At 70.2% G+C, this 55,807-nt stretch carries 53 protein-coding genes (2 of these 53 running past the window's edge); 21 read left to right on the top strand and 32 right to left on the bottom strand.

Going from position 1 to position 55,807, the window contains the following annotated elements; all coding sequences use genetic code 11:
• The 6 genes from garD to Q9R47_RS04980 all read right to left on the bottom strand — a co-directional run.
• A protein-coding gene (garD, locus tag Q9R47_RS04955; RefSeq protein ID WP_311232097.1) for a galactarate dehydratase crosses the window boundary here: on the bottom strand, positions 1-388 show its beginning. It extends 1,169 nt beyond the left edge of the window; 388 of the gene's 1,557 nt are visible here — the first part of the coding sequence; it begins with the start codon at positions 386-388; its stop codon lies off the left edge, out of view.
• A 46-nt stretch (positions 389-434) separates the two neighbouring features.
• Complete coding sequence (locus Q9R47_RS04960) at positions 435-1,730, bottom strand: TRAP transporter large permease (protein ID WP_311232098.1); 1,296 nt, start codon at positions 1,728-1,730, stop codon at positions 435-437.
• 3 nt (positions 1,731-1,733) lie between these two features.
• The gene (locus Q9R47_RS04965) at positions 1,734-2,222 is read right to left on the bottom strand and encodes a TRAP transporter small permease (protein ID WP_311232099.1); all 489 of its coding nucleotides are present in this window, start codon (positions 2,220-2,222) and stop codon (positions 1,734-1,736) included.
• 119 nt (positions 2,223-2,341) lie between these two features.
• Positions 2,342-3,310: a TRAP transporter substrate-binding protein gene (locus tag Q9R47_RS04970; protein ID WP_311232100.1), complete on the bottom strand. Its 969-nt coding sequence runs from the start codon at positions 3,308-3,310 to the stop codon at positions 2,342-2,344.
• Between the two features lie 73 nt (positions 3,311-3,383).
• Positions 3,384-4,343: an SMP-30/gluconolactonase/LRE family protein gene (locus tag Q9R47_RS04975; RefSeq protein ID WP_311232101.1), complete on the bottom strand. Its 960-nt coding sequence runs from the start codon at positions 4,341-4,343 to the stop codon at positions 3,384-3,386.
• A 5-nt stretch (positions 4,344-4,348) separates the two neighbouring features.
• Entirely contained in the window at positions 4,349-5,161 is an 813-nt protein-coding gene (locus tag Q9R47_RS04980; protein WP_311232102.1) for an NAD(P)-dependent oxidoreductase, read from the bottom strand.
• 65 nt (positions 5,162-5,226) lie between these two features.
• Between Q9R47_RS04980 and Q9R47_RS04985 the strand changes: the two genes are divergently transcribed.
• From Q9R47_RS04985 to Q9R47_RS05010, 6 genes are all read left to right on the top strand, one after another.
• Positions 5,227-6,036 carry a FadR/GntR family transcriptional regulator gene (locus Q9R47_RS04985; RefSeq protein WP_311232103.1) on the top strand — a complete coding sequence of 270 codons (810 nt, stop codon included), beginning with the start codon at positions 5,227-5,229 and terminating at the stop codon, positions 6,034-6,036.
• Between the two features lie 83 nt (positions 6,037-6,119).
• Entirely contained in the window at positions 6,120-7,103 is a 984-nt protein-coding gene (locus Q9R47_RS04990) for a tripartite tricarboxylate transporter substrate binding protein (protein WP_311232104.1), read from the top strand.
• Positions 7,104-7,188: 85 nt separating this feature from the next.
• Positions 7,189-8,100 carry a 5-dehydro-4-deoxyglucarate dehydratase gene (kdgD, locus tag Q9R47_RS04995; protein WP_311232105.1) on the top strand — a complete coding sequence of 304 codons (912 nt, stop codon included), beginning with the start codon at positions 7,189-7,191 and terminating at the stop codon, positions 8,098-8,100.
• A 59-nt stretch (positions 8,101-8,159) separates the two neighbouring features.
• Positions 8,160-8,615: a nuclear transport factor 2 family protein gene (locus Q9R47_RS05000; protein WP_160018299.1), complete on the top strand. Its 456-nt coding sequence runs from the start codon at positions 8,160-8,162 to the stop codon at positions 8,613-8,615.
• A 170-nt stretch (positions 8,616-8,785) separates the two neighbouring features.
• On the top strand, positions 8,786-9,139 hold the full coding sequence (locus Q9R47_RS05005; protein WP_311232106.1) for an H-NS histone family protein: 354 nt from the start codon (positions 8,786-8,788) through the stop codon (positions 9,137-9,139).
• A 155-nt stretch (positions 9,140-9,294) separates the two neighbouring features.
• The gene (locus Q9R47_RS05010) at positions 9,295-9,873 is read left to right on the top strand and encodes a molybdopterin-dependent oxidoreductase (protein WP_311232107.1); all 579 of its coding nucleotides are present in this window, start codon (positions 9,295-9,297) and stop codon (positions 9,871-9,873) included.
• A 235-nt stretch (positions 9,874-10,108) separates the two neighbouring features.
• Here Q9R47_RS05010 and icd read toward each other — a convergent pair whose 3' ends face one another.
• Positions 10,109-11,368, bottom strand: a complete 1,260-nt coding sequence (icd, locus tag Q9R47_RS05015; RefSeq protein ID WP_311232108.1) for an NADP-dependent isocitrate dehydrogenase — start codon at positions 11,366-11,368, stop codon at positions 10,109-10,111.
• A 208-nt stretch (positions 11,369-11,576) separates the two neighbouring features.
• Between icd and Q9R47_RS05020 the strand changes: the two genes are divergently transcribed.
• Positions 11,577-11,795 carry a hypothetical protein gene (locus tag Q9R47_RS05020; protein WP_311232109.1) on the top strand — a complete coding sequence of 73 codons (219 nt, stop codon included), beginning with the start codon at positions 11,577-11,579 and terminating at the stop codon, positions 11,793-11,795.
• Positions 11,796-11,938: 143 nt separating this feature from the next.
• Positions 11,939-12,436 (top strand): DUF192 domain-containing protein, encoded by a 498-nt coding sequence (locus Q9R47_RS05025; protein ID WP_311232110.1) that lies wholly within the window; start codon positions 11,939-11,941, stop codon positions 12,434-12,436.
• Positions 12,437-12,517: 81 nt separating this feature from the next.
• Here the strand turns inward: Q9R47_RS05025 and Q9R47_RS05030 are convergent, their stop codons facing one another.
• Positions 12,518-13,102, bottom strand: coding sequence for a Fe-Mn family superoxide dismutase (locus tag Q9R47_RS05030; RefSeq protein ID WP_311232111.1), 585 nt, complete (start codon positions 13,100-13,102; stop codon positions 12,518-12,520).
• A gap of 154 nt (positions 13,103-13,256) precedes the next feature.
• Positions 13,257-14,570, bottom strand: a complete 1,314-nt coding sequence (gene xseA, locus Q9R47_RS05035; RefSeq protein ID WP_311232112.1) for an exodeoxyribonuclease VII large subunit — start codon at positions 14,568-14,570, stop codon at positions 13,257-13,259.
• Between the two features lie 372 nt (positions 14,571-14,942).
• On the opposite strand from xseA, the gene Q9R47_RS05040 reads away from it, so the two are divergent.
• From Q9R47_RS05040 to adk, 6 genes are all read left to right on the top strand, one after another.
• Positions 14,943-15,569, top strand: coding sequence for a MotA/TolQ/ExbB proton channel family protein (locus Q9R47_RS05040; RefSeq protein ID WP_311232113.1), 627 nt, complete (start codon positions 14,943-14,945; stop codon positions 15,567-15,569).
• Positions 15,570-15,659: 90 nt separating this feature from the next.
• Positions 15,660-16,085: a biopolymer transporter ExbD gene (locus tag Q9R47_RS05045; RefSeq protein WP_311232114.1), complete on the top strand. Its 426-nt coding sequence runs from the start codon at positions 15,660-15,662 to the stop codon at positions 16,083-16,085.
• 6 nt (positions 16,086-16,091) lie between these two features.
• Positions 16,092-17,162 (top strand): tetraacyldisaccharide 4'-kinase, encoded by a 1,071-nt coding sequence (lpxK, locus tag Q9R47_RS05050; protein ID WP_311232115.1) that lies wholly within the window; start codon positions 16,092-16,094, stop codon positions 17,160-17,162.
• 23 nt (positions 17,163-17,185) lie between these two features.
• Positions 17,186-17,368, top strand: a complete 183-nt coding sequence (locus Q9R47_RS05055) for a Trm112 family protein (protein ID WP_311232116.1) — start codon at positions 17,186-17,188, stop codon at positions 17,366-17,368.
• Positions 17,365-18,159 (top strand): 3-deoxy-manno-octulosonate cytidylyltransferase, encoded by a 795-nt coding sequence (gene kdsB / locus Q9R47_RS05060; protein ID WP_311232117.1) that lies wholly within the window; start codon positions 17,365-17,367, stop codon positions 18,157-18,159. The genes Q9R47_RS05055 and kdsB overlap by 4 nt, the downstream gene beginning before the upstream one ends.
• Before the next feature lie 167 nt (positions 18,160-18,326).
• Positions 18,327-18,983, top strand: a complete 657-nt coding sequence (gene adk, locus Q9R47_RS05065) for an adenylate kinase (protein ID WP_311232118.1) — start codon at positions 18,327-18,329, stop codon at positions 18,981-18,983.
• A 164-nt stretch (positions 18,984-19,147) separates the two neighbouring features.
• On the opposite strand, the gene Q9R47_RS05070 is transcribed toward adk, so the two are convergent.
• Positions 19,148-20,113, bottom strand: coding sequence for an asparaginase (locus tag Q9R47_RS05070; RefSeq protein WP_311232119.1), 966 nt, complete (start codon positions 20,111-20,113; stop codon positions 19,148-19,150).
• A gap of 110 nt (positions 20,114-20,223) precedes the next feature.
• Here Q9R47_RS05070 and lexA point away from each other — a divergent pair, with 110 nt between their 5' ends.
• Both lexA and Q9R47_RS05080 read left to right on the top strand, forming a co-directional pair.
• Positions 20,224-20,898, top strand: a complete 675-nt coding sequence (gene lexA / locus Q9R47_RS05075) for a transcriptional repressor LexA (protein WP_311232120.1) — start codon at positions 20,224-20,226, stop codon at positions 20,896-20,898.
• A 214-nt stretch (positions 20,899-21,112) separates the two neighbouring features.
• Positions 21,113-21,610, top strand: coding sequence for a hypothetical protein (locus Q9R47_RS05080; RefSeq protein ID WP_311232121.1), 498 nt, complete (start codon positions 21,113-21,115; stop codon positions 21,608-21,610).
• Positions 21,611-21,668: 58 nt separating this feature from the next.
• On the opposite strand, the gene hrpA is transcribed toward Q9R47_RS05080, so the two are convergent.
• Complete coding sequence (gene hrpA / locus Q9R47_RS05085) at positions 21,669-25,838, bottom strand: ATP-dependent RNA helicase HrpA (RefSeq protein ID WP_311232122.1); 4,170 nt, start codon at positions 25,836-25,838, stop codon at positions 21,669-21,671.
• Positions 25,839-26,007: 169 nt separating this feature from the next.
• On the opposite strand from hrpA, the gene Q9R47_RS05090 reads away from it, so the two are divergent.
• Both Q9R47_RS05090 and argA read left to right on the top strand, forming a co-directional pair.
• Positions 26,008-27,279, top strand: a complete 1,272-nt coding sequence (locus Q9R47_RS05090; protein ID WP_311232123.1) for an FAD-dependent oxidoreductase — start codon at positions 26,008-26,010, stop codon at positions 27,277-27,279.
• Positions 27,280-27,367: 88 nt separating this feature from the next.
• The gene (gene argA, locus Q9R47_RS05095; protein ID WP_311232124.1) at positions 27,368-28,714 is read left to right on the top strand and encodes an amino-acid N-acetyltransferase; all 1,347 of its coding nucleotides are present in this window, start codon (positions 27,368-27,370) and stop codon (positions 28,712-28,714) included.
• Positions 28,715-28,805: 91 nt separating this feature from the next.
• Here the strand turns inward: argA and bla are convergent, their stop codons facing one another.
• Positions 28,806-29,714 (bottom strand): class A beta-lactamase, encoded by a 909-nt coding sequence (bla, locus tag Q9R47_RS05100; protein WP_311232125.1) that lies wholly within the window; start codon positions 29,712-29,714, stop codon positions 28,806-28,808.
• Positions 29,715-29,844: 130 nt separating this feature from the next.
• Here bla and Q9R47_RS05105 point away from each other — a divergent pair, with 130 nt between their 5' ends.
• Positions 29,845-30,741 (top strand): LysR family transcriptional regulator, encoded by an 897-nt coding sequence (locus Q9R47_RS05105; RefSeq protein ID WP_311232126.1) that lies wholly within the window; start codon positions 29,845-29,847, stop codon positions 30,739-30,741.
• 73 nt (positions 30,742-30,814) lie between these two features.
• On the top strand, positions 30,815-32,509 hold the full coding sequence (locus Q9R47_RS05110) for a rhodanese-related sulfurtransferase (protein WP_311232127.1): 1,695 nt from the start codon (positions 30,815-30,817) through the stop codon (positions 32,507-32,509).
• 53 nt (positions 32,510-32,562) lie between these two features.
• Here the strand turns inward: Q9R47_RS05110 and Q9R47_RS05115 are convergent, their stop codons facing one another.
• The 8 genes from Q9R47_RS05115 to Q9R47_RS05150 all read right to left on the bottom strand — a co-directional run bounded on the left by Q9R47_RS05115 (position 32,563) and on the right by Q9R47_RS05150 (position 40,022).
• Positions 32,563-33,090: a disulfide bond formation protein B gene (locus tag Q9R47_RS05115; protein WP_311232128.1), complete on the bottom strand. Its 528-nt coding sequence runs from the start codon at positions 33,088-33,090 to the stop codon at positions 32,563-32,565.
• Between the two features lie 60 nt (positions 33,091-33,150).
• The gene (locus tag Q9R47_RS05120) at positions 33,151-34,275 is read right to left on the bottom strand and encodes a sulfate ABC transporter ATP-binding protein (RefSeq protein WP_311232129.1); all 1,125 of its coding nucleotides are present in this window, start codon (positions 34,273-34,275) and stop codon (positions 33,151-33,153) included.
• A 24-nt stretch (positions 34,276-34,299) separates the two neighbouring features.
• Positions 34,300-35,211 carry a sulfate ABC transporter permease subunit CysW gene (cysW, locus tag Q9R47_RS05125; protein ID WP_311232130.1) on the bottom strand — a complete coding sequence of 304 codons (912 nt, stop codon included), beginning with the start codon at positions 35,209-35,211 and terminating at the stop codon, positions 34,300-34,302.
• Between the two features lie 133 nt (positions 35,212-35,344).
• Positions 35,345-36,217, bottom strand: a complete 873-nt coding sequence (gene cysT, locus Q9R47_RS05130) for a sulfate ABC transporter permease subunit CysT (RefSeq protein WP_311232131.1) — start codon at positions 36,215-36,217, stop codon at positions 35,345-35,347.
• Between the two features lie 3 nt (positions 36,218-36,220).
• On the bottom strand, positions 36,221-37,234 hold the full coding sequence (locus tag Q9R47_RS05135; RefSeq protein ID WP_311232132.1) for a sulfate ABC transporter substrate-binding protein: 1,014 nt from the start codon (positions 37,232-37,234) through the stop codon (positions 36,221-36,223).
• 156 nt (positions 37,235-37,390) lie between these two features.
• Entirely contained in the window at positions 37,391-37,954 is a 564-nt protein-coding gene (locus tag Q9R47_RS05140; protein ID WP_311232133.1) for an alpha/beta hydrolase, read from the bottom strand.
• Positions 37,955-38,145: 191 nt separating this feature from the next.
• Positions 38,146-38,874 carry a hypothetical protein gene (locus tag Q9R47_RS05145; protein ID WP_311232134.1) on the bottom strand — a complete coding sequence of 243 codons (729 nt, stop codon included), beginning with the start codon at positions 38,872-38,874 and terminating at the stop codon, positions 38,146-38,148.
• Between the two features lie 209 nt (positions 38,875-39,083).
• The gene (locus Q9R47_RS05150) at positions 39,084-40,022 is read right to left on the bottom strand and encodes a LysR family transcriptional regulator (protein WP_311232135.1); all 939 of its coding nucleotides are present in this window, start codon (positions 40,020-40,022) and stop codon (positions 39,084-39,086) included.
• A gap of 126 nt (positions 40,023-40,148) precedes the next feature.
• Between Q9R47_RS05150 and Q9R47_RS05155 the strand changes: the two genes are divergently transcribed.
• Entirely contained in the window at positions 40,149-40,796 is a 648-nt protein-coding gene (locus Q9R47_RS05155) for an FMN-dependent NADH-azoreductase (RefSeq protein WP_311232136.1), read from the top strand.
• A gap of 34 nt (positions 40,797-40,830) precedes the next feature.
• On the opposite strand, the gene Q9R47_RS05160 is transcribed toward Q9R47_RS05155, so the two are convergent.
• The 12 genes from Q9R47_RS05160 to Q9R47_RS05215 all read right to left on the bottom strand — a co-directional run.
• Positions 40,831-43,974, bottom strand: a complete 3,144-nt coding sequence (locus Q9R47_RS05160) for an efflux RND transporter permease subunit (protein WP_311232137.1) — start codon at positions 43,972-43,974, stop codon at positions 40,831-40,833.
• 19 nt (positions 43,975-43,993) lie between these two features.
• Complete coding sequence (locus Q9R47_RS05165) at positions 43,994-45,082, bottom strand: HlyD family efflux transporter periplasmic adaptor subunit (RefSeq protein ID WP_311232220.1); 1,089 nt, start codon at positions 45,080-45,082, stop codon at positions 43,994-43,996.
• 92 nt (positions 45,083-45,174) lie between these two features.
• The gene (locus Q9R47_RS05170; RefSeq protein ID WP_311232138.1) at positions 45,175-45,762 is read right to left on the bottom strand and encodes a hypothetical protein; all 588 of its coding nucleotides are present in this window, start codon (positions 45,760-45,762) and stop codon (positions 45,175-45,177) included.
• Positions 45,763-45,807: 45 nt separating this feature from the next.
• The gene (locus tag Q9R47_RS05175; RefSeq protein ID WP_311232139.1) at positions 45,808-47,205 is read right to left on the bottom strand and encodes a TolC family protein; all 1,398 of its coding nucleotides are present in this window, start codon (positions 47,203-47,205) and stop codon (positions 45,808-45,810) included.
• Positions 47,206-47,420: 215 nt separating this feature from the next.
• Positions 47,421-47,771, bottom strand: a complete 351-nt coding sequence (locus Q9R47_RS05180) for a hypothetical protein (RefSeq protein WP_311232140.1) — start codon at positions 47,769-47,771, stop codon at positions 47,421-47,423.
• Positions 47,772-47,849: 78 nt separating this feature from the next.
• Entirely contained in the window at positions 47,850-48,404 is a 555-nt protein-coding gene (locus Q9R47_RS05185; protein ID WP_311232141.1) for an NAD(P)H-dependent oxidoreductase, read from the bottom strand.
• A 126-nt stretch (positions 48,405-48,530) separates the two neighbouring features.
• Positions 48,531-49,469, bottom strand: coding sequence for a serine O-acetyltransferase EpsC (epsC, locus tag Q9R47_RS05190; protein WP_311232142.1), 939 nt, complete (start codon positions 49,467-49,469; stop codon positions 48,531-48,533).
• Positions 49,470-49,640: 171 nt separating this feature from the next.
• Entirely contained in the window at positions 49,641-50,438 is a 798-nt protein-coding gene (locus tag Q9R47_RS05195) for a MetQ/NlpA family ABC transporter substrate-binding protein (protein WP_311232143.1), read from the bottom strand.
• Between the two features lie 92 nt (positions 50,439-50,530).
• On the bottom strand, positions 50,531-52,123 hold the full coding sequence (locus tag Q9R47_RS05200) for a methyl-accepting chemotaxis protein (protein WP_311232144.1): 1,593 nt from the start codon (positions 52,121-52,123) through the stop codon (positions 50,531-50,533).
• Positions 52,124-52,263: 140 nt separating this feature from the next.
• Complete coding sequence (locus Q9R47_RS05205) at positions 52,264-52,929, bottom strand: methionine ABC transporter permease (RefSeq protein ID WP_311232145.1); 666 nt, start codon at positions 52,927-52,929, stop codon at positions 52,264-52,266.
• A 4-nt stretch (positions 52,930-52,933) separates the two neighbouring features.
• Positions 52,934-54,019: a methionine ABC transporter ATP-binding protein gene (locus Q9R47_RS05210; protein ID WP_311232146.1), complete on the bottom strand. Its 1,086-nt coding sequence runs from the start codon at positions 54,017-54,019 to the stop codon at positions 52,934-52,936.
• 266 nt (positions 54,020-54,285) lie between these two features.
• Positions 54,286-55,807, bottom strand: the 3' portion of a protein-coding gene (locus tag Q9R47_RS05215; RefSeq protein ID WP_311232147.1) for a PAS domain-containing protein. 551 nt of this gene lie beyond the right edge of the window; 1,522 of the gene's 2,073 nt are visible here — the last part of the coding sequence; the start codon falls outside the window, past its right edge; its stop codon occupies positions 54,286-54,288.

A 55,807-nucleotide genomic window follows, 5' to 3' on the forward strand; every position in this document is an offset into this window, starting at 1 on the left:
TGATGGCGAGGATGTTGCGCGTTCCCACGGAGCCGTCGGCGTTGCGGTAGCCCTCGAAGGTGTAGCCGGTGAGCGGCGGCAGGGCCGGCGGCTTCACCGTGGCGATCGGCAGGCCTTCGAGCGATCGCGCCTCGGGCATGTGCAGCAGCTTCTCGTGCACCCAGCTGCCGGCGGGAATGGCGCGGATGGCGTAGCCGATCGGCACGTTGTAGCGCACCACGGCCGCGCCCTCGGGAATGTCCGCGAGGGCGACCTTGTGGGCCTGGGGCACGTGCTCGGCGAGCGTGGGCCCGCCGGGCAGCGCGGTGCCGGCGGGCAGGCCGCCGTCGTTGGCCACGATGGCCACGTTGTCGGCCTCGTGCATGCGGATGGTCAGGGGCATGGTCATGGAGTGTCCGTTCGGCACAGGGTTCAGACAAAGGCTGGGCAGCGCCTCAGCGCACCGCCATGAACATGCTGGGCAGCCACGTCGAGAACGAGGGCACGAAGGTCACCAGCGCGAGCGCGAAGATCAGCGCGCCGTAGAACGGCCAGATGGTGCGCATCACCGTGCCCACCGACACCCCGCCGATCGCGCAGCCGACGAACTGCGTGGTGCCCACCGGCGGCGTGTTCAGGCCCAGCGCGCAGTTGATGAGCATCACGATGCCGAACTGCACCGAGCTCATGCCGTAGTGCTGCGCGATCGGCAGGAAGATCGGCGTGCACAGCAGGATCGTGGCGGCCATGTCCAGGAAGGTGCCCAGCACGAACAGGATGATGTTGATGAGCAGGAAGATCACCCAGGGCGTGCTCGTCACCTGCGACAGCATCTGCCCCGTCAGCTCGGCCACGCCGTAGAGGCTGATGAGGTAGCCGAAGGTGCTGGAGATGCCGATCAGCAGCAGGATCACGCCCGTGGTGCGCACCGCCTTGGAGGCCGCCTTGATGAAGTGCTCCCACTTCAACGTGCGGTAGAGGAAGATGGTGAGCGCCAGCGCGTACAGCACGGCCACCGCCGCCGATTCGGTCGCCGTGAAGATGCCCGACAGGATGCCTCCCAGGATCAGCACCACGATGAAGAGGCCCGGCAGCGCCGCCGCGAACGACCGCGCCACGATGTGCCAGCCGGGGAACGTGCCCTTCGGGTAGCCGCGCTTCACGGCCACGAGATAGGCCGCGGCGAGGTTGCTGATCGTGAGCACCAGGGCCGGCACCAGCGCGGCCAGGATCAGCGCCGCGATCGACACCTTGCCGCCCGCCGCCAGCGAATAGATGATCAGGTTGTGGCTGGTGGGCATCAGCGCGCCGACGAGTGCCGCGTGCGTGGTCACGTTCACGGCGTAGTCGGCGTGGTAGCCCTCCTTCTTCATCATCGGGATCATCACCGCGCCCATGGCGGACACGTCGGCCACCGGCGAGCCCGAGACGCCGCCGAACAGCGTGCAGGCCACCACGTTCGACATGCCCAGGCCGCCGCGCACGTGGCCCACCAGGGCCCGCGCGAAGTTCACGATGCGATCCGCGATGCCGCCGTAGAGCATCAGCTCCCCCGCGAAGATGAAGAACGGGATCGCGAGGAACGAGAAGATCCCCATGCCGGAGGTCATCTGCTGGAAGCCCACCTCGAGCGGCAGGCCCTCGTAGGCCAGGGTGGCCAGGGCCGAGAGGCCGATGGAGAACGCCACCGGAACGCCCAGCAGCAGGAAGAGCGTGAACGACACGCACAGGATCAGGAGTGGCACGGTCATGGATCAGCCCCAGGCGGGTTCGACTTCGCGGCCCTGGGCGAGCGCGATGATGTGTTCGATGGAAAACAGCACGATGAGCACGCCCGCGATGCTGGCGGGCACGTACTTCCAGCCTTCGGAGATGAAGAGCGTGGGCAGGCGGTATTCCCACACCGACTGCGCGAGCGAGGCGCAATTCCAGGCCATGGCGGCGCCGAACACCAGGATCAGCGCGTGGATCAGGTATTCCATCTTCAGGCGCAGCCCGTCGGGCGCCAGCACCAGGAACGATTCGAGGCCGATGTGGCCGGCGTCGCGCACGCCCACGGCCACGCCGAACATGGTCACGTAGAGCACCAGCAGCAGGGCCAGGCTCTCCGCCCAGGTGGGCGTGTTGTTGAGGACGTAGCGGCCGAACACCTGCCAGCTCACGGCGCAGATCACCGCCACGAGCCCGAGGATGCCCAGCCACATGCAGACGCGGGCGAGCGTGCGGCAGATTTGGGTGTACATGTCGAAGGGAGGGGAAAAAGGCCGCCGGGGCACGCGGCGGCATGCGGCCGGGCGCTCGGCGGGAAGGCTTCAGGGCAAAAAAAACCCCGTGCCGGGAAGGGCACGGGGAGGGAGTGGCGTTACTGCGTGTCCTGCACGCGCTTCACGAGGTCCTTGAGCTTGGCATCGGTGATGAACTTGTCGTAGACGGGCTTCATCGCGGCCTGGAACGGGGCCTTGTCGATCTCGATGATCTCGGCGCCGCCGGCCTTCACGGTGGCGAGGGACTTCACCTCGCGCTCGGCCCATTGCTTGCGCATGTACGGCACCGACTCCTTCGCGGCCTGGCGGATCCAGCCCTGCTCCTGCGGGGAGAGGCGGTCCCAGGCGCGCTTGGAGAAGAGCAGCATCTCCGGGGCCATCGAATGCTCGGTCTTGGTGTAGTACTTGGCGACCTCGAAGGATCGCGAGCTTTCGTAGGTGGGGTAGTTGTTCTCGGCGGCGTCGATCAGGCCGGTCTTGAGGCCCGTGTACACCTCGCCCATCGGCATCGGGGTGGCGTTGGCGCCCATGGCTTCCAGCATCGACACCCACAGGTCCGACTGCTGCACGCGCACCTTCATGCCCTTCATGTCCTCGAACTTACGCACCGGCTTCTTGGCGGTGAACATGGAGCGCGCGCCGCTGTCGTAGTAGGCCAGGCCGACGAAGCCCTGGCGCTCGCAGGCCTTGAGGATCTCCTCGCCCACGGAGCCGTCCAGCACCTTGTGCAGGTGGTCCACCGAGCGGAACAGGAACGGCATGGTCGGCACCACGGTCTCGGGGCAGATGTTGTTCATCGCGCCGATGTTGATGCGCACCATCTGCAGCGCGCCGATCTTGGCCTGCTCGATCGCGTCCTTCTCGTTGCCCAGGGCGCCGCTGCTGTACACGCGGATGGTGTGTTTGCCGCCCGAGAGCTCCTTGAGGCGCTCGCCCATGAACTTCACCGCCGTGACGGTGGGGTAGTCGTCGGGATGGATGTCGGCGGAGCGGAACTCCGTCGCGTGGGCGGCGAGGGCCGCGCAGCAGGCTGCCACGGCAGCCAGGGTGGTCCGGATGAATCGCATGTGTGTCTACCTCGGATGGATCGTGTCGGAAGGGAAAAGGCGTCGGCGCCGGAGGCTGCGGTCTGTCGCCGCTTCAATGGGCGCCGGGGTCGAATTCGGGCTCGGGAAGGCCCTGTGTGCCGGGGTGCAGCGCGAACACGCCGCCGGCCAGTGGCTGGTCGGACAGGTCCGCGCCGCCGCCCGGGCGGATGGAAGTGACGAAGAGCGTGTCCAGCCGCGGCCCGCCGAAGGCGCACATGGCGGGCTTCCTGACGGGCACCGCGAGCGAGCGGTCCAGCCGGCCGTCCGGCCTGAAGCGGTGCACCAGTCCGGCGTCGTTGCCGCAGATCCAGTAGCCGCCGTCCACGTCCACGGCCGCGCCGTCGGGGCGGCCCGGCAGCGGCGCCATGTCCACGAACAGGCGGCGCCGGTGCGGCGTGCCGGTGTCGGTGTCGTAATCGAAGGCCCAGATCTTCTGCACCTGGGGATGCGAATCCGAGAGGTACATGGTGCGGCCGTCCGGGCTGAACGCGATGCCGTTGGGCACGATGAGCGGGCCCAGGCCCAGGTCTTCCGCGCGTCCGGCGGCGAGTTCATGGCGCCCGAACCGGTAGACCGCGCCCACCGGCGCGGCAGCGGCCATGTCGAGCAGCATCGTGCCGGCGATGAAGCGGCCCTGCCGGTCGCACCGCCCATCGTTGAAGCGCATGCCGGCGGCGGCGTGCGGCACGCCAGCCAGGCACCGGGCCGACAGCGCGCCGCCGGTCTCCGGCCGATCCGGTCCGTCAGGGAGATCGAGCGCGAACAGGCCGCTCTCCATGCCGGCGATCCAGCGGCCCGGCTTCCCCGCCCACGCGGCCATGCAGGCCACCATCTCGGGCGCGCTCCACTGCGAGCGCGCTCCCGTGCGGGCGGACCAGCGGTGCAGCACGGCCGCGGGAATGTCGGTCCAGTAGAGCGACTCTTCCGCGGCGCGCCACACCGGGCTCTCGCCGGTGGCGCAACGCGCATCGAGCACGAGCTCGGCCGACGACGAGGAAGTTGCTGCCGCCATGCCGCTCATCCCTCGAACGGCCCCTGGGCCGTGAACGCCCCGCCCTGGTACACGGCCGCCGGATCATCCGGCGCGGGCGCGGGCTGTGCCTCCACCTTGGCGCGGAAAGGCTCGGAACTGTCCTTCGGCGCATAGCCCAGGTGGGCCGCCGCATGGTTGTCCCACCACAGATCGCGGTTGGCCGATGCGCCGTAGGCCACCGTATGGCCGACGTTCGGCGTGAACAGCGACTTCTCCACCAACTGCGTCAGGTCGTCGTAGCTCAGCCAGCTGCTCATCATGCGGCGGTCGCGCGGCTCGGGGAACGACGAGCCGATGCGCAGGCTCACCGTCTCGATCCCGTAGCGGTCGTAGTAGAAGCTGGCCATGTCCTCCCCGAAGGACTTGGAGAGGCCGTAGTAGCCGTCGGGCCGGCGCGGGGCCAGCGCGTCGATGTGTTCGGTCTGCTTGTAGAAGCCGATCACGTGGTTGGAACTGGCAAACACCACGCGGCGCGCGCCATGCCGCCGCGCGCCCTCGTAGATGTGGAAGACGCCCTTGATGTTGGCCTCGAGCACTTCCTCGAAAGGCCGCTCCACCGAGACGCCGCCCAGGTGCACGATCGCATCGCAACCGGCGACCAGCGCATCGACCGCGGCCTTGTCGGCCAGGTCGCAGGGCACGACCTCTTCGGAGGCATCTTGTGCGGGGGCGAGGTTCGCAATGTCGGACAGGCGGATGATTTCCGCGAACGGGCGGACCCGCTCCCGCAGCACTTTTCCGAGCCCTCCGGCCGCGCCGGTGAGCAGCAGGCGGTGGAAACGGGGAGACTGGCTCATGGTGTTCCTTGCGTGGGTATTTGTCATATGTTGTCGTACAACGCGACGGGATTATGATCATGCCCATGGCTACCTCGACAAAGGGATTACCCGCATCCTCCGCTTCCACAGACCGCAACGCCCTGGCCGCTCCGCCGGTGCGCCGCGTGCGGGGGCTGGCCAATGCGGTCGTCGAGGACTTCTCCGGCAGGATCCGCGACCGCCTGCTGACGCCCGGCGACAAGCTGCCGACCGAATCCGAGATCATGCGGGCGCACGACGTGAGCCGCACCGTGGTGCGCGAAGCGCTCTCCAAGCTCCAGGCCGCCGGACTCGTCGAGACCCGCCACGGCATCGGCACCTTCGTGCTGCCGCCGCGTGCCGGGGGCGTGTTCCGCCTCGATCCGTCCGAGTTGGGCACCTCCGCCGACGTGCTCGCCGTGCTGGAGCTGCGCATCAGCCTGGAGACCGAATCCGCCGGCCTGGCCGCCATGCGCCGCACGGAGGCGCATCTGCAGTGCATGGCCGAGGCGCTGCGCGATTTCGAGCACAACATCCGCAGCGGCGGCGACACCGTGGCGCACGATTTCCGCTTCCACCTGCAAATCGCCGAGGCCACCGGCAATCCGTACTTCGCGGACATCATGAACCACCTGGGCACCACGCTGATCCCGCGCACGCGCATCGCCGCGCTGCGCGTGCAGCGCAGCGACGACTACCTCGGCCGGGTGCACCGGGAGCACGAAGAGATCTACTCGGCCATCGCGCGCCAGGACCCGGATTCGGCCCGCGCTGCCATGCGCATCCACCTCACCAACAGCCGCGAGCGGCTGCGCCTCGCCCAGGAGGCCGCGAGGCAGCAGGCCGCATCGCCGCACACCACCTCCTCGGCCTGAACTGCGCCGATTCCGGCAAACCCTTGTCTTTTGAATGGATCAAGTTGTATGATGACGTACAACATAACCAGGAGACAGAGACCATGCCCATCCATCGCCGCGCCCTGCTTTCCGCAGGCGCCCTCGCCCTCGCGTGCGCCTCCGCCGGAGCGCAGACCCCGCCGCCGCCCCCTGCCTGGCCCGTGAAGCCGCTGCGCCTCGTGGTGCCCTACCCGCCGGGCGGCAGCTCGGACATCATCGCCCGGGCCATCAGCCAGCCGCTGTCCGAAGTGCTCAAGCAGCCGGTGGTGGTGGAGAACAAGCCCGGCGCCAACGGCAACCTGGGTGCCGACTTCGTGGCCAAGGCCGCGCCGGACGGCTACACCCTGCTGCTGTGCGACGTGGGTGCGCTGGCGATCAGCCCGTCCGTCTATACGAAGCTGCCCTTCGACCCCTCGAAGGATCTGCGCGGCACCACCATGCTGGCTTATTCGCCGCACATGCTGGTGGTGCATCCCTCGGTGCCCGCGAACAATCTGAAGGAGCTGATCGCGCTCTCGCGCACGGCCGACCTCAACTTCGCCGTGACGGCCACGGGCAGCGCGCCGCACCTGGCCGGTGTGGCGCTGGCCGCCGCCAGCGGCGCCCGCTGGCAGTACGTTCCCTACAAGGGCGGCGTGACCGCCATCCAGGACACCATGGCCGGCCAGACGCAGGTGCTGATGAACGGCATGCTGGCCACCCTGCCCCATGTGCAGAGCGGCAAGCTCAAGGTGCTCGGCCTCTCCAAGGGCACGCGCATGCCGCTGCTGCCCAACGTGCCCACCATCGCCGAGCAGGGCGTGCCCGGTTTCGAATCCGGCACCTGGCAGGGCGTGCTGGTGCCGCGCGGCACGCCCGAAGCCATCGTCCAGCGCATCAACAGCGCCTTCATCTCCGTCATCCGCACCCCCGAGATCCGCTCGCGCCTGACCGGCCAGGGCGCCGAAGTGGTCACGATGACGCCGTCCGAGCAGGACCGTTTCTTCGAGAAGGAACGCGCCCGCTGGGCCGGCGTGGTGTCCGCCGCGCAGATCCGCCTCGACTGATGCCCCTTCCGGGCCGGCCCTCACGAGGGGCAGGCCTTCTCTCCACCACTTCCTGTTTCACCCTTTTCCACTTTCGGGCTTCCCCATGCAACCCCAAGAACTCAAGACCATCATGGGCTCCGGCCTGCTGTCCTTCCCGCTGACCGACTTCGACGGCGACGGCAACTTCAACGCCCGCGGCTATGCCGAGCGCCTCGAATGGCTCGCGCCCTACGGCGCGAGCGCCCTCTTCGCGGCCGGCGGCACGGGCGAGTTCTTCTCGCTCACCGCGGAGGAATACCCCGCCATCATCGAGACCGCCGTGCAGACCTGCCGCGGAAAGGTGCCGATCATCGCGGGCGCCGGCGGCCCCACGCGCTTCGCCATCCAGTGCGCCCAGGCCGCTGAAAAGGCCGGAGCCCACGGCATCCTGCTGCTGCCGCACTACCTGACCGAAGCCGGCCAGGAAGGCCTGGCGGCGCACGTCGAGGCCGTCTGCCAAAGCGTGAAGTTCGGCGTCATCGTCTACAACCGCGGCCAGAGCCGCTTCACGCCCGAGACGCTCGCGCGCCTGGCCGAGCGCAACGCCAACCTCGTGGGCTTCAAGGACGGCGTGGGCGACATCGAGCTGATGAACTCCATCTACATGAAGATGGGCGACCGCTTCGCCTACCTGGGCGGCCTGCCCACCGCCGAAGTGTATGCCGCCGCATACAAGGCGCTGGGTACGCCGGTGTACTCGTCGGCGGTGTTCAACTTCATCCCGAAGACGGCAATGGACTTCTACCACGCGGTGGCCAACGACGACCAGGCCACGCAGCACCGCCTGCTGCGCGAATTCTTCATGCCCTACCTGGAGCTGCGCAACCGCATGCCGGGCTATGCGGTGAGCATCGTGAAGGCCGGCGCGAAGATCGTCGGCCACGACGCGGGCCCCGTGCGCGCACCGCTCACCGACCTGAAGGCCGGCGAAATGGACGCGCTCAAGGCCCTCATCGACAAGCTCGGGCCGCAGTGACGGCAAGGCCGGGCGGGAAAGTAAAAACCACACATAACGACACCCCAGGAGACTCCACCATGTTCCGACGCCTCTCGACCGCCGCAGCCGCAGTGCTGCTCGCTGCCACCCTCGCCGGCTGCGCAACCCGCGCCGCCCCGGACACCGCCCAGGACGGGCCTTCCGTGGCCTTGGCCGCCGAACGGCTGCGCATCGCCATGATCGACCCGACGCCCGAGGCGCTCGGCCAGCTGGTGGCCGACGAGCTGAGCTACGGCCACTCCGGCGGCCGCGTGGACACGAAAGCCAGCTTCATCGGCGACCTGATGAACGGCAAGTCGGACTTCGTGACCATCGTGATCACCGACCAGTCGATCCAGGTGGTGGACGGCGTGGCCGTGGTGCGGCATACGCTGACGGCCGACACGAACGACTCCGGAAAGCCCGGGAAGGTGCAGATCAAGGTGCTGGGCGTCTGGCAGAAGCGCGGCAGCGACTGGAAGCTGCTCGCGCGCCAGGCCGTGCGCCCCGCCTGACGGGTCCGTCGGACCGGGCCGGTGGGGGGGCGGCCCGTGCCCGGCGGCGCAGAGCGCGCCTTGCACGATCCCGTCACCCCCACCGCCGGAAGTGGCGCACCGCCGGTGCGGGCACGGCGGCGGCGCTATCATCCGCCGGTTCCCACCCCCTCTAGCGCCCCTAAGACAGTATGAAGAGTTTGCAGATGCTGCTTGCCGAGCAGGCAGCCTTGGACGAGAAGATCGCCCGCGAAAAGAAACAGGCCGCCGCCCAGGCGCTCACCCAGATCCAGGCCTGGATCGCCGAATTCGGCTTCACCGCCCAGCAGGTTTTCCCCTGGCAGCCCGCCAAGAAGCAGGTTTCTGCCAAGTACCTCGATCCGAACTCCGGTGCCACCTGGACGGGCCGCGGCAAGCCGCCCGCCTGGATCGCCGGCAAGGACCGCGACCAGTTCCTCATCGAAAAACCCGCCGAGCCCTCCTCCCAGCGAGGCCCCTTCCTGGCGGAGATGGCCGCAGCGGCCGCGCGGCGCGAAGGCCGCTGAAGCGCAGCGGCCCCGATGGCCGTAGCACACGCCGGGCGGCCGTGTAATGCAGGGCCCGGCATGCGGCGCATTGCCGCATCGCTTTCGGCCGGCCGGCCACGGGCCCGGATTCGGTGCCATGCTCTGCATCCCTTCGGCCACGATCTGACAGCACGATGCACAAACGCCAATTCCTGACCCAGCTCGGTCTTGCCGGCATGCTGCCCGCCGGCGCAGCGCTGGCCCACGCGCCGGACACCCCGCAGCCCACGCTGCTCACCGTCTCCGGTGCCATCGAACGCGCCAACCGAGGACCATTGAACCCGGTGACGGACCTGCTGGCTGCCAAGCAGGGGGTGCAATTCAACCAGGCCCGCACCTTCGACGCCCGCGCGCTGCAGCGGCTGCGGTCCGTGTCGATCTCGCCCACGGTGGAGTACGACGGACGCCGCCACACCCTCGAAGGCCCGTTGATCACCGAGGTGCTCGCTTCCGAAGGGCTGGCGCCCGGCCGGAAAGCCACCCTCGTGCTGCGCGCCGTGGACGGCTACAACGCCACCCTCACCGCGGCCGACGCGGCGCGCTACGGCATGATCGTCGCCCTGCGTATGGACGGCGTGCCCCTGTCCGTCGGTGGCCTGGGGCCGCAATGGGCGGTCTACGACGCGGACAACATTCCTGAATTCAAGAGCAGGCCCGTGAACGAGCGCTTCACGCTCTCTCCCTGGGGTCTGTACCTGATCGAAGTGAAATAAGCCAGGGCGCGAAAGGCCGCCCGCCCGAGCGCAGGTGCGCGCGTGGCTGCCCGCCCACGGCACGGGATGGCATCGCTGGTGAGCCACGGGGTGCCGCCCCTCCCGCCGGGCGTCAGCGAGGAGCGCTTCCCGGAGGGCACGCTGCAGGGCGCCCAGAAGCAAGAAAGCCCCTGACCTCCAGCGAAGGTCAAGGGCTCGGCTGCGAGGCGTCGAGCGACGCCGCCGCGGGACAACCTTACATGTTGTCGATCATCACCTGGCCGAAGCCCGAGCAGCTCACCTGCGTCGCGCCTTCCATCAGGCGGGCGAAGTCGTACGTCACCTTCTTGCTCAGGATGGACTTTTCCATCGAGCTGATGATGATGTCGGCGGCTTCGGTCCAGCCCATGTGGCGCAGCATCATTTCGGCGGAGAGGATTTCGGAACCGGGGTTCACGTAGTCCTTGCCGGCGTACTTCGGTGCCGTGCCGTGGGTGGCTTCGAACATCGCGACGGAGTCGGACAGGTTGGCGCCGGGGGCGATGCCGATGCCGCCCACCTGGGCTGCCAGCGCGTCGGAGACGTAGTCGCCGTTCAGGTTCAGCGTGGCGATCACGCTGTACTCGGCGGGGCGCAGCAGGATCTGCTGCAGGAACGCGTCGGCGATGCTGTCCTTGACCGTGATTTCCTTGCCGGTCTTGGGGTTCTTGAACTTCATCCACGGGCCGCCGTCGATGAGTTCGGCGCCGAATTCCTTGGCAGCCAGGTCGTAGGCCCAGTCACGGAAGCCGCCTTCCGTGAACTTCATGATGTTGCCCTTGTGCACGATGGTCACGCTGGGCTTGTCGTTGTCGATCGCGTACTGGATCGCCTTGCGCACCAGGCGCTGCGTGCCTTCGCGCGACACGGGCTTCACGCCGATGCCGGAGGTTTCGGGGAAGCGGATCTTCTTGACGCCGAAATCTTCCTGCAGGATCTTGATGAGCTTCTTCGCCTTCTCGGACTCGGCTTCGAACTCGATGCCGGCGTAGATGTCTTCCGAGTTCTCGCGGAAGATCACCATGTGGGTCTTCTCGGGTTCCTTCACGGGCGAGGGGACGCCCTTGAAGTACTGGATGGGGCGCAGGCAGACGTAGAGGTCGAGTTCCTGGCGCAGGGCCACGTTCAGGGAGCGGATGCCGCCGCCCACGGGGGTGGTCAGCGGGCCCTTGATGGAGACGACGTAATCGCGCACGGCGTGCAGGGTTTCTTCCGGCAGCCAGACGTCGGGACCGTACACCTTGGTGGACTTCTCACCGGCATAGACCTCCATCCAGTGGATCTTGCGCTTGCCGCCGTAGGCCTTGGCCACGGCTGCGTCCACCACCTTCAGCATCACCGGGGTAATGTCGAGGCCCGTACCGTCGCCCTCGATGTAGGGAATGATCGGCTGATCCGGCACGCTCAGGGACATGTCGGCGTTGACGGTGATCTTCTGGCCTTCGGCAGGGACCTTGATGTGCTGGTAACTGGTCATGGAACGGGTATCTCCGGTGGAATGGCGCCAGGGGCTGCGCCCGGGCAAGGCGGACTGTGCACGGGGGCACAAAACGCAATGATTCTAGCGAGAAAAATTTGTAGGTCCCGTCTGTCAACGCCCCGGCCTGCGGTATCGTTGTGTGAGGGCTTCGCGGGCCTACGCGGGGCCCGCCAACCCATCCGAAACTTTCCAAGGAAACGGCAATATGAAAAAACTCCTCGCTGTCCTGATCGCCGGCCTGTTCACCGCCGGTGCCTTCGCCCAGGCGCCTGCCCAGGCCCCGGCCACCACGTCCGCCCCCATGGCAGCCGACAGCTACACGCCGGCTCCCGCGGCCAAGGCGCATGCCAAGAAGGCCCACAAGAACGCCAAGCACAAGGTCGCCCACAAGAAGACCAAGAAGCACTCCAAGGCCGCTGCCTGAAGCGAGCCCCGTGCCGATGACGGGAATGCGCTCCGCCACGGACCGCGTTCCCCAGCCTCCCGAAGCCCGCTTTACGCGGGCTTTGCTTTTGGCTGGTAGGCTTTTCGCCGATCCCTTCCCTTCCGATGGATGACCTCCGCACCATGACCACCCCCCCCTCGCACCGGCTGCGACGCACCACCCGCCATGTCCGCCGCCTCGCGGCCGCGGCCGCCATCGCCACCGCCTGTGCCGGCGCCGCGTGGGCCCAGCAGGGTCCGCAGCTCGATCTGCAGCGCGTCGACCTGAGCGCGGGCATGCACCGCATCGACGCCCAGGTGGCCGCGACGCCGCAGGAGCGGGAAATCGGCCTCATGCACCGCAAGGAGATGCCCTCCAATGAGGGCATGCTGTTCGCCTTCCCGGTGCCCGGCGTGCAGTGCTTCTGGATGAAGAACACGCTGCTGCCGCTCACGGCGGCCTTCGTGGCGGACGACGGCACCATCGTCAACCTGGCGGACATGAAGCCGCAGACGCTGGATTCGCACTGCTCGGACAAGCCCGTGCGCTTCGTGCTGGAGATGAACCAGGGCTGGTTCGCCAAGCGCGGCATCAAGGCGGGCTTCAAGCTCTCGGGCATCCCGTTCGCGAAACAGCGCTGACCGCGGCCCGGTCAGTCGTACCGCCCATGAAAAACGGCCCCGCGGGGCCGTTTTCGTCGCATTCCCTGGGCAGGGGCCGGATCAGCCGGCGAAGTTGCTTTCCGCGAACTTCCAGTTCACCAGCTTGTCGAGGAAGGTCTCGACGAACTTCGGACGCAGGTTGCGGTAGTCGATGTAGTAGGCGTGTTCCCAGACGTCCACCGTCAGCAGCGCCTTGTCGGCGGTGGTGAGCGGCGTGCCGGCGGCGCCGGTGTTCACGATGTCGACGCTGCCGTCGGCCTTCTTGACCAGCCAGGTCCAGCCGGAGCCGAAGTTGCCCACGGCGCTCTTCACGAACGCTTCCTTGAAGGCGGCGTAGCTGCCCCACTTGGCGTTGATGGCATCGGCCAGCGCGCCCGAAGGCTCGCCGCCGCCGCCCGGGGTCATGCAGTTCCAGAAGAAGGTGTGGTTCCAGATCTGGGCCGCGTTGTTGTAGATGCCGCCGCTGGACTTCTTGATGATCTCCTCGAGGGGCATGTTCTCGAATTCGGTGCCCTTCTGGAGGTTGTTGAGGTTCACCACGTAGGCGTTGTGGTGCTTGCCGTGGTGGTACTCCAGGGTTTCCTGGCTGTAGTGCGGAGCCAGGGAGTCGATGGGGTAAGGCAGCGGTGGCAGGGTGTGTTCCATGACGTTCCTTCGTGGGTGGTTGGTAATTCTTCGGATGCGGCGCCGCCCGGCGGCCGCGCGACGCAACAGGGCGGCATTGTAGGAAGTTAATCGCGTGCCGCGCTGTAGGCGACGGTCCAGACCGCTTTCGCAGTGGGTCCGCCAGGGCAGGCGCTCACAGCAGCCGCGGCGGCGCCACGGTCAGCTCGATCGTGCCGTCGGACACGGCGGCGCGCACGCCGTCTCCGGCGCGCACCTGGTCCGTTCGGGTCACCGGCCGGCCCTGCCCGTCCGTGAGCAGGGCGTAGCCGCGCTGGAGCACCAGCCGGGGGTCGAGCAGTTCAAGGCGCAGGGCGGCGTGCTCCAGCCGGCGCGCGCGCAGGGCCACGGCCTGTTCCACAGCGCGCGGCAGCCGGTCCGCGAGGCCATCCCGCCGCTGGGTGGCCCGCTGGGCCGTCCAGGCGGCGCCATGGCGCAGCTGCTGGGCCAGGCGCGACAGGCGCAGGTCCTGCCGGGCCAGCAGCCCCGAGGGGCGCCCCAGCCGCTGGGCGGCCGTGTCCAGGCGCTGGTGGCGCAGGTCGAGCTGGCGCTGCAGGCTGTCGGCCAGGCGGTCCGAGAGCGCGTCCATGCCCGCCAGCCAGTTGGCGCGCGGCTGCGCGACCAGCTCGGCCGCCGCCGTCGGCGTGGGCGCGCGCAGGTCCGCGCAGAAATCGGCCATCGTGAAATCGGTTTCGTGGCCCACGCCGGAGACCAGGGGCACCGGGCTGTCGGCCACCGTGCGTGCCAGCTGCTCATCGTTGAACGCCCAGAGGTCCTCGATGGAGCCTCCGCCGCGCACCAGCAGGATCACGTCCACCGGAGGCTGGCCGGGCGCCGCTTGCGCCGGATCGGCCAGGCGGTAGAGCGACCGCAGGGCACTGCAGAGCGACGCCGGGGCAGCGGCTCCCTGGACCAGCGCCGGCGCCAGCACCACCGGCAGGTGCGGCACCCGCCGCCGCAGGGCGGTGACCACGTCGTGCAGTGCGGCGGCGCCCGGCGAGGTCACGAGGCCGATCGCCCGCGGCATGACGGGCAGCTCGCGCTTGCGCGCCGGATCGAACAGGCCCTCGGCCTCCAGCCGCGCCTTGAGGCGCAGGAACTGCTCGAAGAGCGCCCCCTGCCCCGCCCGCTGCAGGCTCTCGACGATCAGCTGCAGGTCCCCCCGCGCTTCGTACACCGCGAGCTTGCCGCGCAGCTCGACCATTTCGCCGTCGCGCGGCACGTCGGCCAGCAGCATGGCCGCCCGCCGGAACATCGCGCAGCGAATCTGGCCCTGCCCGTCCTTCAGCGTGAAGTAGCAATGCCCGCTGGACGCGCGCGAGAAGCCCGTGATCTCGCCGCGCACCGCGACGGGATTGAACCGCGCCTCCAGGGCGTCAGCAACGGCGCGGCACAGCGCCCCGACATCCCAGATGCGCGGCGCCATTGCTGGATTCGGCCGCTCAAACATCGGCGCCACCAGGGCTGCGGGCGCGCGGTGCCTGCCCGCTAGTCCACAACACCCAAGGAGCGATACCGATGGGTCGGAACGTGACCGGGCGCCCGCCAGAGCTATGTTCTTCCGTGCAAGTCATTGATTCATATCGAAATTTTGCTGCGCAATTTTTCATCAATCTGTCAAAGTGTCGATTTGGCGCGCTGCGGCGGGGGTTGCACACCCAGTTGCCCACAAAGTTATCCACAGAAAATGTGGGTGGTTGTGGAAAGCTGGGGGGGCGGCGGGGGTGCGGGACGCAGGTCGCCGAAGGCATCGCCGGCGGCGCCGGGCGGCCATGGCGCTGGGCCATAATCGCGGCCTGCTTCCATCTGCGCGGAGAGAGAATTGCTGTCGATCATACAAGCCGCAGGCTGGCCGATCTGGCCCCTGATTGCCTGCTCCGTCCTGGCGCTGGCCCTCGTGGTGGAGCGCTTCCTCGCTCTCAAGACCGCGCGCGTCGCCCCGCCCAAGCTGCTGGACGAGGCCATGTCCGTCACTTCGCGCAACCTGCCGACGCCGGACGTGGTCAACCAGCTCGCGCAGAACTCCGCCCTCGGCGAAGTGCTGGCCAGCGGCCTGCGCACGCTCAACAGCCACCCGCAGAGCAGCGAGGCGGACGTGCGCGCCGCCATGGAAGGCACGGGCCGCGCGGTCGCCCAGCGGCTCGAGAAATACCTCAACGCCCTCGCCACCATCGCCTCGGCCGCGCCCCTGCTCGGCCTGCTCGGCACGGTGATCGGCATGATCGAGATCTTCGGATCGCAGGGCGGCTCGGCCACGGGCCAGGGCAACCCCGCCCAGCTGGCGCACGGCATCTCGATCGCGCTCTACAACACCGCATTCGGGCTGATCGTCGCGATCCCCACGCTGATCCTCTGGCGCTACTTCCGCAGCCGCGTGGACGCCTACCTCCTCACGCTCGAACTCGCCTCGGAGCAGTTCGTGCGCCATCTCCAGCGCCTGCGCAAGTGAGGTGAACGGCAGGCCGGCCCACTTGTCGCACCGGCCGCCCGCCCCTCCCGAAGCAGCCCGCGCCCACGCCTCTTTTCGCAGGTCCGCCCCATGAACTTCCGCCCCCGTCCGAAGGAAGCGCCGGAGATCAACCTGATCCCGTTCATCGACGTGCTGCTCGTGATCCTCATCTTCCTGATGCTCTCGACCACCTACAGCAAGTTCACCGAGCTGCAGCTCACCCTGCCGGTGGCCGACGCAGAGCAGCAGCGCGACCACCCGCGGGAGGTGATCGTCGCCGTGGCCGCGGACGGGCGCTACGCGGTCAACAAGACCGCCGTGGACGGCAAGGGGGTGGATGCGATCGCCCTCGCGCTCCAGGCCGCGGCCACGGCCGGGCGCGAGAGCGTGGTGATCATCAGCGCCGACGCCAACGCGCCGCACCAGGCCGTGATCTCCGTGATGGAAGCCGCGCGCCGCGTGGGCCTCTCGCAGATCACCTTCGCCACCCAGTCGTCCGCCAGCGCGGGCCGCTGACCGGGCATGCCGCTGCGCGACCGGCGCGCCCCGCGGACGCCCGGCGCCGCACCGCACGCCGAGGCGGCCTTCCAGCGCATCTGGCGCCGCCGTGGAGGGGGGGCCTGGGCGCTGCTGCCGGTGGCGGCAGTCTATGGCGCGCTCTCGGGCCTGCGCGGCGCGCTCTACAAGACCGGCGTGCTGCGCGCCGAGCGCCTGCCGGTGCCCGTGGTGGTGGTCGGCAACGTGGTGGCCGGCGGTGCGGGCAAGACCCCCGTGACCCAGGCGGTGGTGCGGGCGCTGCGCGAGCGCGGCTGGCATCCCGGCGTGGTCTCGCGCGGCTACGGGCGTGCCACCACGGACTGCCGGGAAGTGCTGCCGGACGCCGACGCCGCGGCCGTGGGCGACGAGCCGCTGCTGCTCGCGCGGAGCACCGGTGCTCCGGTGTTCGTCGCCGCGCGCCGGGCCGACGCCGCCCGCGCCCTGCTGCGCCAGCACCCGCGCACCGACGTGGTCATCTGCGACGACGGGCTGCAGCACCTCGCCCTGGCGCGCGACGTGGAGCTGTGCGTATTCAGCGAGGAAGGTGCCGGCAACGGCTGGCTGCTGCCGGCCGGCCCGTTGCGGGAGCCCTGGCCGCGCCGGGTCGATGCCGTGCTGCACGCCGGCGATGCGCCCGAAGGGGCCGAAACCGCTGCGCTGGGAGCGTTCCCCATCCGCCGCTCGCTGGCGGACCATGCGGTCGCCCGGGACGGCGGCACGGTACCCCTGGCACGGCTGCACGGCCAGCCGCTGCATGCGGTGGCCGCCATCGCCCGTCCCGCCGCCTTCTTCGCGATGCTGCGCGGCCGCGGCCTGACGGTGGAGCGGGAAACCGCCCTGCCCGACCATGCCGATTACGGCGGCTGGCCACCCGTGCCCGGCGACGGCCTGCAGGTGGTCTGCACCGAAAAGGATGCCGCCAAGCTCTGGCCACGGTGCCCGGGCGCGCTGGCCGTGCCGCTGGTGGTGGAGATCGCGCCTGCGTTTTTCGAGCGGTTGCATCTGCGGCTGCGGGAGATCGCGGGCCGCTCGCTATCATCGGCTCCCGATTCCTGAACCTCTTTTCCACCTCTACCGCCATGGATCCCAAACTGCTCGAACTGCTGGTCTGCCCGGTCACCAAGGGCCCGCTGACCTACGACCGCGAACGCGGCGAACTGGTGTCGCGCAGCGCGCGGCTCGCCTACCCGGTGCGTGACGGCATTCCGGTGCTGCTGGAGACGGAGGCGCGCACGCTCTCGGACGCGGAGCTGGAAGCGTGAGCGGCGCGGCTGCACCGACCGCCGACTTCACCGTCCTGATCCCGGCCCGCCTGGCCTCCACGCGGCTGCCCGACAAACCGCTCGCCGACATCGGCGGCCTGCCCATGGTGGTGCGGGTCGCGCGGCAGGCCGCACGCAGCGGCGCCGCGCGCGTGGTGGTCGCGGCCGACCATCCCCGCATCCTGGAGGCGTGCGCCACGCACGGCGTCAAGGCGGTCGCCACGCGCGCGGACCATCCGAGCGGCAGCGACCGCCTGGCCGAGGCCTGCGCGCTGCTCGGCCTCGCGGGCGACGACATCGTGGTCAACGTGCAGGGCGACGAGCCGCTGATCGATCCCGCGCTGATCGATGCCGTGGCCGCCCTGCTGCCCGCGCGCCCCGAGGCCTCCATGGGCACGGCCGCCCATGCGATCCACAGTCTCGCCGACTACGCCAACCCGAACGTGGTGAAGGTGGTGCTGGACGGGCGTGGCCTGGCCCACTACTTCAGCCGTGCCTCCATCCCGCATGCGCGGGACCATGCGGGTGCCGCCTGGTGGGAGCCGGGGCACCCGGGCATGCCGGCCGGCTACGCGCCGCTGCGGCACGTCGGCATCTACAGCTACCGTGCAGCCTTCCTGCAGGCCTTCCCCGCCCTGCCGCCCGCCCCCACCGAAGCCGTCGAGGCGCTGGAACAGTTGCGCGCGCTCTGGCACGGGCACCGCATCGCCGTCCACGTGGCCGACGCCGCCCCGGGCCCGGGCGTGGACACCCCCGAAGACCTCGCCAGGGTGCGCGCACTGCTGGGCTGAACCCGCCTGCACGGCGCCTGCGCCGCGCCGTCACGACGGTGTCGCAGTTGTCAGTCAGACGGAAGGACACGCATGCTATCCTTGCCCGCGATTGAAAGCGCCACCCCGGGCCCTACGGCAGCCCCGGGCGTCGCGCGCTGGCCGAATTCAACACTTAGAGGACTTCCATGAGACTGATTCTTTTGGGCGCGCCCGGCGCCGGGAAGGGCACGCAAGCCGCGTTCATCTGCCAGAAATACGGCATTCCGCAGATCTCGACGGGCGACATGCTGCGCGCCGCCGTCAAGGCCGGCACGCCGCTGGGCCTGGAGGCCAAGGCCGTGATGGATGCCGGCAAGCTGGTGAGCGACGACCTCATCATCGGTCTCGTGAAGGACCGCATCGCCCAGCCCGACTGCGCCCAGGGATTCCTCTTCGACGGCTTTCCGCGCACCATTCCCCAGGCCGACGCCATGAAGGCCGCGGGCGTGAAGCTCGATTACGTGCTGGAGATCGACGTGCCGTTCGAGGCCATCGTCGAGCGCATGAGCGGCCGCCGTTCGCACCCCGCCAGCGGGCGCACCTACCACGTGCGCTTCAACCCGCCGAAGGTGGAAGGCAAGGACGACGTCACCGGCGAGGAGCTGATCCAGCGCGAGGACGACAAGGAAGAGACCGTGAAGAAGCGCCTGGAGGTGTACAGCGCCCAGACGCGCCCGCTCGTGGAGTACTACTCCAGCTGGGCCAAGGCCGATCCCGCCAACGCACCGAAGTACCGCGCCATCAGCGGCACGGGTTCGGTCGAAGAGATCACGCAGCGGGCACTCGCCGCGCTCGCGGACTGACATCCGCCTGGCGGGGCCCGGGCCGGGGCACGCGGCCCGGCCAGGGTCCAGCACCAAGACGACGCCGCCTTCGGGCGGCGTTTTTGCGTGCGGGGCCGATCCCCGCTCGTGCTGCCGCCGGCAGCGGCCGGCAGGCGGCCCCCGGCCTCCGGTCCACGCCGCAGTCAGGCGCGCGCCAGCAATTCCAGGAGCAGATCCACGCGCGCCTTCACCGGGCCCATGCCTCGCGCGTCGGGCAGCGTGTCGTCCGGGCGCGGCAGCACGCGGCCCAGGGGGCAGCGCGTGCTCACACGGACCGCCGTTCCCCCCGCCTGCGCCCGCTCCAGCGCGGACTGCAGGCGGTGGTGCAGCGTCCCGTTGCCCGTGGCGGCCACCACGATGCCGTCCACACCGTCCGCGGCCAGCAGTTCCACGGCGCGACCGGTGGCGCCCGCATGGGACAGCACGATCTCCACGCGCGGCCAGGCGGCGGCCTGCGCGACGGCCTGCAGGGCGGAGTCCGCCGACTCCGCGGCCGCGGGCCAGCCTCCGGCCAGCCGCACGGCCCCCTGCTCCACCCAGCCGAGAGGGCCGGCTTCGCCCGAATCGAACGCATGCAGCCGCTGGGGATGCACCTTGCGCACGCCCCGGGCACCATGGATCTCACCGGCCGCCACCGCCACCACGCCGTGCGCGCCGGGCGTGGCGGCCACGGCCACGCCGTCGAGCAGGTTCTGCGGCCCGTCCGGGGCTGTGGCGGTGGCCGGGCGCATGGCGGACACCAGCACCACCGGCTTGTGCCGCGCGCCAGCCAGCACCCGGTGCAGGAACCACGCGGTCTCCTCCAGCGTGTCGGTGCCGTGCGTCACCACGACCGCGCGCACGCCGGGGTCGGCCAGGTGCGCGGCACACCGCAGCGCCAGCGCCTTCCAGACGTCCTCGTCCATGTCCTTGCTGTCGATCTGGGCCACCTGCTCCGACACGAGCTGCGCCGCGCCGGCGGCCTGCGCCAGCCCGGGCACGGCGTCCAGAAGCGCGCCGATGCCCACCTGCGCGGCCGTGTAGCCGATGGTGTCTTCCGCGCTGGCAGCCGTTCCGGCGATGGTTCCGCCGGTGCCGAGCACCACGATTTTTTCTGCACCCACTTGCATTGCCTTTAGAAACTGTTTAAAAATACAGTGACTGGATCGAACCACAGGGTTGGCCGATCCGCCCCTTCCAGCGCCGGTCCGGCGCCAATATCCTTCACCGGAGTGCCCGCATGCTCGACAGCCCCAAGCTCACCGCCCGCCAGCAGCAGATCCTCGACCTCATCCAGACGGCCATCGCCCGCACCGGCGCGCCGCCCACGCGGGCCGAGATCGCTGCGGAGTTCGGTTTCAAGTCCGCCAACGCGGCCGAAGAGCACCTGCAGGCGCTCGCGCGCAAGGGCGTCATCGAACTGGTGAGCGGCACGTCCCGCGGCATCCGCCTGCGGGGCGAGGCCGTGCGGTCCATCAATGCCGCCCGCGGCACCCAGTTCCACCTGCCCATTCCCGGCATCTCGCAGCTCATGCTGCCGCTGATCGGCCGCGTCGCAGCCGGCTCGCCGATTCTCGCCGAGGAACATGTGGACCAGACCTACAGCGTCGAAGGCAGCCTGTTCCAGCACAAGCCCGACTACCTGCTCAAGGTGCGCGGCATGTCGATGCGCGATGCCGGCATCATGGACGGCGACCTGCTCGCCGTGCAGTCCACGCGCGATGCACGCAACGGGCAGATCATCGTGGCCCGCCTGGGTGATGAGGTCACGGTGAAGCGCCTGCGCCGCACGGCGGGCTCCATCGAGCTGCTGCCGGAGAACCCCGACTACCCGATCATCACCGTGCAGCCGGGCGAAGCCTTCGAGATCGAAGGCCTGGCCGTCGGGCTCATCCGCAACACGATGCTGATGTAACCGCAGCGGGCTCCGCTCGGAACGGCGGTCGCACGGCATCTCTCGGGTGCCGGGCCAGGCTGCCGCATTCCCTGCACCCCTCCTTCCAGCGTTGCCCAGGTGGCGGGCGCTGGCCCTCCCCTTCGCGTGGATGGCCAACCCTGCGGCATCGCCCTGCCTGTTCGAGGCCAATCCTGCCAGTGTTCAACCCATCCTGACCGCTGGAGATTTTTTCATGGCAAAGGCTCTGCTCGATTTCACGGCCCTCTCTTCGTTCCGTCCGCTGCGCGGGCTCTTCCGGTGGCTGCGGGGCGCTCCGGCGGCCCGCAGCGAGGCCGCGGCCCCGGCCTGGTCGCGCTGGCCGCACCGTCCGGCCTGCACCGTGCATGGCGCGGTGGACGAGCCGATGCGCCCGCGTGCCCACCGTGACGAGAACATCGAAGGCGAAGGTCCGGCCGCAGCTGGTTCGACCGCTGCCGGTCAACCGGCCAGCCACCTCGGCGGCATTTTCACCTCCACAACCCCCGTTCTCGCACTCCCGGCTCCCGCCGAGCGGGGCGCGCGCCACGCAGCCGCCTCGGGGCGCGGCTGCACGGCCCGGGTCCCGGGGCCGGTGCGGGTGGTCCAGCGCCGCCATGCGGGGACGCCGGAGCGTTTCGTGATCTCCGGCCGCATGGCCGACGTGCGGGCGGAGCTGGAACGCTGGGCCGCTGCCGAGGCGGTGCTGAACTGATGGGGGCAAGGCGCTCTTGCCGAGCGTCTTCACGGCCCAGCAGAAAGGTTTCCGCTTCTCAGCTGTTGATCTGCGCCCAGAGCTTGTCCAGCCGCTTCACGCTCACCGGCTGCGGCGTGCGCAGCTCCTGCGCGAAGAAGCTCACCCGCAGTTCCTCCAGCAGCCAGCGCAGCTCCTGCATGCGCGCATCCACCTGGCCCTTGCGCTCCGCCACCAGGCGCCAGTAGCGCTGCTCCTGCGGACGCAGTTCCGCGAGCCGGGTGGCGTCGCGCGCGGCATCGGTGCGCACCTTGTCCAGGCGCAGCGTGATGGCCTTCAAATAACGCGCGAAGTGCGCGAGCTGCGACCAGGGCGCGGCGGCCAGGAAGTTCTTCGGCATGAGCCGCTGCAGTTGCTGTTGGGCGTCCTGCGTGGCATCGGGCGCGGCTTTCGTGTCCTTGATCTTGCGGGCCGCCGCGGCGTATTCGAGCAGGATCGCACCGGCCAGCCGGGCGACCTCGTTGGCGATCAGCGTGAGCCGGCCCCGGCCTTCCTGCACCCGGCGCTGGAAGTCCGCGTCCGTCGTCGGCAGGGGTTCGACCAGGAAGGCCCGGTCCAGCGCCACGTCGATGATCTGCGCGCGCAGTTCCTCCTGCGTACCCAGCGGCATATAGGCCACCGCCATCTTCTGCAGGTCCGGGATGTTCTTTTCAAGGTACTTGAGCGCATCCTTGATCTGCAGCGCGAACAGCCGGCGCAGGCCCGCGCGGTGGCGCGCCGCGGCCACCCCGGGTTCGTCGAACACCTCGATGGTCACGGCATCGCCGCCATCGATGAGCGCCGGGAAGCCGATCAGCGTCTGCCCGCCCTTGCGGATCTCCATGAGCTCTGGCAATTCGCCGAAGGTCCAGGCCGTGTAGCGCTGGCCCGCCGGCACGGCGGCCGGCGCGGGTGCGGGAGCGGCCACCGGGCCGGCGCTGGCCGGTATTGCGGCGGCGGAAGCCGCACGCCCGTCTCCGGGCCTGCCGTGCGCTCCTCCGCCCTTGCGGGAGCGTTCAGAAGCGGGCGTCTCCGCAGGGGCCACGTCGGGCTCGGGCTCTGGAGCGGCGCCCGCGAGCTTGAGCCCCGCCAGGGCCTGGAAGGCCCCCCGGGCCCTGGCGCCCCATTCGGCCTTGAGTGCGCCCAGGTTGCGGCCCTGGCCCAACTGCCGTCCGTCCTCGTGCACCACGCGGAAGTTCATGAACAGGTGCGGGCTCAGCATGTCGAGCTTGAAGTCCGCGCGCTTCACATCGAGCGAGGTCTCGTCACGCACCTGCTTGAGCAGCACGTCCACCAGGCTGCCCTGCCCGAAGCGCTCGGGCGTGCCGAGCAGCTCGGCCAGGCGCGCGGCGTTGTCCGGCAGCGGCACGAAGCGGCTGCGCGGGCGCTGCGGCAGGCTTTTGAGCAGCGCCTGGATCTTGTCCTTGAGCATGCCGGGCACCAGCCATTCGCAGCGGTCCTCGCTCACCTGGTTGAGCACGAAGAGCGGCACCGTGACGGTGACGCCGTCGCGCGGGTCTCCGGGTTCGTGCAGGTAGGTGGCCGCGCAGTCCACCCCGCCCAGCCGCACCATGCGCGGGAAGGCGCTGGTGGTGATGCCCGCGGCCTCGTGCCGCATCAGCTCGTCGCGGGTGAGCTTGAGCAGGTCCGGCTTCGCCCGGCTGGCCTCGCGGTACCAGGTTTCGAAATCCGCGCCGGTGCAGATGTCGGCAGGCACCTGCTGGTCGTAGAAGGCATAGATGAGCTCTTCGTCCACCAGCACGTCCTGGCGGCGCGACTTGTGCTCCAGCTCCTCCACCTTGGCGATGAGCTTGCGGTTGGCGGGCAGGAACGGCAGCCGGCGCTCCCAGTCCTGCGGCCACTGGTCGCCGACCAGCGCCTCGCGCAGGAAGATATCGCGCGCGGTGCGCGGGTCCACCTTTCCGAAGTTCACGCGCCGGTTGTTGTAGATGACGATGCCGTAGAGCGTGGCGCGCTCCAGCGCCGTCACCTGCGCGGCCTTGCGCTCCCAGTGCGGGTCCAGCATCTGCTTCTTGAGCAGGTGGCCGCCCATCTCCTCGATCCACTGGGGCTCGATGGCCGCGATGCCGCGACCGAAGAGGCGCGTGGTCTCGACCAGTTCCGCCGCCACGATCCAGCGCCCGGGCTTTTTCGACAGGTGGGCACCGGGATGCTTGTAGAACTTGATGCCGCGCGCGCCGAGGTACCAGTCCTCTTCCTCGCTCTTCACGCCGATGTTGCCGAGCAGGCCGGCGAGCATGGAGCGGTGGATCTGCTCGTAGCTGGCCGGCTGCGGATTGATGCGCCAGCGGTGCTCGGTGACCACGGTGAGCAGCTGCGTGTGGATGTCGCGCCACTCGCGCAGGCGCCGGATGCTGATGAAGTTCTGGCGCAGCAGCGATTCGTACTGCCGGTTGCTCAACTTGTGGGTGGGCGCCGCAGCCGGCACGGACGCGGTGGCTGCCGCGGAGGCCGCCGCCTCGGCGCTGCCGCGCAACTGGCGCTGCGCCACCGGCAGCACCGCCTGCGAGGGAGCGCCCTTGCGCGCGGCGTCGCGCTGCGCCCGCGCGGACGGCAGGCTCGGCGCGCCGCCGCGGGCCTCGTTGATCCATTTCCAGAGCTTGAGGTAGCCGCTGAATTCGCTCTTCTCGTCGTCGAACTTGGCGTGGGCCTGGTCGGCCTGCTGCTGCGCCTCGAGCGGCCGGTCGCGCACGTCCTGCACCGACAGGGCCGAGGCGATCACCAGTACTTCGTCCAGCGCCTGGCGGTCGCGCGCCTCCAGGATCATGCGGCCCACGCGCGGGTCGAGCGGCAGGCGCGAGAGCTCCACGCCCATGGGCGTGAGTTCGTTGGCATCGTCCACCGCGCCGAGTTCGGCCAGCAACTGGTAGCCGTCGGCGATCGCGCGGCCCGAGGGCGCCTCGATGAACGGAAACTGCGCCACGTCGCCCAGGTGCAGCGACTTCATGCGCAGGATCACGCCCGCGAGCGAGGAGCGCAGGATTTCCGGATCGGTGAAGCGCGGCCGACCGTTGAAGTCGGGTTCGTCGTAGAGCCGGATGCAGATGCCGTTGGCCACCCGGCCGCAACGGCCCGCCCGCTGGTTGGCCGCCGCCTGGCTCACGGGCTCGATCAGCAGTTGCTCGACCTTGCTGCGGAAGCTGTAGCGCTTCACGCGCGCGGTACCGGCGTCGATCACGTAGCGGACCCCCGGCACCGTGAGCGAGGTTTCGGCCACGTTGGTCGCCAGCACGATGCGGCGGCCGGTGTGGCCTTCGAAGATGCGGTCCTGCTCGGCCTGGGAGAGGCGCGCGAACAGCGGCAGCACTTCGGCGCCGCGCATCACGGGCTGGTGCGAGAGGTGCTTGCGCAGGTGGTCCGCGGCCTCGCGGATCTCGCGCTCGCCCGGCAGGAAGACGAGGATGTCGCCCGCCGCATTGCCGGACCAGAGCTCGTCCACGCCGTCCGCGATCGCTTCGTTCAGGCCATAGTCGCGGCTTTCCTCGAAGGGCCGGTAGCGCTGCTCCACCGGAAAGGTGCGTCCCGACACGTAGATGACGGGTGCAGGCCCCTTGGCGGATTCGAAATGCTTCGCGAACCGCTCGGCATCGATCGTGGCCGAGGTGACCACGATCTTCAGGTCGGGACGGCGCGGCAGGATCTGTCGGAGGTAGCCCAGCAGGAAGTCGATGTTCAGGCTGCGCTCGTGGGCCTCGTCGATGATGATCGTGTCGTAGGCGGTCAGCAGCGGATCGGTCTGCGTCTCGGCCAGCAGGATGCCGTCCGTCATCAGCTTGACGGAGGCGTCGCGCGACAGCCGGTCCTGGAAGCGGACCTTGTAGCCCACCACGTCGCCCAGCGGCGTGTGCAGCTCTTCGGCGATGCGCTTGGCGACGCTGCTCGCCGCGATCCGGCGCGGCTGCGTGTGGCCGATCAGGCGGCCCTTCTCGCCCGGTTTGGCATGGCATTTGCCGCGGCCGAGCGCCAGCGCGATCTTGGGCAGCTGCGTGGTCTTGCCGGAGCCGGTTTCGCCGCAGACGATGATGACCTGGTGCGCCTGCATGGCGGCCATGATCTCTTCGCGCTTGCCCGAGACCGGCAGGCCCGGCGGGAACTCGATGCGCAGGGGCGCGGCCGGGGCCTCGCGGCGCGGCGGTGCGGTCGGGGCGGATGTGGGGAGGGGGGATTTCGGGGGCGCGGAACCGGTCATAGAGACCCGCATTATCCGAACGATCCGTTGGCGTGGTGCAATGGAGGCCTTCCCGGTCACCCTGCGACCGGCCCGCCCGATGCCCTCCGCCGTTCCAATTCCAGGCCCCACTCCTGTTCCCGCCCCCGCCGTTCTGCCGTCTTCCCCTGCCGCCGAGCGCCGCCGGCACGTGGTGGTGATTGGCGCCGGCATCGTGGGCGCCGTGTGTGCGGTGGAGATCCTGCGGACCGGCCGCAGCGTGACGCTGCTGAACCCGCATCCCGCCGCCGGCCCGGAGGCGACCAGCTACGGCAATGCCGGCTGGCTGTCATCGCATTCGATCCTGCCGCCCTCCGGCCCGGGCATGTGGAAGCAGATTCCTGCCCTCCTCACGGACCCGGACGGGCCGCTCGCCGTGCGCTGGGGCTACCTGCCGCGCGCCCTGCCCTGGCTGTCGCGCTTCCTGCATGCCGGGGGCACGCCGGACCGCGTCGCGCGCACCGCGCATGCGCTGCGGCAGCTGTTGCGCGATGCACCCGCATTGCATGCACGCCTGGCGGCAGACGCCGGCGTGCCGCACCTCGTCGCCCGGCGCGGCCTGCTGCACGTGTATCCCTCGCGCGAGGGTTTCGAGGCGGATGCGCCGGGCTGGCGCTTGCGGGCGCAGGAAGGCATCGCCTTCGAGACGCTGGAAGGCGGCGATCTGCGCGCGCAGGAGCCGGACCTGCTGCCCGCGTACCGCTTCGGTGTGCGCGTCGACGAGGCGGGCCACTGCGCCGATCCGGGTAGCTATCTGGCCGCCCTGCTGGCCCATGCACAGACGCTGGGAGCGCGCTGGGTGACGGGCGAGGCGACGGGGCTGCGGATCGAGGCCGGCCGGCTCGTCGCGGTGCGCACCGGCCAGGGCGACCTGCCGTGCGATGCGGCGGTGATCGCGGCGGGCGCGTATTCGAAGGCCCTGGCCCGCGATGCCGGCGACCGCGTGTGGCTGGACACCGAACGCGGCTACCACGCGATGCTGGACGTGCGCGCCGGCCCCGGTGCGCCGCCGCCCGGCCCGCGCACCTCGACCATGGTGATGGACCGCAAGCTCATCGTGCACCAGATGGCGCACGGCCTGCGCGTGGCCGGCCAGGTGGAGATCGCGGGGCTGCAGGCCGAACCCGACTGGCGCCGCGCACGCATCCTGCTGCGGCATCTGCTCGATCTGTACCCGGCGCTGCCGCGCGCGCCGCTCGAAGAGGGCGCGAGACTCTGGATGGGCCGGCGCCCGAGCACCAGCGACGGTCTGCCCTGCATCGGTCCCGCATCTTCCAGCGCGGACGTGGTCCATGCCTACGGGCACGGACACGTGGGCCTCGGGTCCTCGGCCCGCACGGGCCGCCTGGTCGCGCAGCTGCTGGACGGGCGAACGCCCGAAATCGACCTGGCGCCCTTCAGCCCGCAGCGCTGGCGACGATAATCCGGCGCGCACCGGAAAACGCTCTCCTTCCCACGCAACCCCTGCCTCCGGGCAGGCTCCGGGTCCCGCCTCCCTCCCGCATCCTTCCATGTCCGCAGTCTTCAATTTCACCTTCGTTCCCTGGTTCCGATCGGTGGCTCCGTACATCCACAAGTTCCGCCACCAGACCTTCGTGATCGCCCTGACCGGCGAGGCGATCGCGGCCGGCAAGCTGCAGTCGATCGCGCAGGACCTCGCGATGATCCAGGCCATGGGCGTGAAGATCGTGCTGGTGCACGGCTTCCGTCCGCAGGTGAACGAGCAGCTCGCAGCCAAGGGCCATGCGGCGCGCTATTCGCACGGCATCCGCATCACCGATTCGGTGGCGCTGGACTGCGCGCAGGAAGCGGCCGGACAGTTGCGCTACGAGATCGAGGCCGCGTTCAGCCAGGGTCTGCCCAACACGCCGATGGCGGGTTCCACCGTGCGCGTGATCTCGGGCAACTTCATCACCGCGCGCCCCGTGGGCATCGTGGACGGCGTGGATTTCAAGCATTCGGGCCTGGTGCGCAAGGTGGATGTGGCGGGCATCCGCCGTTCGCTGGAGATGGATGCGCTGGTGCTGCTCTCGCCCTTCGGCTTCTCGCCGACGGGCGAGGCCTTCAATCTCACGATGGAAGAAGTGGCAACCTCGGTGGCGATCGCGCTCAAGGCGGACAAGCTCGTCTTCGTCTGCGAGGTGCCCGGCATCCGCACCGACCCGGAGCAGCCCGAGAGCGAGGACAACCCGATCGACACCGAGCTGCCGCTCGCCCAGGCGCGCCAGATGCTCGCGCGCGTGCCGCCGGGCCAGAAGCCCACCGACACGGCGTTCTACCTGCAGCACTGCGTGAAGGCCTGCCAGAACGGCGTGGAGCGCAGCCACATCATCCCCTTCGCGGTGGACGGCGCGCTGCTGCTGGAGATCTACGTGCACGACGGCATCGGCACCATGGTGGTGGACGAGAAGCTCGAGGAGCTGCGCGAGGCCACGCCGGACGACGTGGGCGGCATCCTGCAGCTCATCGAGCCGTTCGAGAAGGACGGCACCCTCGTCAAGCGCGATCGCACCGAGATCGAGCGCGACATCGCCAACTACACCATCATCGAGCACGACGGCGTGATCTTCGGCTGCGCCGCGCTCTACCCCTACCCCGAGGCCGGCACCGCCGAGATGGCCGCCGTCACGGTGTCGCCGCAGAGCCAGGGCACGGGCGACGGAGAGAAGCTGCTCAAGCGCATCGAGCAGCGCGCCCGCGCCATGGGCCTGAAGAGCCTGTTCGTGCTCACCACCCGCACGATGCACTGGTTCATCAAGCGCGGCTTCCAGCCGGTCGATCCCGAGTGGCTGCCGGAAGCGCGCAAGAAGAAATACAACTGGGACCGGCGCAGCCAGGTGCTGGTGAAGAACCTGTAAGCCGCTCCGGGCCAACCGCTCGCTGGGCCCGTCGCGGCTGGGACGGCAGCGGCCATAAGGGCGCACCGCCGGTCCTCCGGCCGATCCGCCGTCACGGGGATTTCGAAGCCCAGCGGGAGGCCAGGGCACCTACCCGGGCGATGGCCGCGTCGCGCGCGTCCGCCGCGGCCGGGCTGCCGGTCAGATAGCAGCTCACCATCACCGGAGCGCGGTCCGGCGGCCAGAACAGGCCCACGTCGTTGCTGGTGCCGCGCGGCCCCGTGCCGGTCTTCTCTCCGACGCGCCAGCCCTCGGGCATGCCGGCCCGCAGGCGCTTGTCGCCCGTGCGGTTGCCGACGAGCCAGGCGAGCAGCCGCGCGCGCGCTGCGGTGGACAGCGCCTCGCCCTGCGTGACCGCCCAGGTGGTGCGCGCCATGGCGCGCGGCGTGGTGGTGTCGCGCACCTCGCCGGGCGGCACGTCGTTGAGTTCGGGCTCTTTGCGGTCCAGCCGCGTGTGGGTGTCTCCCAGCGAACGCAGCCAGGCGGTGAGTTCGAGCGGCCCGCCCTGGGTGCCGAGCAGCAGGTTGGCCGCGGTGTTGTCGCTCAGCGTGACGGCGGCTTCGCAGAGCTGCTCCACCGTCATGCCGTCGCCATCCGCATGGCGTTCCGTGGCTGGCGAATACTCCACCAGGTCGCTCTTGCGGTAGGTGATGCGGCGGTCCAGCCGTTCCTGCCCCTGGTCCGCCCGCCGCAGCACATGGGCCGCCAGCAGCATCTTGAAGGTGCTGCACATCGGGAAGCGCTCGTCGCCGCGGTGGGCGGCCTGCCGCCCGGTGGACATGTCGAGCAGCGCCACGCCCAGGCGGCCGCCGACGGAGGATTCGATCTCCTGCAACGCGGCGGCCAGCGCACCGGCTTCGGAACCCGACCCCCTGGAATTCTTGGTCCCGGCCCAGCTGCCGCCCGCCCAGGGCACGAGCGCGCCCGCCACTGCGGACACCATCCAGGTTCTTCTCTGCATCGCCATTCGGTATTGCTCCATCGAGGTTGTGAATGGGGGGACGATACCGCCGGGCCGCCGCACTGACCACCGACGATAATTGCGCACTCCCCCAAGAAAAACTTCACCCTCGCCCGCTGGCCGTTTCCCCATGCATCTGCCGCTCAACGCCCTGCGCGCCTTCGAAGTGTCGGCCCGGCACCTGAACCTCACGCGGGCCGCCGAGGAGCTGCACGTCACGCAGACCGCGGTAAGCCAGCACATCCGCAACCTGGAAGACCGCCTGGGCAAGCCGCTCTTTCGCCGGCTGCCGCGCGGACTGGCGCTGACCGACGAAGGGCTGGCGCTGCTGCCGGCGCTGGCGGACGCCTTCGGCCGCATCGAGCGCGCGCTGGCGCAGTGCGGCGACACGCGTCCGCGCGAGGTGCTCACCGTGGGCGCGGTCGGCACCTTCGCCGTGGGCTGGCTGCTGCCGCGGCTGCAGGCGTTCCAGCAGCAGTGCCCGTTCGTGGACCTGCGCCTGCTCACCAACAACAACCGCGTGGACCTGGCGGGCGAAGGACTGGACTGCGCGATCCGCTTCGGCGATGGCGCCTGGCACGGGACCGAGGCCGACCACCTGCTGGAAGCGCCGCTGACGGCCATGTGCTCGCCCGCCCTCGCCGCCCGCCTGCGCGCGCCGGCCGGCCTGGCCCGCGAGGCGCTGCTGCGCTCCTACCGCGCCGATGAATGGGCGGCCTGGTTCGGCGCGGCCGGCGTGCCCTGCCCGGTGGTGCGCGGCACGGTCTTCGATTCGTCCCTGGCGCTGGCGGAAGCGGCGGCCCAGGGTGCGGGCGTGGCGCTGCTGCCGGCGCTGCTGTTCGAGCGCGAACTGCGCCAGGGGCGGCTGGTGCGGCCCTTCCGGGCCGAGATCGCGCTGGGCGCCTACTGGCTCACGCGCCTGCGCTCGCGCGCGCCCTCGGCGGGCCTGGCGGCATTCCGCGACTGGCTGCTCGCTACCTGCGCGGAGAACCGGCCGGCAGTGGATACCGCGCCGGCCATGCCCTGAAGCCGTACCGCCGCCCCGCTCCATGCCGCACGCCCCACGGCGATGCCCCCCGCCGCCTTATCATCCCCGCCCCATGCCCGAGATCCTCACCGCCGCGCTCTACCATTTCGCCGACCTGCCCGATTGCGCGGCGCTGCGCGATCCGCTGCAGGCCGAATGCGATCGCCAGGGCGTGCGCGGCCTGCTGCTGCTGGCGCCGGAAGGCGTCAACGGCACCATCGCGGGCAGCAGCGCGGGAGTGCGGGCGGTGCTGGACATGCTGCGCGCGCAACCGCCGCTGGCGGCGCTGCGGCACAAGGAGGCCTGGGGCGACCGCATGCCCTTCTACCGCATGCGGGTGCGCGTGAAGCGCGAGATCGTCACCCTGGGCGTGCCCGGCCTGAACGCGGCACGCGACGCCGGCACCTACGTGAAACCGGCGCAGTGGAACGCCCTCATCGACGATCCGGACGTGGTGGTGATCGACGTGCGCAACGGCTACGAGAGCGCCATCGGCAGCTTCGCCGGCGCGGTGCGGCCGGACACGCGCAGCTTCACCGAGTTCCCCGCCTGGGTCGAGGCCCAGTCCGCCCCCGGAGGGCTGCTGGAAGGCAGGCCGCGGGTGGCCATGTTCTGCACCGGCGGCATCCGCTGCGAGAAATCGACCGCGCTGCTGCGCATGCAGGGCTTCGGCGAGGTCTACCATTTGGAGGGCGGCATCCTGCAGTACCTGGAGGACGTGCCCGCGGACGGCAGCCGCTGGGAGGGCGACTGCTTCGTGTTCGACGAGCGCGTCTCCGTGGCGCACGGTTTGGCGCCCGGCACGCACCAGGATCTCTGCCGTTCCTGCCGCATGCCGCTGAGTCCGCAGGACCTGGCATCGCCCGATTACGTGGCCGGGGTGCGCTGCCCGCACTGCCACGGCAGCCGGCCGCCCGAGCAGGAGCGCGCGCTGGCCGAGCGGGAGCGGCAGATGGCGCTGGCCCGGCAACGCGGCACGGAGCACCTGGGCGCGCGCCTGGCCGCGCCGGGCGGCTCAGGCTCAGGCTCAGGCTCGCAAAGTGTCTCCGGGCACTCCGCGCAGACAGGTGCGGCACCAGCCGCTTCCCTGCCCGTGCTCTACACCTTCCGTCGCTGCCCCTACGCGATCCGCGCACGCATGGCGATCGCAGCGAGCGGCCAGCGCTGCGAATGGCGCGAAGTGGTGCTGCGCGACAAGCCCGCCGCGCTGCTGGGCGCCTCACCCAAGGGCACCGTGCCCGTGCTCGTGCTGCCGGAAGGACACGTGCTGGAGCAGAGCCTGGACATCATGCGCTGGGCGCTCGGGCAGGGCGATCCGCAGGGCTGGCTGCGGGCGGGCGCCCAGGACGAGGTGCAGGCGCTGATCGCCTCGTGCGACGGCCCGTTCAAGCAGGCGCTGGACCGCTGCAAATACCCCGAACGCCATCCCGGACTGCCGCCCGGCGAGGCGCAGTCGCAGGCCGGCGCGTGGCTGCGCGGGCTGGAAGAGCGGTTGGCACGCAGCCGCCATCTGTGCGGGAACGCGGCTTCGCTGGCCGACGTGGCCCTCATGCCCTTCGTGCGCCAGTACGCGGCCATCGACCGGGCCGCCTGGGCAGCGCAGCCGTGGCCGCATCTGCAGGCCTGGCTGGCGGCGTGGGAAGGCGGAGCGCTCTGGGAGCGGGTGATGCACAAGGCCCCCGCGTGGCGCGAGGGGCAGGAGACGCTGTGCTTTCCGCCCGACCCCGACCGCGGCGCCTCGCCAGGGTCGTTCGGGCCCGCCGGTTGACGGACGGCCCGCAGGCGAGCCTGCAGCGATCCTCCGGCGATTGAACGCTGCGGTCAGGCCGCGGAGAAGCCCCCGCGGCGGCCGCGCGGCGCACGCACCAGCACCACGAGCAGCACCAGGGCCATCAGGGCGAAGCAGACGAACGACCAGTTGGCGATGCTGCCGCCCAGGAAGGTCCAGTCGATCGCGGCGCAGTCGCCCGAGCCGCGGAAGATCATGGGAACGGCGCGGCTGATCGGAAAGTTCTCGATCATCCCGTAGAAGTCGCGGCCGCAGGTCGCGAACTCGGGCGGATACCACTGCAGCCAGCTCTGGCGCGCGGCCACGAAGGCGCCGAAGCCCGAGAACAGCAGTGCGAGCACGCCCCACGCCATCCACCAGCCCCGGCCGCTGCGCAGCGCGCCCAGGCCCGTGAACACCGCCACGGCGATGAGCGCGTAGCGCTGCACGATGCACATCGGGCACGGCTCCAGGCCCACGACGTGCTGCAGGTACATGCCGAAGGCCAGCATCGCGATGCAGGCGGCGCAGATGAGGCCCAGCACGCGGCGCGGCGCGGCATCCAACCAGTTCGAAACCATGGAATCCTTGTCCTTGAAAACCCGGGCACCGCACGCGGCACCCGGCAAGGGCGCTGCGCGTCAGATGCCCGCGGCGTGGTCCAGAAAAACGCGGGCGCGGCGCGGCGTCACCACCAGCGTTTCACCCTCCCTGAAACCCGCCTCCCGGAACTGCTGCGCGGGTATCTGCGCTTCGATCAGGGCTTCGGGCTCCGCATTGTCCGCTGATTTGTGATCGCGATCGGGGATAAGTTCCAGCCGCGCGATCGGGCCGACCACGATCGCGCGCGAGAGCTGGGCCACGATGCCGCGCGGGCGGCCTTCGGCGTCCACGCCCTGCCCCGGCGAATAGCGCTCCACGTCGAGGTCGTGCGGGCGCACGTAGGCGAAGGCGTCGGCGTTCTGCGCCGCGGCATGCTCGGGAGAATCGATGGACATGCCCTGCACGTGCACCAGCCCTTCGTGCGCGCGGCCGCGGAACAGGTTCACGTCGCCCAGGAAGCCGTAGACGAAGGGGCTGGCCGGCTGGTCCCACACCTCCTGCGGCGAGCCGCTCTGCTCGATGCGGCCCTGGTTGATGACCACCACGCGGTCGGCCACCTCCAGCGCCTCTTCCTGGTCGTGCGTGACGAAGATCGAGGTGACGTGCAGCTCGTCATGCAGGCGCCGCAGCCAGCGGCGCAGCTCCTTGCGCACCTTGGCGTCGAGCGCGCCGAAGGGCTCGTCGAGCAGCAGCACCTTGGGCTCGACGGCCAGCGCGCGCGCCAGGGCGATGCGCTGGCGCTGGCCGCCCGACAGCTGCGACGGGTAGCGGTCGGCCAGCCAGTCGAGCTGCACGAGCTTGAGCAGGTCGGTCACCTTCTGGCGGATCGCGCTCTCCGAAGGCCGCTCGTTGCGGGGCTTCACGCGCAGGCCGAAGGCGACGTTCTCGAACACCGTCATGTGGCGGAACAGCGCGTAGTGCTGGAACACGAAGCCCACGCCCCGGTCGCGCACGTGCACGTCGGTTGTGTCCTCGCCGGAGAAATGGATGGTGCCGGTGTCGGGCGTCTCCAGCCCCGCGATGATGCGCAGCAGCGTGGTCTTGCCGCAGCCCGAGGGGCCGAGCAGCGCGATGAGTTCGCCGGACTGGATGTCGAGGCTCACGTCGCGCAGCGCCTGGAAATCGCCGAACTGCTTGCTGATGTTGCGGATTTCGATGCTCATGTCGTTGTCCTGTCCTGTGCTGGTTCAGCGCGGCACTGCCGCGGCGGGAGCCGGCCGCTCGGGCGGCAGGTTGGCGGCGGCCTTGCGCTCCTGCTCGCTGCGCCATTCGGCGAAGGTCTTGATCACCAGCGTGACCAGGGCCAGCAGCGCCAGCAGCGAGGCGGCGGCGAAGGCGGCGACGGACTGGTATTCGTTGTAGAGGATCTCGACGTGCAGCGGGATCGTGTTCGTCTGGCCGCGGATGTGGCCCGACACCACCGACACCGCGCCGAACTCGCCCATGGCGCGCGCGTTGCAGAGGATCACGCCGTACAGCAGGCCCCACTTGATGTTGGGCAGCGTCACATGCCAGAAGGTCTGCCAGCCGCTCGCGCCCAGCACGATCGCGGCCTGCTCCTCGTCGCTGCCCTGCGCCTGCATGAGCGGAATCAGCTCGCGGGCGATGAAGGGGAACGTCACGAACACGGTCGCGAGCACGATGCCGGGCACCGCGAAGATGATCTTGATGTCGTGCGCGGCGAGCCAGGGGCCGAGCCAGCCGTTGGCGCCGAACATCAGCACGTAGACCAGGCCCGCCACCACGGGCGACACCGAGAACGGCAGGTCCACCAGCGTGGTGAGGAAGGCCTTGCCGCGGAACTCGTACTTGGCGATGGCCCAGGCGGCCGCCACGCCGAACACGAGGTTGAACGGCACCGCGATGGCCGCGGTGATCAGCGTGAGCCGGATGGCCGACCAGGCATCGGGCTCGCGCAGCGCGTCCAGGTAGGCGCCGACGCCCTTGCGCAGCGCCTCGGTGAACACCGCGGCGAGCGGCAGCACCAGGAACAGCAGCAGGAAGACCATCGCGATCATGATCAGCGTCCAGCGGACCCAGGGTGCCTCGGTGGTGCCGGCCTGGGCGCGGCGGACGGCGCGTGTCGGGTGGTTGTTCATAGGGACTTTCCAAAGCGCACGGCACCCGTTGCAGGTGCGGCACAGGCCAGGGCAGCCGTGGAACGGGCTTTGCCCGGCCACTGGCTGCGTCCCCCTCGGGGGGAAGGCGCGGAGCGACTCAGGGGGGACATCATCATGACTGCTTGCGCTGCCAGGCCTGCAGCGCGTTGATCACGAGCAGCAGCACGAAGGAAATCACCAGCATGACCACGGCCACGGCGGTCGCGCCCGCATAGTCGTACTGCTCCAGCTTGCCGATGATGATGAGCGGCGTGATCTCCGAGACCATCGGCATGTTGCCCGCGATGAAGATCACCGAGCCGTATTCGCCCACCGCGCGCGCGAAGGCCATCGCGAAGCCCGTGAGCAGCGCCGGCGTGATGGCCGGCAGGATCACCTTGGTGAAGATCTGCCAGCGCGTCGCGCCCAGGCTGGTGGCGGCTTCCTCGAGTTCCTTCTCGGCGTCTTCCAGCACCGGCTGCACCGTGCGCACCACGAACGGCAGGCCGATGAAGATGAGGGCGATGACCACGCCCGCCGGCTTGAAGGCGAGCTGGATGCCGAGCGGCTCCAGGTACTGCCCCACCCAGCCGTTGCCGGCAAGCAGCGCGGTGAGCGAGATGCCGGCCACGGCCGTGGGCAGCGCGAACGGCAGGTCCACCAGCGCATCCACGATCTTCTTGCCGGGGAAGCGGTAGCGCACCAGCACCCACGCGATCAGCAGCCCGAAGACGAGGTTCACCAGGGCCGCAAGGAACGACGCACCGAACGTCAGCCGGTAGGACGCGAGCACGCGCGGCGCGCTGACGGCCGTCCAGAACTGCTCCCAGGTCAGGGTGAAGGTCTTGAAGAGCAGCGCGGAGAGCGGGATGAGGACGATCACGCTCAGGTAGAACAGCGTGTAGCCGAGCGTGAGCCCGAAGCCGGGCAGCACGCGCCGGGCACCGCGTCGGGCGCGGCCCGGCACGGGTGCCGCAGCACCCGCGGAGGAGATGGCCGCACCCATGGATCAGCGGCCGCCGGGCGTGTAGAGCTTGTCGAACTGGCCGCCGTCGTTGAAATGCACCTTCTGCGCCTCGCCGAGCGAGCCGAAGTACTTGGCGACGGTGAACTGCTTGACCGGCTTGAAGAGGTCGGCGTGCTTCTTCAGCACCGCCTCGGAACGCGGGCGCAGCGCATGCTGGGCCGCGATCTCCTGGCCTTCGTCGGAGTAGAGGTAGTCCAGATAGGCCTTGGCCAGGTCGCCCGTGCCCTTCTTGGCGACGGTGCGTTCCACCACGGCCACGGGGTTCTCGGCCACCACGCTAACGGACGGATAGACGGCATCGACCTTGCCCTTGCCGAATTCGCGCTCGATCGACAGCACCTCGGATTCGAAGGTGATCAGCACGTCGCCCGTGTTGCGCTGCAGGAAGATGCTGGTCGCATCGCGGCCGCCCTTGCCCAGCACCGGAACGTTCTTGTAGAGCTTGCCGACGAATTCGGCGGCCTGGGCGTCGGTGCCGCCCTTCTCGCGCACGGCGCCCCAGGCGGCCAGGTAGGCATAGCGGCCGTTGCCGCCGGTCTTGGGGTTCACCACGACCACCTGCACGCCGGGCTTGACGAGGTCGTCCCAGTCCTTGATGTTCTTCGGGTTGCCCTTGCGCACCAGGAACAGCATGGTGGAGGTGGTGGGCGAGGCGTCGTTGGGGAACTTCTTCGCCCAGTCCTTCGCGACCACGCCGTTGCCGGCGAGGAAATCGATGTCGGTGGTGGTGTTGAACGTGACCACGTCGGCCGCGAGGCCGTCGTTCACGGCGCGGGCCTGGGCGCTGGAGCCGCCGTGGGCCTGGTCGATGCGCACGTCCTTGCCGGTGGTCTTCTTGTAGTGGGCGACGAAGGCCTGGTTGTAGTCCTTGTAGAACTCGCGGGCGACGTCGTACGAGACGTTCAGCAGCGTGGCGGTCTGCGCCGCTGCGGTGCCGGCGGTGGCGGCCAGGACCAGCGCGGCCAGGAGGGTCTTGAGTCTCGTCCGGGAATTCATGTGCGTGTCGCCCAGGTTGTCATGGATGCAACCTATTGTGAATGCGACCGCTTCCAACTCAAAAGAATAGATTCTTGTTAATTAATCAGGATCGGGCATAAGGAAGCCACTGTCGGGCGGCGCGCCCAGCCCCCGGGCACCCCTGCGGCACGGCGGTCAGGCGGCCGACCGGACGGGCTCCGCGCCGGTGTCGGGATCGGTGAGCGAGTGCAGCAAGGCCCAGCCGAGCGGCCACTCGCCGTGGCCGGAATCGATGTTGATGTGCCCCGCCTGCTGCAGCCGCACGAACTCCGAACCCCAGGCCCGGGCGTAGGCGCCCGCCAGGCGCACGGGGCAGTACGGATCGTTGCTGCTGGCCACCAGGATGCTGCGGTAGGGCAGCGGCGCATAGGGGACGGGGGCGAAGTCGCTCAGCACCGCGCGCCGTTCCGGGTCGGCCGGCGCCACCAGCAGCGCACCGGCGACGCGGGCCTGGGCGTCGGGGCCCATGTGGGTGGAGGCGATGCAGCCCAGGCTGTGGGCGACGAGAACGACCGGGTGCGGCGCCTGCAGCACGGTGCGCTCCAGCGTCCGGACCCAGGCCTCGCGCGAGGGCGTGATCCAGTCGTCCTGCACCACGCGCACCGCGTTCGGCAGGCGGTCGGCCCAGAGGCTCTGCCAATGGCCGGGCCCGGAATCGCGCCAGCCGGGCACCACGACGATGGAGGTTTCAACAGCCACGGGGCTCTCCGGCACGGGGCTCTCCGGCACGGGGCACGGCAGGACGGTGGCCGCAGCGGCGCGAGACGTCGTTCAGGGAAATCGCAGCGGCCATGGACATCGCTCCTTTGCATGCACGAATGGAGCGATTTTTGTTCAGTCCAGCTTAAAACCCAAACGAATATCTGGTTCTGAATTTATAAGAATCTCGTCTATCGAGGAGTCTGTGACGACCGCCGCGCATTGCGCAGCAGCACGAAGATCTGCCACTGGGCCATCACCAGCGCGACGTAGGCGAACATTTCCGACCATTCCTCCATCACCACCGCGTGGTGACCGAGCGACTGGGGCGCGGGAAAGCCGAGATGCCCTTCCGCGTAGGTGCTGAGCACGCCGGCCAGCACCATCACGGCGAGTTCCGCCCAGACGAACCGGGGCGAGCGCAGCAGCCGCAGCACGACGCGCAGTGCGCCCGAACGGGCCGCCATCCAGCCGCACCACGCGAGGACCAGCAGTGCCAGCGGAGCCACCGCGGGCTTGTACCAGAGCGTGGACGAGGAATAGGTGGGCCCGTCTTCCCCGAACCCCATGGGCGGCAGGAACGCGGCGCCCCAGCTCAGCTCCCGCGCGGCCATCAGGCACCACAGCGGAACCACGGCCACCGCGAGCCCTTTCAAGGCAGCTCGCCCCCAATCGCCCGATGCCGTGCCCTGGCGCGCGACTGCGACGGCCATGGCGGCGCCGCCCAGCAACACCACCACCTGCAGATTCTCCAGCCAGCCGTTCTCCCAACCGGCCGACGCCGGCAGGCGCGCCGCCACCCAGTAGCCGATCGCCAGGCCGACCAGCATCAGCGACAACAGCCACCAGCGCCATCGGACGGCGCGGGGCGGAACATGGAAGGTCAGCGAAGCGGGAGAACCGGGAGAAGCGGAATGCATGGGCGGAACGGCACGGCGGGTGGGATGCCTGCAAGGAAAGCGGGAAAGCGCTGTCTCACGCACGGCACACGGGTGCTGCGGCGACACGGCAACGTACCTTGGATGGGGCTGCAGGTGCGAAACAGAACTGATTGGTCGGAGAAAAACCAACCAGTCACTCCCCTTCAGTCTACGCCGATTGTGTAAACGGTATGTATTTGCGCTCCTATTTACGTGGACAGGCGCGTGGCTTCCCGCCGGCAGACGACGTCGCCGTGACCGGGCACCGTTTCGCCCAGGAAATCCAGGAAGCGCCGCACTGCGGGCGCGAGCCCGCGCCGGGAGGGAAAGACTGCATGCACCACGCCCCGCGGTGTGGACCATCCGGGCAGCAGGCGCACCAGGCGGCCTTCGTGCAGTTCTGCCTGGCACATGTAGTCGGGCAGCCAGCACATGCCGGTGCCGGCCAGCGCGGCGAACTTGAGGGTGAGCAGGTCGTCCGCCACGTAGCGCGGCGCCAGTTGCACGGTCTCTTCGCGGCCGTCCGGGCCGACCAGCCGCAGGTGGGTGCGCCCTTCCGCCGCCGACATCGCCAGGCTGTCGAGCCGGGCCAGGTCGTCGAGCGTGGCCGGCGTGCCCTGGCGCTCCAGCAGCGCGGGGCTCGCCACCAGCACCTGCCGCGCGTCGTCGAGCCGCTTGACCACCATGCTGCCGCTGTCGTCCAGGCTGGGACGCACACGCAGGGCCACGTCCACCCCCTCTTCCAGCAGATCGACGGCGCGGTTGGTGACCTGCATCTCGATGCGCACCGCGGGGTGGCGCTCCAGGAAGAGCGGCATCAATTCGCCCAGCACCGTCTGCGCGAGCGTCACGGGGCAGCTCACGCGCACCGTGCCGCGCGGCTCGGTCTGCACCTGCGCCACCGTGTCGGCCGCGGCCTGGGCGGCCTCGCGCATCGCCTGGCAGTGCCGCAGGTACGACTCGCCCACCTCGGTGAGCGACAGCTTGCGGGTGGTGCGCTGCAGCAGGCGCACGCCCAGCTGCGTTTCCAGCTCCGACACGCGGCGCGACAGCCGCGATTTCGGGATGCCCAGGGCGCGGCCGGCCGCCGCGAAGCCTCCCCGCTCCACCACTTCGGCGAAGTACAGCATGTCGTTCAGGTCCTGCATACGGTGTGCCCATTGTTCCAACAATGGAACAATCTATCGCAGCCGTGCCCGCTTATCAAGGGATCATGGCGGCAGCACAATCCAATCAACGCCACATGCCGTGGCCTTTCAACCCAGGAGAATTCCATGCAAGTGCTGCACATCGACTCGGCCATCACCGGCGCCGCCTCCGTTTCCCGCCAGCTCACCGCCCAGACCGTGGCGGCCTGGGTGGCGGCCCACCCCGGCGCGCAGGTGCAGTACCTCGACCTGGTGGCGGAAGCCCCCGGCCACTTCACCATGGATGCCATGGCGCCGCGCACCGGTCAGACGGAGGCCTTGAGCGACGCACAGCGTCACGAAAACGCCGTGTCGGAACGGCTGGTGAGCCAGTTCCTCGCGGCCGACGTGGTGGTGGTGGGCGCGCCCTTCTACAACTTCGGCATTCCCTCGCAGCTCAAGGCGTGGATCGACCGCATCGCGCAGCCGGGCCGCACCTTCCGCTACACGGCGAACGGCCCCGAGGGGCTCGCCCGGGGCAAGACCGTGATCGTGGCCTCGTCGCGCGGCGGCGTGTACTCCACCAGCGAAGGCGGCCGTGCCCTGGAACACCAGGAGAGCTACCTGCAGACCGTGTTCGGCTTCTTCGGCATCACCGACGTGCGCTTCGTGCGGGCGGAAGGCGTGGCGATGGGCCCCGACGCCCGGGCGAAGGCGCTCGCCAGCGCGGAAGCCGACATCCAGGCGCATGTGTCGGCCTCCACCCCGGCCGCCGCGGTCGCCGAAGCGGCCTGAACGGCAGGCGCCCCCGCCGTGGGGGCGCCGCGCCTCAGAAGGCGCCCGTGCCGCGGTCGGCCAGCAGGCGCTCTGCCGGCTTGCGGCCGAAGCGGCGGAACAGCACCGGCGTCAGGTAGGTGTCCAGCAGGGTCGAGCTGATCAGGCCCGAGAAGATCACCACCGCCACGGGATGCAGGATCTCGGTGCCGGGCCGCTCCGCCTCGAACAGCAGCGGCGCGAGCGCGAAGGCGGTGACCAGCGCGGTCATGAGCACGGGGCTCAATCGCTCCAGCGAGCCGCGCAGGATCATCGGCACGCCGAAATCCTCGCCCTCCTCCCGCATCAGGTTGAGGTAGTGGCTCACCTTCAGGATGCCGTTGCGCACCGAGATGCCGGCCAGCGTGACGAAGCCGACCAGCGCCGCGACGGACAGCGGCTGGCCGGACAGCCACAGCCCCAGCACCGCACCGACGAGCGCCAGCGGGATGTTCGCCATGATGAGCGCCGACAGCGCCGCCGAGCGGTAGCGGCTGTAGAGCACGACGAACATCAGCACCAGCGACACGGCGGAGAGCCCGCCCACGAGCCGCGAGGCTTCCTCCTGGGCCTGGAACTGGCCGCCCAGGGTGATGAACATGCCCTCCGGCAGGCGCGTGCCCGCCACCTCGCGGCGGATGTCGGCCACCACGTCGGACAGCGCACGGCCCTGCGCGTTGGCCGACAGCACGATGCGGCGCCGGCCATCGTCGCGGCTGATCTGGTTGGGCCCGTCGCTCTCTTCGATCTGCGCCAGCCGCGACAGCGGCACCCGCCCCGTGGGCGTTTCGATGAGCACGCGGCCCAGGCCCTCCAGCGAGCGCGCCGTCTCCGGCAGGCGCACCACCAGCGCGAAACGCCGATTGCCCTCGACGATCTGGGTGACGCGCTCCCCCTCCACGAGGTTCTGCAGCGCGGCCAGCACCTGCGGTGTCGGCACGCCGTAGCGGGCCGCCGCCGCCGCATCCACCCGCAGCTTGATCTGCGGGGCCAGCACCTGCTTTTCGATCTCCAGATCGGCGAGGCCGGGAATGCCCGCCAGGCGCGACCGCAGCGCATCGGCCTGGGCGCGCAGCGCGTCCAGGTCTTCGCCGAAGATCTTGATGGCGATCTGCGAGCGCACGCCGGAGAGCATGTGGTCGATACGGTGCGAGATCGGCTGGCCGATGCCGACCGCCGCGGGCAGCGGCGCCAGCCGGGCGCGGATGTCGCCGGTGATCGCCTCCATCGGCCGCGTGAGTTCCGCCGCGGGCCGCAGGCCCACGTCCAGCTCGCTCACGTGCACGCCTTCGGCATGTTCGTCCAGTTCCGCCCGCCCGCTGCGCCGCCCGACGTGCGTGACCTCCGGCACCTGCCGCACCAGCACCTCGGCCTGGCGGGCGATCGCGGAGGATTCCGCCAGCGTCACGCCGGGATTCAGCCGCAGGCCGACCAGCAGCGTGCCTTCGTTGAAGGGCGGCAGGAAGGTGCGCGGGAAGAACGGCACCGCCACCGCGGCGGCGAGCACCGCGGCGCCGGCCAGCGCCATGGCCGCGCGCGGCCGGTCGAGCACCGCGGCCAGGCTCGTGCGGTAGCGCGCCTTGAGCCAGGCCAGCAGCCGCGTGTCGCCATGGTCCAGCGTTTTCATGCGCGGCAGCAGGTAGTAGGCCAGCACCGGCGTCACGGTCACCGACACCAGCAGCGACGCCAGCGTGGAGACGATGAAGGCCACGCCCAGCGGCACGAACAACCGGCCCTCCATGCCCGGCAGCGCGAAGAGCGGCAGGAACACCAGCACGATGATCACCGTGGCGTAGAGGATGGCCGAGCGCACCTCCATCGACGCACGGGCCACCACCTCCAGCGGGTGCAATCGGTGCTGCGGGTGCCGCGCACGGTCGTCCTTCAGGCGGCGCATGATGTTCTCCACGTCCACCACGGCGTCGTCCACGAGCCCGCCGATGGCGATCGCCAGCCCGCCGAGCGTCATCGTGTTGATCGACATGCCGAACCACTTGAACACCAGCGCGGTGATGCAGATCGACACCGGTATCGCCGTGAGCGCGATCAGCGTGGGCCGCAGGGTGCCGAGGAAGAAGAAGAGGATCACCGCGACGAACACCGACGCGCCGATCAGCTTGCCCTGCAGGGTGTCGATCGATGCCTCGATGAAGCTCGCCTGCCGGAAGGTGATGCGGGGTGCGTTCAGCCCTGCGGGCAGCGAGGCCTGCATGCCTTCCAAAGCGCCTTCGATGGCACGCGTGAGCTGGATTGTGTCCGCCGTGGGCTGCTTCTGCACGCCCAGGATGACGGCCGGCGCTCCTTCGAATCCCGCGTCGCCGCGCCGGATCGCCGGAGCGAAGCGCACCGACGCGACCTGGCGCAGCAGGATGGCCTGCCCGCCGCGCGCGGTGAGGGCGAGGTTCTGCAGGTCTTCCAGGCGCGAGGTGCGGCCCAGATGCCGGATCAGATATTCCCGTCCGTTGAGCTCGAGGAAGCCGCCGGAGGTGTTGGCCGAGAAGCCCCTGAGCGCGGCGTCCAGATCCGCCAGCGTGATGCCCAGCTCGGCCATGCGGGCCGTGTCCGGCTGCACCTGGAACTGCCGGACCTCCCCGCCGATCGGGATCACCTGGGCCACGCCCGCGATCGCCATGAGCCGCGGGCGCAGCACCCAGTCGGCATATTCGCGCACCTCCATGGCCGACAGCGCGGGCGCGCCGGGCGGCGCATCCGGGCGGGCGCCGATGGGGATCGCGATCTGCAGGATCTCGCCCATGACGGAGCTGACCGGGCCCATGCGCGGCGTGATGCCGGGCGGAAGGCCCTCCTCCATCGCGCCGAGGCGCTCGGACACCATCTGCCGGGCACGGAAGATCTCCGTGCTCCAGTCGAAGGTGACGTAGATGAACGACAGCCCGGCGCTGGAGACGGAGCGCACGCTCTCCACCCCCGGCAGGCCGTTCATGGTCGTTTCCAGCGGGAAGGTGATGAGCTGTTCGACCTCTTCCGCTGCCATGCCGCCCGCCTCCGTCATCAGGGTGACGGTGGGCTTGTTGAGATCGGGGAACACGTCGACCGGCGTGCGCGACAGCGTGAAGGCGCCGTAGGCCATGGCCACCAGCGCCGCGATGAGCACGAGCAGGCGGTGGGCCAGGCTGTTGTCCAGAAGCCACTTGAACATGGGATGTGCCTCCTTGCGTTCAGCGGATCTGGTTGAGCAGCGCCGCGGCCCGGGTGACGACGCGGTCGCCCCCGGCCAGGCCCGACGTCACCGCCACCGTGGCGCCGTCCAGCGGCTCCAGCGTGACCACGCGCGGCGCGAACGCCTCGGGCGCTGTCTTGATCCACACCACCGGCTGGTTGGCCGGATTGCGGACCACGGCATCGGCCGGCACGCGCAGGCCCTGGACGGTCGCGCGGCCGCGCACGAACACGGCGACCGGCTGGCCCACCGCCAGACCGGCCACCGCGCTGCCCGACGCTGCGAAGAGCATCGGCAGGGCCTGCTCGCGCAGGCTGCGCGCGGCCCCCAGGAAGGCCAGCGGTACCTGCGCGCCATTCACTGCGATGGCGGCTCCGGCCACGTCGCGCGCGACGGCGGGATCGTAGGCCAGGGCTTCGATGCGCAGGCGCCTCGGATCGACGACTTCGAACACCAGTTCGCGTGCATCCACCACCTGCCCCGCCACGGCATTGCTGGACGCGATCACCCCGTCCACCGGGGAGACGAGCGCATCGCGCCCCGACAGGCCGCCGCCGAGCGCGGCGATGCGCGCCGACAACCCCGCGGATTCGCTCTCCAGCGCCTCGATCTCCTTGCGCGGCACGGTTTCGCTCAGGGCGCGCAGGCGCTCCAGCCGCTTGTCGGCCAGGCCCTTCGCGGCCCGCAGCTCCGCGACCTGCGCCACTTGGGCCGAGCGCTCGATGGCGCCGCTGGCCGGCTGGACGTGCGCAAGCACCTCGCCGCGGCGCACCGCCTGCCCGACGTGGGGAAAGCCCTTGGGCCCGGGCTCCAGCCTGCCCGCCGCGAGGGCCTGGACCTTGCCGCCCGCGTTCGGGTCCATCACCACCCGGCCCGCCAGCTCATGGCTGCGCGCCAGCGGTTCCTGCACCACCGGCAGCGTGCGCAACTGCCATTGCCGCTGGGCGGGCTTCGGCAGGAACACGCTGCCATCGGGCAGGCGCCGCGGGCCGTCCGCCACCGTGGCTGTGGGGGCGTCGCCATGGTCATGCCCGGAATCCGCGGCGGCCGGCAGCGCTGCGCACCAGGCCACGGCCATGGCCACCATCCCGGCACGCACGCGGTACGGCAGTCTCGCGGCTGCGGCGGCTGCGGTGAACTCCGTGGAGGGGACAGGCCGTTCGAATCGTTGCGGCGCGTTCATGCGGCACCTCCGGTCACGGCCATGCGGCGCGCGTGGCTGCGCCGCTGGCGGCGGCCCCGGGCCACGGCAACGGCCAGTGCAACCGCCACCGCGACCGCCAGCGCCACGCCGGCGGCCCAGGCCCTGGAAGGACGCCAGCGGCCGGATTTCTGCGCAGCAGCCGTCTCGGCGTGCCCATGCACGTCGAGCGTGGCCGCGAGCCGGTCGGTCGACCCACCGGCGGACACGGTCGCGACGATGGCCAGTTCGCCTTCCGGCGGTTCAGCCAGTTCGGCTTCGAAAAGACCTTCGCCCTCGGCATGCACGGGAACCGGCTTGCCGCCGATGTCGAGAGCCAGAGTCGCGTCCCGCGTGGGCCGGTTGTCGCCCGCATGGTCCAGGTACAGCGCCAGATGCGGGCCTTGGAAGATGCCCACGAGTTCGAAGGCATCGGACCGGGCGGCAAAGCGGGGCGAAGCCTCGGCACCTGCGGTGGCCGCGGGCGCCGCGTCGTCGTGGCCCTCGTGCGCGAGCGCGCTGCCAGCCGGTACCGCCATCGCGGCAACCAGGCAGCAGGCCCGGTGGAATGAGAAGAATTTTTGCATGGGGTGTTCGGGAAAATCGGAAATAGGGATGCAGCGTGGCTGCGCTCAGCGCGGCGGGGCCTCGGGCGCGGCAGCGGTATCCAGCGGCGATCCGGGCGGCAGCAGGCCCAGGGCCTGGCGCAGGCCGGACACCGCCGCATCGCGGTCCAGACGCGCGCGCACGGCGTCCCGCGCGGCATCGGCGGCTTCCTGCTCGATGCGCAGGCGGGTGGGCAGATCGGTCTCGCCCAGCGCGAAGGACTTCTGCACGAACCCGCGCGTGGCGGCCGCCAGCGCCTCGCGCTTTTGGGCGGCCTCCCACTGGGCCTGCGCCGCGGAATGGCGGGCGCGGGCAGCAGCGGCCTGCGCGCGCACGCGGGCCTGCTCCCGCTCCAGCTGGGCCTCGGCTTCCATCGCCTCGGCCAGCGCCGAGGCCACGCGTGCCTCGTGCCGGCTGCCGCCGCCGAAGGGAATGCGCAGCGCCACGGTGGCACTCTGCCGATAGGCCTCGCCGCGGGCGCCGCGGTCGCGGGTGGTGAGCAGGGCCAACTCCGGGTTGGCGCGCTCCTGCACCGAAGCGAGTTCCGCCGCCCGCCGTGCCACCTCCGCCTTCCGGCGCAGCGCGATCAGTTCAGGATGGGCGTCCACGGCGGCCACGGCTTCGGAGGCCGTGGGCACAGGCTCAGGCACACCTTCGCGGCGCCGGGCCTGCGCCGCCGGAGCGGGCCGCAGGTCCTCGGTGGCCACGAGGGCACCGAGGGCGAGCCGGACGCCCTCGAGCGCCCCTTCCGCCTCGGCCACGCCGGCCTGCGCGGAGGCCATGGCGCCATCCGCCTGGTGGCGGTCCACCAGCGCCAGGTCACCCGCCCGCACCCGGCGCGCCACATCGGCCGCCAGGGCCTCGGCGCTCGTCAGGCGCTCTTGCGCCTGCGCGAGCACGGCCTCGGCGCGCAGCCACTGCCACCATGCCTCGCGGACCTGCCCTGCCGTCCGCAGCCGTGCAGCCGCGAGCCGCCCCTGCTCCGCACCCTCTTCCGCGTCGGCCAGCCGTGCAGTGTGTGCGCGCTCGCCCGGCAGCCACAACGGCAGTGCGATGCCCGCTTCGTACTCGCGCGCTCCCTCCCGGCCGTTGAAGCGGTCGGTCTTGGCCGACAGCGACACCGCAGGCGGCTCTGCCGTCCACTGCCCCGCGATCTCCCGCCGGGCCGCGCCGGCCCGGGCGCGCGCGCCGGCCGCGAGCGCTTCGGGCTGCAGCGCCCAGGCGGCTTCGACGAGGCGGGCCAGTTCCGTGCCCTGCTCCATCGGAATGGGCAGGGCTCCGGGTACCGGCGCCTGCATTCCGGGTACGGCCCGAGACGCCGTGGCTGCTGTCTCGCGGCCGGAAACGGTCTGCGCCGGCGCCATGCCGGCGGCAAGACCCGCCAGGGCGCCCAGGACGCCCCAGCGAAACATCGTTCTCTGCATTCGATTTCTCTCCATCCATGTCGTGATCGGAAACGATGGATCGGAGAGGCGCGCGGGCCGTCGAACCGTGCCCTGCAGGGCCATGCCCGTGCGCCGCTCCCAGGGAGCACGCGGGAGACGCGCCTGGGCACGGGCACGCGCACGGGCATGGGCGCAGAACGCGCACCATGACGGCGGTCAGGGACGGGAAGGGAAAACCGCTCGGGCCTCGCCGATCAGGCGAGGCGCGGCCAATTGGGCCGGTCGGGCAAGGCAGGCGGCGGAGCGCGCAGCGCGCCCGCAGTCCGTGGAGGGAGGGCCTCCATCACCGGCGACACGCACGGCAGCGAGAGATCGATGAGCGCGAGGGCGCAGCCGGCGTGGCATGCGCCGCAGTCCTGGTCAATGCCCGCCAGGGAGGAGACGGAAGCGTCGCCGCTGCCCGAGGCCTCGGCATGCTGGTGCGCGTGGTGCCCGAAGTGTTGCAGCGCAGCGGCCGGCTCATGCGCGCAATAGCCGGCCGCTTCCGCCCAGGTCCACTGGATCGGCAGCAGAGTCAGCAGAAGGAGGAGCAACCAGCGGCGCATGGCCGGAAATTGTAGCGACGCCGGTGCAAGACCCGCGGCGGCTCAAGGCCATGCGGGCTCGGATGCCAGAGGCCCGGATCAGGCCTGTGCGTGGCGGCGCACCCAGGCCGCGTACTTGTCCATCCAGGTCTGCACGAACTGGCGGCTGGATTCGCCGATGTTGCCGTCGTCGCCGAACAGGCCCTCCTTGGCCTGGATGAATGCCTCGGGCTGGCCCAGGGTGGGCACGTCGAGGTAGGCGAGGATGTTGCGAAGGTGCTGTTGCGCGAGCGCGGTGCCGATGGCGCCGATCGATACGCCGATCACGCCGCCGGGCTTGCCGCTCCACACGCTCTGCCCGTAGGGGCGGGAGGCATGGTCGATCGCGTTCTTGAGCACGCCCGGGACGGAGCGGTTGTATTCCGGCGTGACGAACAGCAGGCCCTGCGCCTTGGAGATGTCCGACTTGAGGCGCCGCACGGGCTCGCTCTGGTGGTCATCCTCGTCCTGGTTGTAGAGCGGCAGATCGTCGATCCGCACCTGCACCAGCGTGAAATCAGGCGGTGCCAGTCGGGCCAGGGCGTCGGCCAGGCGGCGGTTGAACGAATCCTTGCGCAGGCTGCCCACGAAGACGGCGATGGTGTATTGGCTCACGGGAACTCCTTTGGCGGGAATGGCGGGAAGGCACGCAGGCGGCAGTGCCGCGCTGCACGACAGGATGCCCATGATCCCTGCGCACTGCGGAGCCGGCTGTCAGGCAAGTGCGCATTCGGAGCCGGCTCAGCCGCCCGCGGCCCGCGGGGATTCGTGCCCGGCGGCGCTCTCGCGTGCCGTGGCCTGCGTGATGTGCGCGCCCGCCGGCACGTCCGTGGTCACCCACACGTTGCCGCCGATCACCGCGCCGCGCCCCAGCGTCACGCGGCCCAGGATGGTCGCGCCCGCATAGATCACCACGCCGTCCTCCACGATCGGATGGCGCGCCAGCCCCTTCTTCGGCCGGCCGTCCGTATCGGACGGGAACCGCTTGGCGCCCAGCGTCACGGCCTGGTAGAGCCGCACCTGCTCGCCGATCACGGCGGTTTCGCCGATCACCACGCCGGTGCCGTGGTCGATGAAGAAGCCTGCGCCGATGCGTGCGCCGGGGTGGATGTCGATGCCGGTCTGCGCATGCGCCAGCTCGGACACCATGCGCGCCAGCAGCGGCAGCTCCAGCCCGTAGAGCACGTGGGCGAGGCGGTGGTGGATCATTGCCAGCACGCCTGGATAGCACAGCAGCACCTCGTCCACGCTGCGCGCGGCAGGGTCGCCGTGGAAGGCCGCGAGCACGTCCGAATCCAGCATCCGGCGGATGCCGGGCAACGCGTCGGCGAAGCCGCGCGCCGCCTCCAGGGCCGTGGCGCCGGACTGTTCCGGCGTGGGGACGGAGCCCGTGCGCCGCGCGACGTGGCGCAGTTCCAGCCCGATCTGCTGGTGCAGCGCCTGCAGCGCGGCATCGAGCTCATGGGCGACGAAGATGTCCTCGCTCTCGGGGCGCAGGTCGTGCGGCCCGAGCCGCAGCGGGAAGAGCGCGCCCTTCAGCTGCTCCACGATGCGCGCGACCGCATCGCGCGAGGGAAACTCGCGGCCGGCGGGCTCCTGCTCGCGGTTCTGCGCCCTGCGCCACTCGCTGCGGGCGGCATGGAGCTGGCGGCCGAGGCCGGCGATGTCGAAAGTGGCCATGGGGGTTCTCCGGTTCTGTCCGGGCGGCCGGCCGGATCGGCCGGGCGGCGGATGCGCAGTCCATCGTAGCCGCACGCGCGCAGGCATGCAGGCCATGGGGCATCGGGCTCCGCGAGGCCCTGCGGAAGCACCGGCCGAAGGAGCCGGGCACACCCGGCCCCCGGGTATCGCTTACCAGCCGGCCAGCACCGCGCCCTTGAACTGCGTCTCGATGAACTGGCGCGTCTCGTCGGAGTGGTAGGCCTTCACGAGCTTGGCCACCCAGGGCTTGTCCTTGTCGGCCTCGCGCACCGCGATGATGTTCACGTAGGGGCTCTTGGCGCTTTCCTGGGCGATGGCGTCGGTCTTGGGGTTGAGGCCGGCCGACAGCGCGAAGTTCGTGTTGATCGCGGCGGCGTCCAGGTCGTCGAGCGAGCGCGCGAGCTGGGCGGCGTCGAGCTCCACGAACTTAAGCTTCTTGGGATTGGAGGTCACGTCGAGCGGCGTCGCCTTGAGGCCGGCACCGTCCTTGAGCTTGATGAGGCCCTTGTCCTGCAGCACCAGCAGCACGCGGCCGCCGTTGGTCGGGTCGTTGGGGATGCCGAAGCGCGCGCCTTCCTTCAGGTCTTCGAGCTTCTTGACCTTCTTCGAATACAGGCCGATCGGGAAGTTGACCGTGTAGCCGGCGGACACCAGTTTGTAGCCGCGGTCCTTCACCTGCGCATCCAGGTAGGGCTTGTGCTGGTAGCTGTTGGCGTCCAGGTCGCCGGCGGAGAGCGCCGCATTGGGCTGCACGTAGTCGCTGAATTCGACGATCTGGATCTTCAGGCCGTCTTTCTCGGCGGTCTTCTTGACCTGTTCCATTATCTGCGCATGCGGGCCGGCGGTGACGCCGACCTTGATCGGCTTGTCCTGGGCCAGAGCGCCCTGCGACAGGATGGCGGCCACCGACAGGGCCAGGGTGGAACGGAGAAGGGAGCGCTTGTTCACAGGGTCATACCTTTGGGGAGAGAGGCAGCGATGGTATCGGCCGTGGCGCCGGACTTCAAAGAATAGATCGTCATTTTCTAAGCTCGGAAAGCTTATGAGGCGCGCAGCGCGACCGCGCCGGAGCCGCCGAGCTTGAAGACGCTCACGACTTCCGCCAGGTGGGCCGCCTGCTGCTCGAGGCCGCGCGCGGCCGATGCACCCTGCTCCACCAGCGCCGCGTTCTGGCGGGTGGACTGGTCCAGCTCCGCCACGGCGACGCCCACCGAGGCGATGCCGCCGGTCTGCTGCCCCGTGGAGGCGCTGATCTCGGCGATGAGCTGCGCCACGCGCTCCACCTCGCCCACGATGTCGGCCATGCTCGAACCCGCCTCGGCCGCGAGGCGCGAGCCCTGGCCGACGCGCGCCACGCTGTCGTCGATCAGGGCCTTGATCTCCCTGGCGGCCGTGGCGCTGCGCTGCGCGAGGCTGCGCACCTCGCCCGCGACCACCGCGAAGCCGCGGCCCTGCTCGCCAGCCCGCGCCGCCTCGACGGCCGCGTTGAGTGCCAGGATGTTGGTCTGGAAGGCGATGCCGTCGATCACGCCGATGATGTCCGCGATCCGGTTGGAGCTTTCGGTGATCGCATCCATGGTCGCCACCACCTGGCCCACCACCTCGCCGCCCTTGCCCGCCGCGGCGCTGGCCGAGCCGGCGAGCTGGGCCGCCTGCTGCGCGGATTCGGCATTGCCATTGACGGAGAGCGTCATGCGCTCCATCGATGCGGTCGTGTGCTCCAGGTGCTGCGCCTGGACCTCGGTGCGCTGCAGCAGGCCGGCATTGCCCTCGGCGATCTCCAGCGAACCACGCGCCATCGATTCGGAGGCGTTGCGCACGCGCGCCACCACCGCCGCCAGGTTCTGCTGCATGCTGCCCAGCGAGGCAAGCACGCTGCCGGTGCGCGCCGCGGCAGCGCCCGGCACGGGGCCGAGCTCGCCGGAGGCCACGCGGTGCGCCACTTCCGCCAGCGCCTGGGGCTCCGCGCCCAGCTGGTCGAGCAGGCTGCGCGACACCGCCCAGGCGACCAGCACGCTCACGGCCACCGCCAGCACCAGCGCCGAGAGCATCACCGCGCGGAAGCCGCTCGCCTGCTGCATCGCCGTGGCGTTCTCCGCCTGGATGCGCTTTTCCTCGAAGTCGATCAGCCGGTTGATGGCCGCCAGCCACTGCACGTACTGGGGCTTGGCTTCATTCCAGAGCGCCGCGCGCGCCGCGGCGTCGTCCGTGCCGGCCAGCGCCACGATGCGCTGCGTCGTCGCCACGGCCTGTGCCTCGGCGCGGCGGATGTCGGCATACAGGGCGCCTAGCTCCGGCGCCGCGCCGGGCTGGCCGATGATCTTTTCCAGCGGCTCCGCCGACTGCGCGTAGAACGCCGCGAGCGATGCGATGACCTCCACCTCGTGCTGCCGCTGCTGCGGGGTGGCCGAGAGCACGACATCACGCACCGCGATGGAGCGGTCGTGCGCGGAGCCGCGGAAATTGATGGCGTACCGCTGGATCGGCACGTGCTCGGTGGCGTTGGCGCCCAGCGCGTGATCGATCGCGAACACCTTGAACAACGCGATGACCACCACGACCACCAGCAGCCCGACCACCAGGCCGAAAGCCGCCGCAAGGCGCCTGGCCACCGTCATGCGAGAAAACCCCATTGCGCGCACCCGTCCGTGTAAATAAATGTGACACGATCTTACGTGCGCGGAACCTCCATGGGGGTAGGACACTTCCTATCTGCGCCATCCAGCAGGGCTATCGCGCACCCGGTGGCGCGGGCCGGGCCGGGCTGCGCCGGTCAGCGGTGGCTCAGGCGGCGCACCGCCCAGTCGCCCAGGCTCTGCACGGCCTGCACGAAGAAGATCAGCACCACCACCACGGCCAGCATGATGTCCGGCAGGAAGCGCTGGTAGCCGTAGCGGATGCCCAGGTCGCCCAGGCCGCCGCCGCCGATGGCGCCCGCCATGGCCGAGTAGCCGGTCAGGCTCACGAAGGTGATGGTCAGGCCCGCGACGATGCCGGGCAGCGCTTCCGGCAGCAGCACCTTCCAGACGATCTGCCCGGTGGTGGCGCCCATGGCCTGCGCGGCTTCGATGAGGCCGTTGTCCACCTCGCGCAGCGAGGCTTCCACCAGCCGGGCCACGAAGGGCGCGGCGGCGATGGTGAGCGGCACCACGGCGGCGGCCGTGCCGATGGACGATCCGGTGATGAAGCGCGTGAACGGAATGATCGCCACCAGCAGGATGATGAAAGGCGTGGAGCGCACGGCGTTCACGATCCAGCCCACGGTCTTGTTGACCACGCCGTTCTCCAGCACCCCGCCCTTGTCGGTGAGGCGCAGGAACACGCCCAGCGGAACCCCGATCAGCGCGCCGACGACGCCCGAGATGCCCACCATGATGAGCGTCTCCCACAGCGAGGTGGCGAACAGCTCCAGCATCATTTCCGAAAAATTCTCGAACATCGCCTCAACCCTCCACGCCCGGCACCGGGGCACCCGTGCCCGCATGGGCGGACACCTTCACTTCATCCACCAGCACGCCCTGCGCGCGCAGTTGCGCCACCGCGGCCGACAGCCGCTCCGCCTCGCCGCTCACGTACACCGCCAGCGAGCCGAAGGTCTGGCCCTGGATCTCGTCGATCTGCCCGTGCAGGATGGACAGGTCCAGCCGGTGCTCGCGGATCAGCCGCGACAGGATCGGATGGTAGGCGCGCTCGCCCGAATACGACAGGCGCAGCAGTTCGCCGGTCTCGCTCGCCGGCAGCTGCGCGGCGAGCTGGCGCACGTGCTCCAGCACGCTGGCGGGCAGCTCCTGCGGCACGATCTCGTCGATCAGGCTCTTGGTGATGGCCTCGCGCGGGCGGGTGAAGACGTCGAGCACCGGCCCCTGTTCAACGATGCGGCCCGCGTCGATCACGGCGACGCGGTCGGCCACCTGCTTGATGACCTGCATTTGGTGGGTGATGAGCACCACGGTGAGGCCCAGCTCCTGGTTCACCTGGCGCAGGAGCGCGAGGATGGAGCGCGTCGTCTCCGGGTCCAGCGCCGAGGTGGCCTCGTCCGAGAGCAGCACCTTGGGCCGGCTGGCGAGCGCCCGGGCGATGCCCACGCGCTGCTTCTGCCCGCCGCTGATCTGGGCGGGATAGCGGTCGGCCAGGTGCGACAGGCCCACCAGTTCGAGCAGCGGGTTCACGCGTTCGCGGATCGCGGCCCGGTCCATGCCCGCGAGCTCCAGCGGCAGCGCCGCGTTGTCCCAGACGGTGCGGGACGACAGCAGGTTGAAATGCTGGAACACCATGCCGATGTCGCGGCGCGCGGCGCGCAGGTCGGCGTCGCCGAGCTTCGTCAGGTCGCGGCCGGCCACGATCACCTCGCCGGCCGTGGGGCGGTTCAGCAGGTTGATGACGCGCACGAGCGAGCTCTTGCCCGCGCCGCTGCGCCCGATGATGCCGAACACTTCGCCCGGCTGGATCTGCAGGTCGATGCCCCGCAAGGCTTCCACGGGCCCGGTCGGGCCCTGGTAAATCTGGGTGATGCCCCGTAAGTCGATCATGGCAATGCGTTCCCGCGTCCGGCCGCCGGGCACGGGGCCGCGGCGCGGAGCAGGATCTGTTTTTGATGGGAAGGAAAGGACGTCGGAAAAGCGCGGAAGGCGCCGCGGCCGCCGCAATGCGGCACATGCGGCAAGAGCGGGACTGTACGTGCAGGGTGGCCGGAAGCCAACGATCCAGCGATTGGATGCAAAGAGCTTCCGGTTATGAGCGGCACCCGCAGGCCCGCGTGCCCCGCCGCGCGCAGCCCCGGATTCTCCCGCATTTCTCAAGGCCCGGGCGCGGTCCCCACCATGTCGAGCACCTTGTGCACCAACGCCTGCGCATCGAACGGCTTGACGATCAGCTCCATGCGGTGCGCGGCGAGGAAGCCCGGATCCATCGCCGCCTGCTCGGCATAGCCGGTCATGAGCAGCACGAGGATGTGCGGCAGCCGCTCGCGCGCGTAATCCGCCACCTGCCGGCCGTTGGGGCCCGGCAGCCCGACGTCGGAGACCAGCAGGTCGAAATGGATGGCGCCGGAGAGCATCGCCATGCCCTCCGCGCCCGAGGCGGCGGACATCACCTGGAAGCCCAGGTCGCGCAGCAGTTCGCAGACGAATTCGCGCACCGTCGCGTCGTCCTCCACCACGAGGATGGAGTCCGGCCGCTTGCCGCCTTCGGCGCTGTCGAGCCCGCCCGCGGCCCCATCCACCGCGCGCTCCAGCGACCGCGGGAAGTACAGCGATGCGCAGGTGCCGCTTCCCACCGCGCTGTCGAGCGCGACGGCGCCGCCGGACTGGCGCATGTAGCCGTAGATCATCGACAGCCCCAGGCCCGTGCCCTGCCCGATCGGCTTGGTGGTGAAGAAGGGATCGAACGCGAGGTCCATCACCTCGCGGGACATGCCATGCCCGGTGTCGCAGACCCGCACCACCACCAGGTCGCCGGCCGGCAGGCCCAGCGCTTCCCGCTCCGCGGCCGGCAGCGCCTGCGAGCCGGCCGGCAGGTTGGTGCCGGAGATGCGCAGCTCGCCGCCGTCGGGCATCGCGTCGCGCGCGTTGATCGCGAGATTCAGCACCGCGCTCTCGAGCTGGTGGGCGTCGGTGAGCACGGGCCAGAGTTCTGCGGGAATGTCGACCGCCAGCTCGATGTTCTCGCCGCAGGTGTTGCGCAGCATGGGTTCCAGATCGCGGATGGACCCCGCGACGTCGACGGGCCGCACGTCCAGCGGCTGGCGGCGCGAGAACGCCAGCAGCCGCTGCGTGAGCGCGGCGGCGCGGCGCGCCGAGGAAAGGCCCGCCTCCACGTAGCGCGGAATGTCGTCCAGCTGGCCGCGCGCGTGGCGCTGCCCGATCAGCTGCAGCGGCAGCACGACGCCCTGCAGCATGTTGTTGAAATCGTGCGCGATGCCGCCCGTGAGCTGGCCGATCGCTTCCATCTTCTGGCTGTGCCGCACCCGCTCCTGCGATTGCAGCAACGCCTCCGTGCGGACGCGCTCGTCGGTCACGTCGCGCCCCACGGCCTGCACGAAGCCGTCGCCCGGCACGGCGGTCCAGTCGATCCAGCGGTCCGCCCCGCTGCGGTGGCGAAAGCGCAGCGTGCCCTGGTGCCGCACCGCCTCCGCCAGGCGCTGCACGTCGCCCGGCACGCGCTCCGGCTCGTCGGCGTGCAGGAACGACAGCAGGCGCTGGCCGATGGTTTCGTCTTCGGAATAGCCGAGCGTGGCCTGCCAGGCCGGGTTGACGGCGGCGATCGTGCCGTCGAGCCGCGTCACCACCAGCATGGCATCGGACAGCAGCCACAGGCGG

Source organism: Acidovorax sp. PRC11, from assembly GCF_031844105.1.
In the GTDB taxonomy this organism is placed as follows: Bacteria; Pseudomonadota; Gammaproteobacteria; order Burkholderiales; family Burkholderiaceae_C; genus Paracidovorax.

Coding starts and splice junctions, on each gene's coding strand:
- Q9R47_RS04960 (WP_311232098.1), bottom strand. CDS start 1,730: ATGACCGTGCCACTCCTGATCCTGTGCGTGTCGTTCACGCTCTTCCTG.
- Q9R47_RS04965 (WP_311232099.1), bottom strand. CDS start 2,222: ATGTACACCCAAATCTGCCGCACGCTCGCCCGCGTCTGCATGTGGCTG.
- Q9R47_RS04970 (WP_311232100.1), bottom strand. CDS start 3,310: ATGCGATTCATCCGGACCACCCTGGCTGCCGTGGCAGCCTGCTGCGCG.
- Q9R47_RS04975 (WP_311232101.1), bottom strand. CDS start 4,343: ATGGCGGCAGCAACTTCCTCGTCGTCGGCCGAGCTCGTGCTCGATGCG.
- Q9R47_RS04980 (WP_311232102.1), bottom strand. CDS start 5,161: ATGAGCCAGTCTCCCCGTTTCCACCGCCTGCTGCTCACCGGCGCGGCC.
- Q9R47_RS04985 (WP_311232103.1), top strand. CDS start 5,227: ATGGCTACCTCGACAAAGGGATTACCCGCATCCTCCGCTTCCACAGAC.
- Q9R47_RS04990 (WP_311232104.1), top strand. CDS start 6,120: ATGCCCATCCATCGCCGCGCCCTGCTTTCCGCAGGCGCCCTCGCCCTC.
- kdgD (WP_311232105.1), top strand. CDS start 7,189: ATGCAACCCCAAGAACTCAAGACCATCATGGGCTCCGGCCTGCTGTCC.
- Q9R47_RS05000 (WP_160018299.1), top strand. CDS start 8,160: ATGTTCCGACGCCTCTCGACCGCCGCAGCCGCAGTGCTGCTCGCTGCC.
- Q9R47_RS05005 (WP_311232106.1), top strand. CDS start 8,786: ATGAAGAGTTTGCAGATGCTGCTTGCCGAGCAGGCAGCCTTGGACGAG.
- Q9R47_RS05010 (WP_311232107.1), top strand. CDS start 9,295: ATGCACAAACGCCAATTCCTGACCCAGCTCGGTCTTGCCGGCATGCTG.
- icd (WP_311232108.1), bottom strand. CDS start 11,368: ATGACCAGTTACCAGCACATCAAGGTCCCTGCCGAAGGCCAGAAGATC.
- Q9R47_RS05020 (WP_311232109.1), top strand. CDS start 11,577: ATGAAAAAACTCCTCGCTGTCCTGATCGCCGGCCTGTTCACCGCCGGT.
- Q9R47_RS05025 (WP_311232110.1), top strand. CDS start 11,939: ATGACCACCCCCCCCTCGCACCGGCTGCGACGCACCACCCGCCATGTC.
- Q9R47_RS05030 (WP_311232111.1), bottom strand. CDS start 13,102: ATGGAACACACCCTGCCACCGCTGCCTTACCCCATCGACTCCCTGGCT.
- xseA (WP_311232112.1), bottom strand. CDS start 14,570: ATGTTTGAGCGGCCGAATCCAGCAATGGCGCCGCGCATCTGGGATGTC.
- Q9R47_RS05045 (WP_311232114.1), top strand. CDS start 15,660: ATGAACTTCCGCCCCCGTCCGAAGGAAGCGCCGGAGATCAACCTGATC.
- lpxK (WP_311232115.1), top strand. CDS start 16,092: ATGCCGCTGCGCGACCGGCGCGCCCCGCGGACGCCCGGCGCCGCACCG.
- Q9R47_RS05055 (WP_311232116.1), top strand. CDS start 17,186: ATGGATCCCAAACTGCTCGAACTGCTGGTCTGCCCGGTCACCAAGGGC.
- adk (WP_311232118.1), top strand. CDS start 18,327: ATGAGACTGATTCTTTTGGGCGCGCCCGGCGCCGGGAAGGGCACGCAA.
- Q9R47_RS05070 (WP_311232119.1), bottom strand. CDS start 20,113: ATGCAAGTGGGTGCAGAAAAAATCGTGGTGCTCGGCACCGGCGGAACC.
- lexA (WP_311232120.1), top strand. CDS start 20,224: ATGCTCGACAGCCCCAAGCTCACCGCCCGCCAGCAGCAGATCCTCGAC.
- Q9R47_RS05080 (WP_311232121.1), top strand. CDS start 21,113: ATGGCAAAGGCTCTGCTCGATTTCACGGCCCTCTCTTCGTTCCGTCCG.
- hrpA (WP_311232122.1), bottom strand. CDS start 25,838: ATGACCGGTTCCGCGCCCCCGAAATCCCCCCTCCCCACATCCGCCCCG.
- argA (WP_311232124.1), top strand. CDS start 27,368: ATGTCCGCAGTCTTCAATTTCACCTTCGTTCCCTGGTTCCGATCGGTG.
- bla (WP_311232125.1), bottom strand. CDS start 29,714: ATGCAGAGAAGAACCTGGATGGTGTCCGCAGTGGCGGGCGCGCTCGTG.
- Q9R47_RS05105 (WP_311232126.1), top strand. CDS start 29,845: ATGCATCTGCCGCTCAACGCCCTGCGCGCCTTCGAAGTGTCGGCCCGG.
- Q9R47_RS05110 (WP_311232127.1), top strand. CDS start 30,815: ATGCCCGAGATCCTCACCGCCGCGCTCTACCATTTCGCCGACCTGCCC.
- Q9R47_RS05115 (WP_311232128.1), bottom strand. CDS start 33,090: ATGGTTTCGAACTGGTTGGATGCCGCGCCGCGCCGCGTGCTGGGCCTC.
- Q9R47_RS05120 (WP_311232129.1), bottom strand. CDS start 34,275: ATGAGCATCGAAATCCGCAACATCAGCAAGCAGTTCGGCGATTTCCAG.
- cysW (WP_311232130.1), bottom strand. CDS start 35,211: ATGAACAACCACCCGACACGCGCCGTCCGCCGCGCCCAGGCCGGCACC.
- cysT (WP_311232131.1), bottom strand. CDS start 36,217: ATGGGTGCGGCCATCTCCTCCGCGGGTGCTGCGGCACCCGTGCCGGGC.
- Q9R47_RS05135 (WP_311232132.1), bottom strand. CDS start 37,234: ATGAATTCCCGGACGAGACTCAAGACCCTCCTGGCCGCGCTGGTCCTG.
- Q9R47_RS05145 (WP_311232134.1), bottom strand. CDS start 38,874: ATGCATTCCGCTTCTCCCGGTTCTCCCGCTTCGCTGACCTTCCATGTT.
- Q9R47_RS05150 (WP_311232135.1), bottom strand. CDS start 40,022: ATGCAGGACCTGAACGACATGCTGTACTTCGCCGAAGTGGTGGAGCGG.
- Q9R47_RS05155 (WP_311232136.1), top strand. CDS start 40,149: ATGCAAGTGCTGCACATCGACTCGGCCATCACCGGCGCCGCCTCCGTT.
- Q9R47_RS05160 (WP_311232137.1), bottom strand. CDS start 43,974: ATGTTCAAGTGGCTTCTGGACAACAGCCTGGCCCACCGCCTGCTCGTG.
- Q9R47_RS05165 (WP_311232220.1), bottom strand. CDS start 45,082: ATGGTGGCCATGGCCGTGGCCTGGTGCGCAGCGCTGCCGGCCGCCGCG.
- Q9R47_RS05170 (WP_311232138.1), bottom strand. CDS start 45,762: ATGCAAAAATTCTTCTCATTCCACCGGGCCTGCTGCCTGGTTGCCGCG.
- Q9R47_RS05175 (WP_311232139.1), bottom strand. CDS start 47,205: ATGCAGAGAACGATGTTTCGCTGGGGCGTCCTGGGCGCCCTGGCGGGT.
- Q9R47_RS05180 (WP_311232140.1), bottom strand. CDS start 47,771: ATGCGCCGCTGGTTGCTCCTCCTTCTGCTGACTCTGCTGCCGATCCAG.
- epsC (WP_311232142.1), bottom strand. CDS start 49,469: ATGGCCACTTTCGACATCGCCGGCCTCGGCCGCCAGCTCCATGCCGCC.
- Q9R47_RS05200 (WP_311232144.1), bottom strand. CDS start 52,123: ATGGGGTTTTCTCGCATGACGGTGGCCAGGCGCCTTGCGGCGGCTTTC.
- Q9R47_RS05205 (WP_311232145.1), bottom strand. CDS start 52,929: ATGTTCGAGAATTTTTCGGAAATGATGCTGGAGCTGTTCGCCACCTCG.
- Q9R47_RS05210 (WP_311232146.1), bottom strand. CDS start 54,019: ATGATCGACTTACGGGGCATCACCCAGATTTACCAGGGCCCGACCGGG.